We start from the raw sequence: 57671 nt of genomic DNA on the forward strand, positions 1-57671 counted from the left end.
CCGTCGCCGGGGCCCCGGCCCCCGACCCCCTCCGACGAGATGCCCCTCCCGACCGCTCGCCCCCGCCCGCACGCGACCGGAACCGGCACCTCGTCGCCGGGCCCCTCGACTCACCACCCCCTCCGACGAGATGCCCCTCCCGACCGCTCGCCCGCCTCCGCACGCGACCGGAACCGGCACCTCGTCGCCGGGGCCCCGGCCCCCGATCCCCTCCGACGAGATGCCCCTCCCGACCGCACGCCCCCGCCCGCACGCGACCGGAACCGGCACCTCGTCGGCGTGGGCGCGTAGGACGGTCACGATCGGGCCACGGAGCGGCGGCAGCTCCGCACGGCGCTCGACGCGCGCGGCACCTCTCCCGCAGGGTGGGCGCAGGTCGTCGGCGTGCCTCGCGCACCCCGGCCGGAGGACGGGCCGGGTCGCGGCCGGGCGGGTCGCACGAGGGGGCAGGGATGGGCGGGGACCAGGGGCCGCGGACGCGCACGCGTCGACGGGGCGCGGCGGACCGGGGCACGGCGGACCGGGGCACGGCGGACCGGGGCACGGCGAGCGGCGCGTGGGTGGCCCGTACGGGCGCCGCGGCCCTCGTCGCCGCGCTGCTCGCGGCGTGCGCGCCCGGGACCACGGCGGCACCGGGGTCGAGCGGGGCGGCCGGACCGACCGCCACGGCGTCCGCGACGGCGTCCGCGACGGCGTCCTCCACCCCGTCCCCCTCGCAGTCCGCGTCCCCGTCCCCTCACGACGAGGGACCCGGCACGCCGACCCCGGCGGCCCCGTCGGCCACGGCGACGCCCGTCCCGCCCGCCCCGCCCGCCCCGACCCCGCTCCCGACCGCCGCCCCGCCGGAGGCAGCACCCGCCCCGCCCCCCGAGCCCGCACCCCTGCGCCGCGGGGACGAGGGCGAGGCGGTCCTCGCGCTGCAGACGCGGCTCGCCGCGCTCGGGTACTTCCTGCCCGAGTCCGACGGCCGGTTCGGCGCGGCCACGCAGCAGGCCGTGTGGGCGCTGCAGAAGGCCGCGGGCCTCGACCGGGACGGGCTCGTCGGGCCCGCGACGAAGGCCGCGCTCGACGCCGGCACCGTGCCGACCCCGCGCACGACGAGCGGCCGCGCGATCGAGGTGGACCTCGACGCGCAGCTGCTGCTCGCGGTGGACGACGGCGTCGTCACGCGCGTGGTGAACGCCTCGTCGGGCAACGGCGAGCGGTACGAGGCGCTCGGGCGGCCCCAGCGCGCGACCACGCCGACGGGCGACTACGCCGTGGTGCGCCAGGTCGACGGCATGCACGAGTCGACGCTCGAGCTCGGCTCCATGTACCGCCCCAAGTACTTCCGCGGCGGCTGGGCCGTCCACGGCTCGGGCTCCATCCCGCCGTGGCCGGCGTCGCACGGCTGCGTGCGCGTGTCGAACGCCGCCATGGACTGGGTCTGGGACGCCTGGGGCGCACCCCTGGGCACCGCGGTCCACGTCTACTGACCTCCGCAGGCACGACGAGGTGCCGGTCCCGGCCGCACTCGGTCGCGACGACGCGGCGCGGACCGGCCTCTCGTCGGGTGGAGGGGAGGCCGTGCGGGGGCGGACGAGGGTCCCCGGGCGCCGTCAGGGGGACGGCGGGGCGGCCAGGCGGCGCAGCAGGGCCAGGAGGTGGGCGCGGTCGGCCTCGTCGAGGCGGGCGAGACGCTCCTGCGCCCCGAGGTGCCGGTGCTCCGCGAGCCGCGCGACGAGCGCCGCCCCGGCGGGCGTGAGCGCGACGAGGGTGGCCCGCCGGTCCGACGGGTCGGGCAGCCGTTCGACGAGGCCCTCGGCCTCCGCCTGGTCGACCTTCGAGGTCACGGACCGCGGCGCGAGGTCGAGCGCGGCCGCGAGCTCGCCGGGGCGTCGGGGGGCGCCCGCGCGTGCCAGGTGCCGCAGGAACCGCAGCTGCCCCGGCGTGACGCCCTCGGGCTCGCAGCGGGCCGACGCCTCGCGCCGCACCGCGTGCAGGACGGTGTGGACGAGGTCGAGGAACTCCGCGCTCTCGTCCGGGCGCGCGGCGCCGGGGTCGGGGTCCGGTCCGGGCGGCGGGGGCACGGCCCGAGGCTAGGCCAGCCGCGGGGCGCCGCACCGCCCAGGGCGTCCGCGCCGCGGCCGGTCGGGCCGGCGCGACGGGTCACACGCCGGGCACGCGTCGGTTCAGGTGTCGGTTCACGCGGTGGTCCACGAGCCGGGTCACGCATTCGATCAGGCGCCGGGTCACGCGCCGGGTCACGGTCGCGCATCGACCGTTGACAGCCGGCGACCCTCGCGCCATGCTCGGGTCAATCGGTTTAGTCAAACGGTTTACCGCTCGGCCCCGGCCGACGGGCCCACCGCCACGACCGACCTGACCCGCACCGCTCGACGAGGAGCAGCCGTGGCCCGCACCACCATCACCGACGTCGCCCGTGAGGCGGGCGTCTCGGCGACGACGGTGTCCCTCGTCCTCAACGGCCGCAACGCCGAGCGCTTCCCCGAGGCCACCCGCCGCCGGGTGCACGACGCCGCCGCCGCGCTCGGCTACGCGCCGAACGTCCTGGCCCGGGGCCTGCGCACCCAGCGCACGCACACCGTCGGCCTCATCTCCGACCGGATCACCACCACCCCCTACGCCGTCGCGATGGTCGAGGCGGCGCAGGACGTGGCCCGCGAGCACGGGCGGCTGCTGTTCCTCGTCGGGACCGACGGCGACCCGGCCGTGGAGGCCGACGCCGTGCGCGCCCTGCTCGCCCAGCAGGTCGACGGCATCGTCTACGCGGCGATGTGGCACCGGCCCGTGGCCCCCGCGGCGCCGCTGCCGGCCGGCACCGTCTACCTCGACTGCTTCCCCGAGGCCGGGGGCGGTCCGGCCGTGGTGCCGGACGACCGGGCCGGCGCCGTCGCGGCGATCCGGCTCCTCGTCGCGGCCGGGCACCGCCGCATCGCCTACGTCGACATCGGCGAGGACCCCGCGCCCCTCGCCTCAGGGCTGCGGCACACCGGCTACCTCGACGTGCTCCGGGAGGCGGGCGTGACCCCGGACCCCGCGCTGCACGTGCGGTCCGCCACCGCCACGGCCGCCGACGCCGCCGACGCGGTGGACGGCCTCCTGGCCCTGCCGGCGGACCGCCGGCCCACGGCGCTCTTCTGCTTCAACGACCGGATCGCGGCCGGGGCGTACGCCTCCGCCCGGCACCACGGCCTGGTCATCCCCGAGGACCTGTCGGTCGTCGGCTACGACGACCAGCAGCTCATCGCGACCGAGCTCGACCCCCCGCTCACCACGGTGGCCCTGCCGCACTACGCGATGGGCCGCTGGGCGACGGAGGTCCTCCTCGGCGTGACCCCGCCCCCCGACGCGGCGGACGGCGTCCTGCGGATGCCGTGCCCCCTCGTCGAGCGGGGCTCCGTGAGCCCTCCGCGGGCTCCGTGAGCCCGCCGCCGGCCACGCCTGGACAGCAGGCCGGCGACGGGCACCGACACACCCCGTGGTCGTCGTCCGACGACCACCGAGCAGGGGGACCCGACCTCGACCGTCGGACCCCCGTCGAGAGGAGCACGATGAAGCGCACCCGTCTCGCGAGGATCGTAGCGACGGCCACCGCCGGCGCCGCCGCCCTGGCCGCCTGCGGTCAGGCCGGGCAGGGCACGGAGGGCGGCGGCGACGGCCCCGCCGAGCTGACGCTCTGGACCCACTCCGCCGGCAACCCGGCCGAGCTCGAGGTCTACACGCAGATCATCGACGACTTCAACGCCTCGCAGGAGGACTACCGGGTCGTCCAGGAGTCGTTCCCGCAGGCCGCGTACAACGACGCGATCGTGGCCGCCGCGGCCTCGGGCGACCTGCCCTGCCTGCTCGACATGGACGGCCCCATCGTCCCGAACTGGGCCTGGGCCGGCTACATCCAGCCGCTCGGCATCGACCCCGCGATCACGGACGCGCTCCTGCCCACCGCCGTCGGCGAGTGGGACGGCGAGGTCTACTCCGCGGGCTACTGGGACGCGGCGCTGTCGATCTTCGCCCGGCAGTCCGTGCTCGACGCGAACGGCATCCGCGTCCCCACCGTCGAGGAGCCGTGGACGCAGGACGAGTTCGACGCGGCGCTGACGACCCTGCAGGGCGCCGGCTACGCCACGCCGCTCGACATCGGCGCCGAGGACACCGGCGAGTGGTGGCCCTACGCCTACTCGCCGATGCTGCAGAGCGCCGGCGGCGACCTCATCGACCGCGAGACGCTGCAGTCCGCGGAGGGCGTGCTCAACGGCCCCGAGGCCGTCGAGTTCTTCACCTGGTTCCAGAGCCTGTTCGAGCGCGGCCTCACGGGCAACGGCGGCCAGGTGGGCAACGAGGAGTTCAACAACGACGAGGTGGCCCTGAGCTACACCGGCGTCTGGAACGCCCAGGCCTCGCTCGAGGCGGTCGGCGACGACCTGCTCATCCTCCCGCCGCCGGACCTGGGCACGGGCCCGAAGATCGGCGGCGGCTCCTGGCAGTGGGGCATCTCCAGCTCGTGCGGCCAGCTCGAGGGCGCGCAGGCGTACCTCGAGTTCAGCTTCGCCACGGAGTACATCACGCAGTTCAGCGACAACCAGATCGTCATCCCGGCGACGGAGGAGGCGGAGGCGGCCTCGGCCAACTTCGCCGAGGGCGCCCCGCTGCGGCCCTTCGTCGACCTCACGCCCTTCGCGGTGCTCCGCCCGCCGACGCCGGCGTACGCGGTCATCTCGAGCACCTTCGAGCGCGCGGCGAAGGACATCATGTCCGGCGCCGACGTCCCCTCGACCCTCGACCAGGCGGTCCTGGACATCGACGCGGACATCGCCGCCAACGACGGCTACGGGTCCTGACGCGCCCCTGACGCGCCCCCGCCCCACCCGCTCCTGAACCCCTCCCACGCCAGGCGGGCGGGTCGGCACCCCGCCGACCCGTCCGCCGGATCGGACCTGCCATGAGCACACCGCTGCAGCAGGGCACGCCCGCCGTCGCCACCGCGCGGGTCGCCGCCGAGCCCGGGGGGCGCCGGCGACGCCGGAGCTCGTCCCGGTCGGCCGCGGCCTACGGCATGGTGGCCCCGGCCGCCGTCCTGCTCCTCCTGTTCCTCGTGATCCCCGTGCTGCTCGCGTTCGGGCTGTCGTTCACGAACGCGCGCCTCATCTCCCCCGAGCCGCCCCGCCTCGTCGGCGCCGACAACTTCGTCCGCGCCTTCACCGCCGACCCGACCTTCCTGCGGTCCGTCCTCAACACGGCGCTGTTCGCGCTCGTCGTCGTGCCGGTGCAGGCCGGGCTCGGGCTCGTCATGGCGCTGCTGGTGAACCAGAAGCTGCGCGGCGTCACGGCCTACCGCGTCATCTTCTTCGTCCCGGTCGTCACGTCGATCGTCGTCGTCTCGATCCTGTGGAAGTTCCTCTACCAGGGCGACGGCCTCATCAACTCCGTCATCAACAGCCTGACGTTCGGCGCGTGGGACGGCATGGCGTGGCTCAACAGCACCGCCACGGCGCTGCCGGCCATCATCGTGCTGTCGATCTGGCAGGCCGTCGGCTTCCACATGATCATCTGGCTCTCGGGCCTGCAGACCATCCCCGAGGAGCTCTACGAGGCCGCCCGGATGGACGGCGCGACGCCGCGCCAGCAGTTCCGCAACGTCACCTGGCCGGGCCTGCGCCCGACGATGGTGTTCATCCTCGTGACGATCACCATCGCGGCGCTCGGGCTCTTCGTGCAGATCGACGTCATGACGCAGGGCGGTCCGGTCAACGCGACGACGACCCTCGTCTACCACGCGGTGCGCCGCGGCTACCGCGAGCAGCAGGTCGGCTACGGGGCGGCCATCTCCCTCATCTTCTTCGTGCTGGTCCTCGCGGTCGCGCTCGTGCAGCGCCGCCTGACCAGGGACAAGGACTGACCATGGCCACCGTCGCCACCCGGCCGCCGGGCTCGCGCAGACCGCTCGAGCCCCGCGGGCCGCACACCGCGCGCCCCGCCCACGCCTGGCGCTCCTACCTCCTCATGACCGGGCTCGCGGTCGTGTTCCTCTTCCCGCTCGTGTTCATGTTCGTCTCGAGCTTCAAGCCCGACGCGCAGATCCTGTCCGACGTCGACTCCCCGCGGGCGTTCCTGCCCGTCGGCGACCTGTCGCTGCAGAACTACGCGGACGTCTTCGACCGGGTGCCCGTGGCGCGGTTCCTCGTGAACTCCATCCTCGTGACGGTGCTCATCGTCGGGCTCGGGCTCGTGGTGAACTCCATGGCCGGCTTCGCGCTGTCGCGCATGCAGTTCCGCGGCCGCAAGATCCTGTTCACCGTCATCATCGCCACGCTCATCGTGCCCTTCGAGACGATCGCCGTGCCGATGGTCTACTGGGTCTCGAAGCTGCCGACGCTGGTGTTCGAGGGCTTCGTCCTCAAGTACGACTTCGGGTGGCTGAACACCTACCAGGTGCAGATCATCCCCTTCGTCGCGAACGCGTTCTCCATCTTCCTGTTCGCGCAGTACTTCTCGACGATCCCGACCTCGCTCGACGAGGCCGCCCGCATCGACGGCGCCGGCTGGTTCACGATCTACCGCAAGATCGTCGCCCCGCTGGCCGGGCCGGCCTTCGCCACGGTCGCGATCCTCACGTTCCTGCCCGCCTGGAACGCCTACCTGTGGCCCCTCATGACCGTGCAGCAGGAGACCCTGCGCCCCGTCATGGTCGGCATGCAGTACTTCTTCCAGCTCAACACCGCCTGGGGCGAGGTGATGGCGTACACCTCGCTCATCACCCTGCCGGTGCTCCTCGTGTTCCTGGCCTTCCAGCGGGCCTTCGTCAGCAGCATCGCCGCCAGCGGCGTGAAGGGATGACGCCGTGCTGAGGCTCGCCGACCACTGGGTGTGGGACAGCTGGACCGCGTTCGACGGGACGCACCACCACCTCTTCTTCCTGCGCGCCTCCCGGGCCCTGCAGGACCCGGACCGCCGCCACCTGCGCGCCTCCGTCGGGCACGCGCGCTCGACCGACCTGCGCTCCTGGGAGCTCCTGCCCGACGCGCTCGTGCCGGCCGACCCCGACGCCTGGGACGACCAGGCCACGTGGACCGGATCGGTCGTCCGCGCCGACGACGGGTCGTGGCGGATGTTCTACACGGGCGTCTCCCGCGCCGACCGCGGCCTCGTGCAGCGCGTCGGGGTGGCCCGCTCGGACGACCTCGTCACCTGGCACCGCGACCCGGGCCCGGTGACGGCCGCCGACCCCCGCCTGTACGAGACGCTCGACCAGGGGGACTGGTTCGACGAGGCCTGGCGCGACCCCTGGGTGCTCCGGGACCCGGACGGGGACGGCTGGCACATGCTCGTCACGGCCCGGGTGCGCACGGGCGACCCCGCCGGACGCAGCGTCGTGGGCCACGCCGTCAGCGCGGACCTCGAGCGGTGGGAGGTCCGGCCGCCCCTGACCGCGCCCGCCGGGTTCGGCCAGGTCGAGGTCCCGCAGGTCGCGGTCGTCGACGGGCTGCCCGTGCTCGTCTTCTCGTGCTGGCCGACGCACCTGGCGGAGGCCCGGCGCCGCGACTGGCGGCAGGGCGGGGTCTGGGTGGCCCGGGGCGAGGGTCTGCTCGGGCCCTGGGACATGGCGGCGGCCCGGCCGTTCGCGCACCCCTCGCTCTACGCGGCGCGGCTCGTCGAGGACCCCGTCACCGGGGGCTGGGCGCTGCTCGGCTTCCGGGACACGGAGGACGGCCGCTTCGTCGGGGAGATCGCCGACCCGGTGCCCGTCGTGCGCGACGGGGACACCCTGCGGGTCGTCGCGCCCTGAGGGCCCGCGGCCGGGCCCGCGCGGCCACGGGTGGCGCGCGGGCCCCGGCCGGGGGACCGTCCGGGGGGCGGTCCCCCGGCACGGCGGCCGCAGACTGCTGAGGTAGGCTCAGCATCGGTGCGGACGCGCGCCCGGCGACACCCGCCCGGCGCCCTCCGGCCAGAGGGGAGGCGTCCGTGTCGATGCCCCACATGCCCGGAGGCGGGGGTCCGATGACCCGGACCTTCGGCCAGGACCGCAGCGTCGTCGAGCACCGCCTGACCCGGGCCACGCTCCGCCGCATCCTCGCCTTCGCCCGGCCCTACCGCGGCCGGCTGACCGTGTTCCTCGCGCTCATCGCGCTCGAGGCGGCGGCCGGCGCCGTGACGCCGCTGCTGCTGCAGACGCTCATCGACGACGGCATCGCGGACGGCCGCACGGGCCTCGTCCTCGGGATCGCCGGCGCCGTCGCCGGGCTCGCGCTGCTCCAGGCCGGGCTCTCCGTGGCCGACCGGTGGGTCTCCGCCGGCATCGGCGAGGGCCTCATCGCCGACCTGCGCCGCGCGGTGTTCGACCACGTCCAGACGATGCCGCTCGCCTTCTTCTCCCGGGCGCGCACGGGCTCGCTCGTGCAGCGCCTCAACGGCGACGTGCTCGGGGCGCAGCAGGCCTTCACCTCGACGCTGCAGAACGTCGTGAGCAACAGCCTCACGGTCGTCTTCGTGCTCGCCGCGATGCTGTCCCTGTCCTGGCAGCTGACGCTCGTCAGCCTCGTGCTGCTGCCCGTGTTCATCCTGCCCGCCCGCTGGTTCGGGCACCGGATCGCCGAGGTGACCCGGGAGAGCTACGTCCTCAACGCCGAGGCCGCGCAGACGATGACGGAGCGCTTCAACGTCGCGGGCGCCCACCTGGTCAAGGTGTTCGGCGACCCCGCCCGCGAGTCCGCGTCCTACGGCGCGCAGGTCGAGGCCGTCCGCGACGTCGGCGTCCGCCGCGCGCTGTACTCCACGTGGTTCCGCGTCGGCCTCACGACCGTGGCGGCGGTCGCCGTCGCCATCGTCTACGGCCTGGGCGGCGTCCTGGCGATCCGCGACCAGCTCACCGTCGGCGTGCTCGTCGCGCTGACCGCCTACCTCAACCGGCTCTACGGGCCCCTCAGCGCGATGTCGAACGTGCAGGTGGACGTCATGACCGCGCTCGTGAGCTTCGAGCGCGTCCTCGAGGTCCTCGACCTGCAGCCCACCGTCACCGACCGCCCGGGCGCCGGCGACCTGCGGGACGCCGTCGCCCGGCGCGGCGCGGACGTGGAGCTCGACGCCGTCGGCTTCCGCTACCCGGACGCCTCCGGCGTGGGCCTGGCCTCGCTCGAGGGCGTCGACGGCGGCCGCGGGGACGCGGCGGGCGACACCCTCGTCGACGTGTCCTTCCGGGTGCCGGCGGGGCAGATGGTCGCGCTCGTCGGACCCTCCGGCGCCGGCAAGACGACGATCTCGCAGCTCGTCACGCGCATGTACGACCCCACGCGCGGCGCCGTCCGGGTGGCCGGCGAGGACCTGCGGGACGTGACGCAGGAGTCGCTGCGCGCCACCGTCGGCATCGTCAGCCAGGAGGCGCACCTGTTCCACGACACCATCGCCGGCAACCTGCGCTACGTCCGGCCCGGGGCCACGGACGACGAGATCTGGGCCGCCCTGCGCCAGGCGCACGTCGGGGACCTCGTCGCGGGCCTGCCCGACGGCCTCGCCACGGTCGTCGGGGAGCGCGGCTACCGCCTGTCCGGAGGTGAGCGGCAGCGCCTGGCGATCGCCCGGCTGCTGCTCAAGGCGCCCGACCTCGTCGTGCTCGACGAGGCGACGGCCCACCTGGACTCCGAGTCGGAGGCCGCCGTCCAGGCCGCGCTCGACACGGCGCTCGCGGGCCGGACCAGCGTCGTCATCGCGCACCGGCTCTCGACGATCCGCCAGGCCGACCTCATCGTCGTGGTCGACGGCGGGCGGGTCGTCCAGCAGGGGACCCACGCGTCGCTGCTGGCCGAGGGCGGGCTGTACGCCGACCTGTACCGCACGCAGTTCGCCACGGCGACGGCGGCCTGAGCCCGGCGGCCCCCGGCCCGCGCGCGAAGGGCCGGGGCCCGGGGCCGCGTCAGTGGAGCAGCTTGAGCCCCACGACGCAGCCGACGAGGCCGAGCACGAGCAGCACCTTGACGAGGGAGACGGCCTCCCCGCCCGTGGCCATCGACCACGTGACGGTGAGCGCGGCCCCGATGCCGACCCACACGGCGTAGGACGTGCCCACCGGCAGGGTGCGCAGCGCGAAGGCCAGCCCGGCCATGCTGGCCACGAGCGCGGCGACGAAGACGAGGGTCGGCGCCAGCCGGGAGAAGCCCTCGGAGCGGCCGAGGGCCGTGGCCCACACCGCCTCGAGGACGCCGGAGACGACGAGGGCGGACCAGGCGAGGGAGCTCGGGGACACGACGGACCTCACAGGGGTGCCGTCTTGTCGCGCTCCGGGTACGGCCCCGCTCGTCCGGGAGGGGCACCCTCCGTGCGCCTCGTCGTCGAGGCTCGCACGCGGGGGTGCCGGTGGCACGCCGGTCCGGGACGTGGACCGCCCCGGACCAGGACGCGGACCGCGGGCGCGTCAGATCGTCTGGACGGAGCCGGAGTCGACGCGGTAGTTCGACCCGTTCACGAAGCTCGCCCGCTCGGAGACGAGGAACGCGATGACCGCGGCGACCTCCTCGGGCCGGCCGCGCCGGCCGAGCTCCATCCCGGGCCGCTCCTCCTGCAGGAACGAGCGGATGGCGCCCTCGACGTCCGTGCCCTCCTCCTCCGCCCGCTTCGCCATCATCGCGTCGGTCATGGGCGTGGCGATGAACGCCGGCGAGACGGCGTTCACGAGCACGCCCTCGGACGCGTAGGTCTTCGACAGTCCCTTGACGAGGGCGAGGATCCCGGCCTTCGCCACGCAGTAGGGCAGCTCGTCGGGGTAGGGCTGGACGGCGTCCTCCGAGGCGACCATGACGACCCGGCCCCAGCCCTGGCGGCGCATGCCGTCGAGGACCGCGCGGGTCGTGTGGACCGCGGCGAAGAGGTCGACCTCGACCGTCTCGCGCCAGCCGCTCTCGTCGATCTCGTGGAACAGCCCCTGCGCCCCCGTGATGCCGGCGGCGTGGACGAGGACGTCGACCGTGCCGAAGCGCTCCTGCGCGGCGGCGACGACCCGCTCGGCCGCCGCCCGGTCCCGCAGGTCGGCGGCGACGGTGAGGACCCGGTCGGCCACCGCCGGGCCGAGGGACGCCGCGGCCGCGTCGAGCCGCCCCGCGTCCACGTCGGTGAGGACGACCCGCGCCCCCTCCTCGAGCAGCAGGCGGGCCGTCGCCAGGCCGATGCCGGAGTCGCCCCCGGTCACGAGGGCGGTGCGGCCGTCGAGGTGCAGGTCCACGGGTCCTCCGGGGTCGTGGCGGCGCCCAGGGCGCGGGGGGGCCGCGTGAGCCGGACGGGCACGCGGGCAGGGCGGGGTGGCGGTGCGCAGCCGGGACGGCCGGCGGCGCCGTCGCCGGTCAGGAGTGGCCGTAGGCCTCGTCGGCCGGCTGCGCGTAGAGGACGGCGACGCGCGGGCGGCGGCGGCGGCGGTCCGAGCTCTCGACGAGCCCCTGCGCCGCGCGGAGCACGACGGCGTCCTCGACGAGCGCGGCCCGCCAGTCGGGGCGCAGCGCGTCGGGCCCGGAGCCGTCGGCCCACGTGCGCCACGTCGAGCCGCCCACCGACCCCAGCCAGCCGCCGACGCCCCCGGCGAGGAGGGCGACGAGGTGCGCGCCCGTGCGCCGGCCCTCGACGACCGACAGGCCGACGGCGCCGAGCGCCCCCGAGGCCACGCGGGCGGTCAGCACGGGCGGGAGCAGGCGGCTCGGCGTGGCGGGCAGCTTGTCCGCCACCGTCTCGCCCAGCACGGCCGCGCCCGCGAGCAGGCGGACGAGCGCCGGCCCGGCCCCGGGACGGCCGCGGACGGCCGCCAGCGCCGGCACCGCGAACCCCGTCGAGGACCGCCCGCCGGCCGCGAGGCCGAGCACCACCGAACGCGTCAGCACACCCATGCCTGCTTCCTACCCGCCGCCGGCGCCCCCGGCATCCGGAGGGGCCGCGGACGGCGCCACGGCCACAGGTGCCGCGGGCCGCGCGCTGCTAGCGTCGGCGGTGCGGCGCCGAGGCCGCGGCGTCTGCCGCACCGCCCCGACGCGGACGGGAGGGGGCCGTGCCCGTCGCCCGCGCCCGCCGCCTGCTCGTCGTGCTGCTCGCGGTGGTCCTGCTCGCCGCCTGCCTCCTCGAGGCGACGCCCCGCCGCACCGTGACGGAGCCCGTCACGGGGACCGTCGCCGCGGGTCACGGCGCACGCGGCACCGCCGCCGCCCCGTACGAGCTCCTCGTCACGGCCCCCGGCACCGCGGGCGAGCTGACGGGGGCCGTGCCCCCGACCGCCGCCCTGTCGCCGTCGCGGCGGATGACCCTCGCCGACCTCGCCCGCGTCCGCGCCGTCCCCGGCGTCGCGGTCGCCGCGCCGCGCGGCGACGTCGTGCTCGAGGTCGTCGCGCCCGAGCGGGTCCGGCTCGTCGTGCCGGTCGACGCGGGGCGCACCGCCGCCGGCCCGGTGGCCTTCCGCCTGACGACCACGTGGACGACGGACGACGGCCTCGGCGAGCGGGTGGTGCGGCGCGACGAGATGGTCGCCATGGTCGACACGGCCGACGTGCCGACGGTGGTCGTGCCGCCCGACCGGCTGCCGCCCCGGTGGCGGTGCCGCGTCGGGGACGCGCTGCTGCGGGCCGACGACCCCGCCTCCGAGCCCTGCCGCACCCAGCGCCGCACCGCCGCGACCGTCCTCGGCCTCACGGTGGCGACCGGTTCGACCGCGCCGGTCGTCGACGGCCGGATCGCGCTGGAGCCCGGGCCGGCGCCCGCCTCGCTGGCGCGGGTGGTGCTCGTCGACCCCGCCGCCGAGGCCGCCCTCCGCGGCGGGGCCGGGACCGCGCTCGACCCCCTCCTCGGCGCGAGCGCGGCGGGCACGACCCTCCTGGAGCTGGGGCGGTGGGCGTCGGCGGGGCCGGCGGACGACCCGCTCGTGGCGACCCTGCTCCGGCGCGCGGAGGCGGAGCTGCGCACGCTCGTCGAGGGGCCGCAGGAGCTCTGGGACGCGTCGGTCCAGCCCGGGCCGTCCACGACGCCGCACGTGCCCGTGCTGCTGCTGGAGGGGGGCGGCCCCACGCTGCACGTCCGTGTGGAGGTGCGGGGACGGTTCGGGGCGGTGGGGCAGCTCGGCTCCGGCGGGTCGGCCGACGAGGCGCTGGGCTGGGTGCCGCCGGCGGACGCGCGACGACCGGACGCGGGGACCCTGCTCGGGGTCGTCGAGGCGCCGGTGGAGGCCGCCGCGAACCCGCTGCGGACGACCCCCGTCGACCTGCCGTGGCCGGCCTCGGGGCAGGTGCGCGGCGAGCGCGGGGGCGGGAGCGCCGGGGAGCCGCCGGGGGCGGACGAGGGGGAGGACCCCCTGCCCGACGCCGAGCCCGCCTTCCCCGTCACGTGGAGCACCGCGGCGGTCGAGCCCCTGCCCGTCGCGGCGAACCCGGCCGCCCCCGGGTCCGACGGACCGACGGGCGGGGTGCGCCGGCTCGTCGCCGACCGGTACGCGCCGTTCGCGCCCTCGAGCCCGTGGACGGCGACGAGCGACGGGCTCACGCCCTCGGCCGACGGCACCGCACCCGGCGCGGAGGCGGTGTTCGGCCGGCTCGAGCCCCTCGCGGGCTTCGGCGACGGCGGGACGGTGGCGCGGACCTCCGTGGTGGTGCCCGTCGGCACCGTCCGTGCGGCGACGACCCACCGGGGCGCGACGCCGCCGCCGGGCGCGGCCCCCGACGCCCGCGCCGTCCGCGACGTGCTGGACCCGCTGGGCCCCTCCCCCGCCGCCGTCCTCGTCCGCGACGCCCGGGGGCGCGAGCTCGACGTGCCCGTGCCGCTCGCGCCGGCGATCTCCGGTCTCGGCCTCGTGCCCGGGCCGCCGAGCGCGATCGCGGACGTCGCCCACGCCCACGTGTGGGGCGTGCGGGACCCCGTCGCCTCCGTGCGGGTCCGGGTGGCGGGGCTCACGGGGGCTGCCGACGCGGACCGCGAGCGCGTGCGCGCCGTGGCCGAGGACCTGCGCGCCGCGGGCCTCACCGTCACCGAGGTCGCCGGCGGGCGCACGGTGCCGGTGGACGTCGACGTCGACGGGTACGCCTTCGGCACCACGGTCGCCACGGGCACCCAGCGGGTGGGCGTCCTGGGCACCGTCCGGCAGGAGTGGGTGCGGCTGGGCCCGACGTGGACCGCCGCGCTCGACGCCGGCCGCGCCACGACGGTGCTGGGCTGGGGCGCCGGCCTCGGGCTGGTGGCGCTCCTCGTCGCCGTGCTGCTCGCCGTCCGCTCCCCGGCCCGGGCCGGGTCCGGGCCGGCTCCCGGCGGGGGCCGGGACCTGGCGGTCCTCGCCGCCGCGGCGGTGCTCGTGGCGGGGACGGCCGCGGCCGGGCGCCTGCCCGGGCACGGGGTGGGGACGGCTGCCGTCGCGGTGCTCGTGGTGCTCGCGGCCGCGCTGCTGCACCACGCGCGCCCCCTGCCGGCCGGACCGCGGCTCCTCGCCGGGCCCGGGACGGCGCAGGAGCGGGTCGGCGGGGCGGCGCGGGACGCGGCCGCCCCCGGGGGTGAGGACGAGGGCCGGGACGGCGCGGCGACGGGCGACGGACCTCCGGTGGCGCTCGCCGCCCGCGGCGGGTCGGGGCGGGCCCGTCGCCTGGTGCTGGCCGGGCGGCGTGACGCCGGGCGCCCGGCCGGGCGCGGCGGGCGACGGCGCCCGGGGCGCACGCGCCGGAGCGGGCCGGAGGAGGAGGTGGTGCTCGACGACGCGCCCGCCGGTGGTGGCGGGTGGTGGGACGGCGCGTGGGACGGCGCGCGGGACGGCTCGAGGGACGGCTCGAGGGACGGCTCGTGGGACGCCGCCTCCGTCGACCGCGGCGAGGGGCCCCCCGAGGACCGGTGGGCGGGGGACGGCGCGGCCGGGCACGCAGGGCCGCGCCGCCACCGCGCCGTCCCCGCCGACCTCTCGGCGTGGGCCCTCGGACCGGTCACCGGGCCCGTCGCCCAGTGGCGCGTGGGGCACGGCGGCCGGCCGGCGGCGCGGACGGCCGAGGTGCCGGCGGCGCCCGCCGGGACGGCCCCGTGGACGGCGTCGTCGGCCCTGGGGACCTCCGGGGACGGCGGCGCCCCGGCCCCTCGGCCGCTCGTCGGGGACGGACGCGCCCGGCCCCGCGTGTGGCGCGACGAGGTGCCCGGGGGACGCGGGCCGGGGTCCGCCGCCTGGTCCGACGGGCGGTCGGGCGGGTGGTCGCAGGGGTCGTCGGACGGGTGGCCGGGCGGGTGGTCGGACGGGTGGCCGGACGGGTCCGTCGCCGGCGGCGGCGGGGACCCCGGTGCGTCCCCGGCGGGCGGGTCCGGCGTCGTGCGCCTGCCGCCGCACGACCCGGTCGCGGAGGTCCTCGACGAGCTGCGCGACCGGCTGCGACGCCGGCGGGACGCGGTGCTGCGCGGGGCGCGGGCGGCGGGTGCGGTCCTCGCCGGCGTCCTCGCGGCGTCGGTGGCCGGCATGGTGCTGGCCGCCCTGGCCGCGGCGGACGGGTCGGCGGTCGCCGCGCGGGCGCTCCTCGTCGCCCTCGGGCCCCAGCTGCTGCTCGCGGTCGTGGGTGCGGCGGCGCTCGCGGGTGCGCTCGCCCTCCTCCCGCCGACGGACCCGCCGGTCCGGCCGTGGCGCGCCGGCGTACCCGGCACGCGGCGCGCCCTGCTCCTGGCCGCGGCCCTCGGCGCACCTCTCGCCGCGGCGGGCCTGGACGCCGACCTGGGCACGCGCCTCACCGCCGGTGCCGGTGCCGCGCTCGGGGGCACGCTCCTGGCGCTCGCGACGGTCCGCCGGTGGGCCGAGGTCCGCGCCGCCGACGCGTCCCTCGACGCTCCCGGCCCCGACCTGCGGGACGGGGGCGCGCGGGCGGCCTGACGCCCGATCGCCCGGCGCGAGGGTCAGCGCCCGGCGCCCGAGCCCCGCGGCCGGCGGCGCGGCGCCGGGGCCCGGGGCGGCGGGGCACCGCGGTCAGAGCACCGGCACGCCCAGGTCGGCCGGGTCGACGAGGAAGTCGGCCTCGTCGGCGACCTCTCCCCCGACGACGCCGTGCAGCGTCCGCGCGACCGCCACGACCGTGTCGATCGCGTGGTCCCGGGCGCGGCGGTGCTCCAGCGAGGGTCGCTCCCGCCCGAGCTCGACGAGGTCCGGCGGCTCCCAGCGGACGGTGTAGCCGACGACGCCCCGCGCCGTCCACGGGACGTCCCGCAGGAGGGGGTGGACCTCGTCCCGCGCGGCCGCCTCGACCGCGACGAGGCCGTCGAGGCCGAGGTCGACGAGGACCCCGTGCCCCGTCGGCGGCGGCGGCGCGGACAAGGCGGCGGCGTCCGCCTCCCGGGCCGCGGCGAGCAGCCGCTCGCGCACGACGGGGTCCGGGACGCCGTGGGTGCCGAGCGCGGCCGCGAGCGCCGGGTCCACCGCGGCCTCGGCGGCACGACGCCCGCGGCGCGTGCTGCGCGGCGGGGGCCCGGCCACCGGAGCGGCCGGGGCGCCGGTCCCCGGCCCCGTGGCCGTGGGGGCGACGCCCCGCACCACGGCGAGCAGCTCCGACGGCTCCAGCCAGGTCGCGGTGAGGACGGTGAGGTCGACGGCGGCGTCCGGGTCGGGCTCGACCACCGCACCCACCGGCCCGAGCCGGGTGGCCCCCCCGAGCCGGCGGGCGGCGGCGACGAGCCACCGCACCACCCGGTCCTCCTCGCGCACGGGCAGGCCGTCGGGGAAGGCACGGGCCAGCCCGTCCCGGTCCCCGACGCCCGGCAGCGGGGGGCCGCCGCGGTCGCGGGGGGCGTGGACGTCCCACGCCACCGTCACCCCTGCCGGCAGGCCGAGCGCGGCGGCGTCGTCCGGCTCGAGGCGGTACGGCCCCACGACGACGCTGCTCCGCCCGACCCGGAGCGCCCGCACGGGCAGGGTGCGGGCGCCGACGGCGCGCAGGCCGAGCGCGGTGGTGACGGCGCGACGCTCGCGCGGCGCCTCGTCGGGGGCCTCCTCCCACCGGGCGGCGGGGAAGCGGCTCAGCGCGAGGGTCTCGACCTCGTCCAGCGCGACGCCGTCGGGCAGCGCCAGCTGGTGCCGGTCGCGGACGCCCGGGTCCCCGACGGGCAGGCGCGGCAGGAGGGAGGCGCCGGCCACGTCAGACCCGCGTGCGGTGGAAGCCCTGCCAGGACCGCGAGGCCGTCGGGCCGCGCTGCCCCTGGTACCGGGAGCCGTAGGCCGGCGACCCGTAGGGCTGCTCGGCCGGCGAGGTCAGGCGGAAGAAGCACAGCTGGCCGATCTTCATGCCGGGCCACAGGAGGATCGGCAGCGTCGCGACGTTGGAGAGCTCCAGCGTCACGTGGCCGGAGAACCCCGGGTCGATGAAGCCGGCCGTGGAGTGGGTCAGCAGGCCCAGGCGGCCGAGGGAGGACTTGCCCTCGAGGCGCGCCGCGATGTCGTCGGGCAGCGTGACCCTCTCGAACGTCGAGCCGAGGACGAACTCGCCCGGGTGCAGGACGAAGGGCTCCTCGCCGTCGACCTCGACGAGCCGGGTGAGCTCGGGCTGGTCCGACGCGGGGTCGATCACCGGGTACTTGTGGTTGTCGAACAGCCGGAAGAAGCGGTCGAGGCGCACGTCGACGCTCGAGGGCTGCAGCATCGCGGGCTCGGTCGGCTCCAGCGCGACCCGCCCGGCGTCGAGCTCGGCGCGGATGTCACGGTCGGAGAGCAGCACACCGGTCACCGTAGCGGCGCCCGGGGGGCGCCGGGGCGTCGTCCCGCGCGCGCGACGACCCCGACCGGCGCACAGTGGGGGGCATGAGCGAGCAGACGGCACGACCCGGTCAGGACGACTCCGTGGGCGACGTCGAGACGGGCGCGCCGGAGCGCGCGACCGGCGTGGAGCTGGGCATGGGCGAGGACTCCTCGTTCGAGCCCGAGGAGGACCCGGAGGCGGTCCCGGACGACCCCGGCCTCTGAGCCGAGACCCTCGGTCCGGCCGCGTGCCGGCAGGACCGGGGATCCTCCACGTCGAGCGCCGTCTCAGAACAGGGTCGGCTGCGGGCCCGCGGTGACGAGGTCGTCGGCGCGGCCGGCGGCGGCGCGCGCGACCGACTCGTGGCCTGTCGACCCCGTCCGCCCCTCGGGCGCCGGCGGTGTCCGGTGCCGGGCCGACCCGCCCGACCCGCCGGCCGACCCGCCGCCCGAGGCCCGGGCCACCGCCTCCTCCGCGGGGGCCGCGACCGTGAACGGCGTCTCGGGGGCGAAACCGTGCCGCCGGCGCAGGGGCTCCACCCGGGCCCGCAGCCACACCCGGTAGTCCTCCGGCACGTACGCCCCGCGCCCGTAGAGCGTGCGGTACCGCTCGACGAGGTGCGGGTGGTCGCGCGCGAGCCAGTCCAGGAACCACGGCTTGACCGACCCGCGCAGGTGCAGCGGCAGCACGCTGACCCCCGTGGCCCCGGCCTCCGCGAGCGCCGCGAGCAGCGCGTCCAGGTGCTCCTCGCCGTCCGTGAGCCACGGCAGGACCGGTGCGACGAGCACCCCGCACTCCAGCCCCGCGTCGCGGACGGCGCGCACGAGCCCCAGCCGGGCGGCCGGCCCCGGCGTCCCGGGCTCCACCGCCTTCTGCAGGGCCGGGTCGAGCACCGCCAGGGACACGCTGACGCCGACGGGCACGTCCTTCGCCGCCGCCTGGAGCAGGGGCAGGTCGCGCTGGAGCAGCGGGCCCTTGGTGAGGACGGACAGCGGCGTGCCGGAGGAGGCCAGGGCCGTGATGATCCCCGGCATGAGCGCGTACCGGCCCTCCGCCCGCTGGTACGGGTCGGTGTTCGTGCCGAGCGCCACGTGCTCGCGCCGCCACGAGCGCCGCGCCAGCTCCGCCCTCAGGACCTCGACGACGTTCGTCTTCACGACGATCTGCGTCTCGAAGTCGCGGCCGGCGTCGAGCTCGAGGTACTCGTGCGTCGGCCGTGCGAAGCAGTAGGTGCAGGCGTGCAGGCAGCCGCGCATGGGGTTGACCGTCCACCGGAAGGGCATCCGCGACGCCGCCGGCACGGCGTTGAGGGCGCTGCGGGCCGCGACCTCGTGGAACGTGACGCCCCGGAACTCCGGCGTCCGGACGGTCCTCAGCAGTCCCGGCAGCCCGAGACCGGGCAGGGTGCCGCCGTCCTCGTCGACCCGCTGCCCGTCCCACCGCATGCCGGTAGTCGAACACGTGTTCGGGTGCGACCGCAAGGGCGGGTGCGCCGCGCGACGCCTCTCGCCCGGCGTCCCGGACGGGGCCGCGGACCGGGTAGCATCGTCGGCGCACGTCCCCCCGGGGGCCGTCGCGCGGGTGTAGTTCAATGGTAGAACTTCAGCTTCCCAAGCTGAGAGCGCGGGTTCGATTCCCGTCACCCGCTCCCCGTCTCCAGCAGCACCCGGCCGTCGAGGGCCGGGCGCAGCACCTCAACCCGTGACGCGCTCGCTGCGCGGCGTCGGACGCGTGACGAGCACCGGGCACGGCGCCGAGTGCTGCACCCGCGAGGCGGTGCTGCCGAGCAGGACCGTCCGCGTGAGGCCGCGGCTCCCGGACGCCAGGGAGATGAGGTCGGCGTCGACGTCCTCCGCCGCCCGGATGATCTCCGTCGCCGGCGACCCGCTGCGCACCTCGGTCCGGATCGTCGGTCCCCAGCCGGCGAACTCCGCGGCCACGACCTCGACGGCGGCACGGGCCTCCTCGACGAAGCTGAGCTCGGCGATGCCCGGTGCCGGCCGGTCCGGCCCGGACAGCTCGTCGGCGAAGGGGACGGCCGCGTAGGGGCTCACCACGGCGACGACCGTGACGGCGGTGATCTCGCGGGAGTCCGCGATCCACTTGAACTGGCGGGCGCCCACGAGGGAGGCGCGGGAGCCGTCGGTGGCGACGATGACGTGCACGGTCGGTCCCTCTCGGTCGCTGGCTCGGTCTCGGGGCTCGGTGAGGTCTACGCCATGTCCTCGAGCTGCCGGCCCTTCGTCTCCGGCACGAACCGCGCGACGAACACGAGCGACAGCAGCGCGAACAGCGTGTAGAAGCCGTAGGCGAAGGACAACCCGAGCTCGGCCAGCGCGGGGAACGACGTCGAGATGGCGAAGTTGGCGAGCCACTGCGCCGCCGCCGCCAGCCCGAGCGCCGTCCCGCGGATCCGGTTGTTGAACATCTCGCCGAGCAGCACCCACACGGCCGGGCCCCACGACATGCCGAAGAAGACGACGAAGCCGTTGGCGGCCAGCAGGGCGACCACGCCCGCGGTGTCCCCCAGCACGGGCTCGAGGACCCCGTCGGCGTTCTCCACGAGGTCGGCCGTCCCGAAGACCACGGCCAGGGCACCGAGCATGACGAACATCCCGGCCGAGCCGATGAGCAGCAGCCGGCGGCGGCCGATGCGGTCGATGAGGGCGATCGCCACGACCGTCACGACGATGTTCGTGACGGAGGTGACGACCGTCTGCGTGAGCGCGTCCTCCTCGGTGAACCCGACGGACTGCCACAGCGTCGAGGAGTAGTAGAAGATGACGTTGATCCCGACGAACTGCTGGAACACCGACAGGGCGATGCCGACCCACACGATGGGCAGCAGCCCGCGGCCGCCCGGGCGCCGCAGGTCGGAGAACGCCGCGCGGGACTCCAGCGTGACGGTCCGGCGGATCTCCTCGATGCGCTCCCGGACCCCCGTGATGAGCACCTGCCCCAGCACCTGCTGGGCGCGCTCCGGCTCGCCCTTGGCGACGAGGTAGCGCGGCGACTCGGGGATCTGCAGGGACAGCACGCCGTAGGCGAGCGCCGGGACCACCTCGGCGAGGAACATCCAGCGCCACGCCTCGAGGCCGAACCAGAGGTCCTCGGCCGCACCGCCGGCGATGCCCGCCAGCATCGCGTCGGACAGCAGGGCGACGAAGATGCCCGTGACGATCGCGAGCTGCTGCAGGGAGCCCAGGCGGCCGCGGACCGCCGCCGGGGAGATCTCCGCGATGTACGCCGGGGCGATGACGGAGGCCGCACCCACCCCGACCCCGCCGACGACGCGCCAGACGATGAGGTCCACCGGCCCGAACGCCAGGCCCGAGCCCACCGCGCTCACCGTGAACAGGACCGCGGCCAGCACCATGACGCGGATGCGGCCCCACCGGTCCGCGAGCCGGCCGGCCAGGTAGGCGCCGACGATGCACCCCAGGAGCGCCGAGGAGACGACGAAGCCGGTGAGCCCCGCCCCCATCCCGAAGGCGTCGCGGACGGCGACGACGGCCCCGTTGATCACGGCGGTGTCGAAGCCGAACAGGAACCCGCCGAGGGCTGCCACCGTCGCGAGCATCACGACCCGGCCGGTGTGGAAGCGCTCGAGGGCAGGTGCGGTGTCGGCCATGGAGTCCTCCGCTCGGAAGTGTGATGTCTACCACACCTGCGTCTGCGCGGCGCCTCCGCCGCCGTGAGCCGGCGGGCGCGTTCTCACCCGCTCGGCCGACCCTTTCACCCGTGACCCGAACGGGTGAACGACCTAGCGTCGCAGCCGACGGCGCCGCCACCGGGCGGGGCCCTCGCGACGTCCAGGGGGACCGACATGACCGCGCGCCACGTCCGACCGATCACCGCCCTCGCCGGCAGCGCCCTGCTCCTCGTCGGCGCGCTGGCGGCCTCCGCCTCCGCTGCGCCCAGGGGTCCGGGGTTCTCCAGCGCCCGCCCGATCACGGGGCTCGAGGTCCGGCTCGGCGAGGAGGGGATCCCCTACGGAGTCCTGTCCGTCCGGGTCGTCTGCCCGAAGGGCGACGGCGAGCAGTACGCGGTGCGGGCCTCGGCCGCGGGCTACAGCAACGCCGGTCGGTACGGGGACTCCACGGGCGAGCCCGTGAGCTGCACCGGGCACCCCCAGACCGTCCGCGTCCCGGTGCAGGGCTGGTACTGGGGCAACCCCTGCCGCCTCCCGGCGGGCACCTACGCGGCCGAGGCGGACCTCGTCCGCGTCCTCCCCGACGCCCCGCGGTGGGAGAACTGGGAGGTCCTCTCCTCGACGACGCGCTCGCTCGTCCGGACCGCGCCCAGCGTCGGGGAGCCCTGCGACACCTGGGAGTGAGGCGGGCTCCGGTACGGCCCCGGACGCACGGAGGGCCGGGCAGGTGGTCCCTGCCCGGCCCTCCGCCACGACGGGCGGCGGCCCGTCGGACGTCGTCGACGTCAGATGCGCACCCGGATCGGGTTGCTGACGGTCGTGTAGCGCTCGGTCTCGAGCTCGGCCTCGATGGTCGTGCTCTCCTGGCTCGTCCCGTTCACGTGCCACCCCCTTCGATCGTCCGAAAAGTCCCTGGGGCACGATTCTGGGGGACATTCGTCCCATGGGCATCCCCCGGAGGGTGAACAGTGAAGAGACTCACACGAACGGCGTAGACCCGGGCAGAACGGACAGGCCGGGGCGCAGGACCGTCAGAGGCGCTGCAGGACGAGCGCGGTGACGTCGTCGCCGCCGTCGACCGCGGCGGCCACCAGTCCGGCCGCCAGCCCCTCGCGGTCCCGGCCGAGGCGCTCCGCGTCGCCGCGCATCCGCTCGAGCGTCGCCGCGAGGTGGCTCCCCCGCTCCTCGACGAGGCCGTCCGTGTAGAGCAGGAGGCAGTCGCCGGACGCGAGGTCGACGTCGGCCGTGCGGAAGCCGCGTCCGTCGCGGTCCGCCACGCCGAGCGCGGCGCCGGTCGCGCCGAGGACGTACCGGGCGCCGTCGGCGGCGACGAGGAGCGGCGGGACGTGCCCGGCGCGCGTGACCCGTGCCCGCCCGCTGCTCGGCTCGAGCTCGACGGCCACCACGGTCGCCAGCTCCCCGGGCACGAGGTCCGCGAGCACCTGGTTCAGGCGGGCGAAGGCCCCCTGGGCGGTCCCCTCGTCGACGAGGAAGGCGCGCAGCGCGTGGCGCACCTGCGCGGTGATCGCCGCCACGGAGATGCCGTGGCCCGCCACGTCGCCGACGACGAGCACGGTGCGGCCGTCGGGCAGGGGGACGACGTCGTACCAGTCGCCGCCGAGCACGTCCGTGCCGCTGGGCTGGTAGTGGCGGGCGAGGGCGTAGCCGTCCGGCAGCACCGGGGTGTGGGCCAGCACCACCCGCTGGAGGGTGGCGGCGACGCGCTCGTCCTCGGACCGCTGGCGCACGAGCGCCTCGTCGACGTCCCGGGCCAGCGCCTCGACGGCGTGCACCTGCGCGGGGTCCCAGGTCTCGCTGGTCCCCCGCACCTCCTCCACCCAGGCGGCGAACGACGCGCGGGGCGTGAGCCGCAGGCCCCCGGCCGTCGGCACGATCCCCGTCGACCCGGGGTCGCCCGCCCAGTGCACCTCCTTGAGCACCTCGGGCCGGAACCACAGCAGCACGTCCCGCGGCGACGCGGCGGTCGGACGGACGCCGAGGACGCCGCTCGCGACCGGCACGAGCCGGTCCGCCAGCGCGCTGCCCGGGTGGTCCGCGACGAGGGACGAGGTCACCAGGGTCCCCGTGCGCCCCTGCCACAGCAGGTCGACCAGCGCGTCGACGTCCGAGGCCGACGGGGTGTCCCCGAGGAGCCGCAGCTGCCCGTTGACGCGGACGGCGCATCCCGTCGACCCCTCGACGAGGTCGAGCAGCACGTCGTCGCGCGTGAGGGCGGCCAGCGGGTCGCGGCCGGACGCGCTCAGGGCGCGGGCGAGCTCGGCGGAGGTGGCCGCGAGCGCCATGGAGTCGACGTAGCGCGCCTCGTCGGCCTTGCCCTGCAGCAGCAGGGAGCCCGTGCGGCCGAGGAACTCGGCGGCGGCCCGCTGGGACGGGCTGGGGAAGTGCGGCCCGGCGTAGTGGTGGCACGCGACGAGCCCCCAGAGCCGGCCGTGCACGATGATCGAGACGGACATGGAGGCCCGCACGCCCATGTTCGCCAGGTACTCCAGGTGCACGGGCGAGACGCTGCGCAGGGCCGAGCCCGACAGGTCCAGCGGGGCGCCCGTCGCGGGCACGAGCGGCGGCACGAGCGGGCTCGGCGTGTACGTCGCGTCGGGGATGGAGCGCAGCCACTGGGTCGTGTACAGCGCCCGGGCCTGCGCCGGGATGTCCGAGGCCGGGTAGTGCAGCCCGAGGAACGGCTCGAGGCGCTCGTGCGCGTCCTCCGCGACGACCTCGCCGTTCCAGCGCTCGTCGAACCGGTAGACCATGACGCGGTCGAAGCCCGTGACGCGCCGGACCTCCTGCACGAGGAGGCGGACGACCTGGTCCGGCGTCCCCGCCCGCTGCAGGGCGCGCAGGGCGGGCCGCACCCGCCGCAGGGCCGCCTCGCCGCCCACCTCGCCCCGCGGCTCGAGCTCGACGACGAGGAGCCCGTCGCTGCGGTGCACGAGCGCCTCGAAGGGGACCGCCCGCCCCGCCACCGTCACGTCGACCGGCTGGGGGTCCAGCGGCTCGTCGCCGGGCGGCAGGTCCGGAAGCCCCTCGCCCAGCACCTCCGTCAGCGTGCGGCCGAGCACCTCGTCGGGCGTCCGTCCCAGGTGGGCCCCGACGCTCCGCGACGCGACGACCACCCGTCCCGTCGCGGGGTCCGCCGCCAGCAGCACCCCGTGGGGCTGGACGGAGCCCGGGACCCGGATGGGCTCGTCGGCGCAGTCGAGGAGGGCCCGGTCGATCGCATCGGCCGGTGCGCTGGAGACGTCCGTCACCCCTCCATGATGACGCCCCGGCGGCGTGGGGGCGTCCGCGGCGGTCACCCGTGCCTCCTGCGTCGGCGGCGCTCGGGAGCCGCCCGGCGCCGGGCCGGCCGGACGCTCCCGGGTTGACCCGGACGGGTGAGCGAGGACGCCGCGGGGCCCGGCGGTGTCGGTGCCGGGTGCCACGGTGCCGTCCTCTCCTTCACGACGGCCCGCCGCCGTCGATGGGAGGGAGGACCCGCGCCGGACCCGGCCGGGTCGACGGTGCGGACGCCCGAGCCGGGAGGAGGTGGGCCGTGAACGCTGCCGGCACGCCCCGACGCCTCGGGCTGCACGCCCTCCTCGCGGGCGTGCTCGTGCTGACCGTCCTCGCCGGTGGCGCGCTGCGGCCCGAGGGCGGCTCGCTGGCGATGGTGTGGCCGGCGGCCGCCGCCGCGACGGCCTGGGTCGCGGCGTCCTGGGGGTCCGTCCGCCGGGTCGCCGGCGTCACCGTGCTCACGCTCCTGGTCACCGGCGGCATGCAGGTGCCGGACGGCATCCCCGTGACGCTCGCCGCGGTCATGGGGCTGGCCAACGCCCTCGAGGCGCTCGTCGCCGCCGCCGTCCTGGCCGCTGCGCAGCGTCGCCTCGGCTCCGTGCCGTGGACCCTGCGCCGTCCCGGGGACCTGCTCGCCCTCGTCGTCGCGGCCGTGGTGGGCAGCGCCGTCGGCGCGGCCGTCGCGGGCGTCACCACCGTGACCCTCGTGCCCGGCAGCCCGTGGACCACCGGCGGGACCTGGCTGCTGCGGCACGCGTCGGCGATCTTCGTGCTCGGCGCCGTCGCCCTGCGGCTCGTCGACGACCGGGGCCGGCCGTGGCAGGGCCTCGCGCGGCGGGTGCTCTGGCGGCGGTCCGCCGAGGTCGCGGTCGCGGCGCTGGGCGCGTCCGCCGCCTGCCTCGTCGTGTTCGGGACTTCGCAGCACCTGCCGCTGTCGTTCCTGCTCGTGCCCATCAGCGTGGCGCTCGCCCTGCGCCTGGACACGACGGCGGTCGCGCTGCACGTCCCCCTCGTCGGCGTGCTCGTCGTGGCGCTGACCCTCGACGGACGCGGCCCCTTCGCCCTCGACGACCTGGCCGTCCGCCCGGTGCTGGCGCAGGCCTTCGTGAGCGTCGTCGGGCTCGTCTCCCTCGTCCTCGCGCTCCACCGCGACGAGCGGCGGGTCCTCCTCGCGGGCATGCACGCCGCCCAGCGGGAGGTGGCGGAGCAGGCCGAGCTCCTGCGCGCCGTGTTCGAGGCGACGGGCGACGCCCTGTCCGTCTACGACCGCACGGGCCGGATGATCCTGCGCAACGGCGCGGCCGGGCGTCTCTTCGCCGGGGTGTCCGCGGACCTCACCGACGTGGAGCAGCACGAGCGGCTCTCCCTCGAGCACGTCGACGGCCGGCCGCTCACGATCGCGGAGCTGCCCGTGCAGCGCGCCATCCGGGGCGAGCGCGTCGTGGACGAGGACTACGTCATCCGCCCCCCCGGCCTGCCGTCCCGCACGGTCAGCACGACGGTGCACCCCGTCGCGGCGTCGGAGCGCAGCCCCTGGGCGGGAGCGGTCGTGAGCGCGGCCCGCGACGTCACCGCGGAGCGGCAGGCCTGGGCCGACACGGCCGCGGCCCGCGACCTCTACGCCGGCATCCTCGAGGCGGCCACGGAGCAGGCCATCCTCCGCTGCGACCCCGACGGCACCATCACGGTCTTCAACCCGGGCGCGGAGCGCATGACGGGCTGGCCGGCGGCGGACGTGATCGGGCGCTCCCTGCGCGACCTGCACGACCCCGACGAGCTCGCGGCCGTCGCGGCGACGCGCGGCCTGAGCCCCGAGAGCGTGCTCTGGCACGACGCGCTGAGCGGCTGGCCCGTCACGCTGCGCTGGACGTGGCTGCGCGCCGACGGCTCCCCCCTGCAGGCCCTGCTCACCGTGAGCGCCACCTGGGACGCGACGGGGAGGCCCGACGGCCTCATCGCCCTCGGGGTGGACGTGACGGAGCAGGTCGTCGTGGAGTCGCAGCTGGCCGACTCCGAGCAGCGCTTCCGCGCCGCGTTCGACACCGCCCCCGTCGCCATGATGATCGTGGGCCTGACGGGCCCGTCGACCGGGCGGATCCTCGAGGTGAACACCACCCTGACCCGCTTCACGGGGCTGCCCGACAGCGCGCTGCTCGACCGGGACGTCCGGGCGCTCGCGCCGCCGGCGGACCACGCGACCGCGCAGGACGTGCTGGCACCGCTGCTCGAGGGGCTGCTGGACGTCACGGAGGCCGAGCTGCCCTTCCAGCACGCCGACGGCTCCGTCCGGTGGGGCCAGCTCTCGGCCACCCGCATCGCGCCCGACCCCGACGGCGGCGGCGTCGTCGGCGCGCCGACGGAGCCGTACCTGCTGTGCCTCGTCGAGGACGTCACCGCCCGGCGCCAGGCCGAGGCAGAGCTCGTCCGGCTCGCGCTGCACGACGCGCTGACCGGCCTGCCCAACCGCACCCTGCTGCACGAGCGCCTCGCGGCCGCCCTCGAGGCCGACCCCCACGGCTCGGGCGTGGGCGTGCTGTTCTGCGACCTCGACGGGTTCAAGGAGGTCAACGACGCCGCCGGCCACGCCGCGGGGGACGAGCTGCTGCGGCACGTCGCCCGCCGGTTCGAGCACGCGGTGCGCCCCACGGACACCCTCGCCCGGCTCGGCGGCGACGAGTTCGCCGTCGTCTGCTCCGACCTGTCCGGCGCGGCCGAGCTCGGCCAGCGGGCCCGGCGGCTGCTGACCGCGCTCGAGACCCCCGTCGCCCTGCTGGGCGGGACCTTCTCCGTCGGGGTGAGCATCGGCGGAGCGGTGCGGACCGTCGAGGGCGGCGCCGACACGCTGCTCGACGCCGCCGACACCGCGATGTACGTCGCCAAGCGCGCCGGCAAGAACCGGTTCGCGCTGCACATGGGGGGCGGCCGCGCGGCCGTCCTGCCGCATCCCCGCGTCCCCGCCTGAGGACGTGCCGGAAGTCGTCCGGACTCCGACCCATCCGGCGCCGACCACGCCCCGAACAACCCTCGACAGGGCAGCCCGACCGGGCCCCACCGACGAGGGAGACCGACATGCGCACCACGACCCGCACCCGAATGGCCACCGCCCTCCTGCTCGCCTCCGGCCTGGCGCTCACGGCCTGCAGCAGCGACGCGGGGACGACCGACGCCGGCGGCGCCACGACGCCCAGCGCCGAGGCGTCGGAGGAGATGATGGAGTCGGCCGCTCCGAGCCCCAGCGAGTCCGAGGACGACATGGCGGCCGACCCCGCCGCCGCGATGCTCGTCGGCCCCGGCTGCGCGGACTACGCCGCCGCCGTCCCCGACGGCCCCGGCTCCGTCGACGGCATGGCGGCCGACCCGGTCGCCACCGCCGCCGCGAACAACCCGCTGCTGAAGACGCTCACCGCGGCGGTCTCGGGCCAGCTCAACCCCGACGTGGACCTCGTCGACACGCTGAACGGCGGCGAGTTCACCGTCTTCGCGCCCGTCGACGACGCCTTCGCCAAGATCGACCCGGCGACCATCGAGGGCCTCAAGACCGACAGCGCGACGCTGACGAGCATCCTGACCTACCACGTGGTGCCCGGGCAGATCACGCCCGACATGATCGCGGGCGACCACGCCACGGTGCAGGGCGGCAACGTCACCGTCGCCGGCGAGGGCGACGCGCTCACCGTCAACGGCGCCAACGTCATCTGCGGCGGCGTCCAGACCGCCAACGCGACCGTCTACCTCGTCGACACGGTCCTCATGCCGACCATGTGATCCCCCGGCCCCCGGGCCGCACCGATCTGGCCGCCGCGGACCTGACGACCCGGCCGGTCACCGAGGCCCCCGGGCCCCGGGCGACGCCCCCGACCCCCTGCGGGCCGGGGGCGTCGCGCTGCCCGGCCCGCCGGGAGCCCGGCCGGCTGCGCTCGAGCACCGCCGAGCACCGCCGAGCACCGCCGACATGAAGGAACGCTGCACCGGCGGCCCGCCACGCCGTGGCCAGGGCTCCGTTCCTGGCACGTCGGCTACCCGGGTGCAGCATCCCTGTGACCCGTCGCCGCCGCCCGCCCGCGGCCGGCCGCTGCCACCCACCGCGCACGGCCCACCGCTCACCCCCCACCGCCCATGGAGGAACGCTGCACCGGCGGCCCGCCACGCCGCGGCCAGGGCTCCGTTCCTGGCACGTCGGCTCCCCGGGTGCAGCATCCCTGCACGCCGCCGCCGGGTGCGACGTCGCGTCCGGCGCGACCTGGATCCTCAGAGGACGAACCGCGGGCGTCCGGAGGTGTGGACGTCGCGGACCACGCCGAGCCACCACCCGCGGCGGTGGACGACCTGCGCGTAGGAGAACCGCAGCACCACGTAGCCGTGGCGCGTGAGCTCCGCGTCCCGCCGCAGGTCCTCCGACCGCTGCCCCGGGTCGCCGTGGAACGCCCACCCGTCGACCTCGAGGACGAGCCAGTCGTCGACGAGCAGGTCGACCCTGCCCGCCGGCGGCAACCAGACCTGCGACCGGACCCGGTAGCCCTCGTCGAGCAGGTCCGCCCGCGCCACGCTCTCGAGGGCCGAACCCGAACAGGCGTCGGACCGGGCGAGGAGCCGCCGCCGGGGGTCCTGCACGTGCAGCCGTCGCCGCGCCTCCACCAGCTCCTCCTCCGCGACCCGGCCCAGGCGCAGGGCGCTCTCGACCGGCACCAGCGCCTCGCGCCACGGGAGGCACCGGGCGGCGTCGAGGACGGTCGTGAGCACGTCGGTGCAGCCGTCGAGGTCGAGCACGTCGCGCCGGTGCACGGTGCAGCCGGGCCAGGTGCGGCGGCTCCCGCGCGGCGCCGTCACGTGCGGCCGCGCCGGAGGGGTGAGGACGTCGAGCCCGAGCGCCACGGCCGCCGTGGCGCAGGAGCGCACGCCGCCCACCGCCGCGGCGGCCACGACGTCCGGCGGGGTGCCCGGGACGACGTAGAGCCCGGGCGCCGGGCGCGTGAGGGCGCCTGCCCCGACCGCTGCCACGAGTCGGGCGTGCGTCGTGCTGCCGGCGAGCTGCGCCCACCGCGCCGCCCCGCCGCGCGCCAGCACCGATCCCACCGCGTCCACGCACCGGAGCATCGCGGCGCGGCGCCCCTGCCGCCGACGCCCCTGTGGACGAGCGTGCTCGCCGCCCGTCACCGGCGCGACGGCCGGGCCGCGTGAGCGCCGGCGCGATGGACCACCGCTGCAGCGGCGGCACGGCACGCCGACGTCCAGGCGGCAGACCGCGCGCGCCGCAGCGCCGGTGCAGCGTCCCTTCTCCCGCTGGGGACCTCAGCCGGGCGGCACGCGCGACGCGTCGGGACGACGAAGGTGCAGTCCGGGCGCCGAGGCGACGGCGAACGTGCACGGACGCTGCAGCGGCGGCACGGCGCGCCGACGTCCAGGCGGGGAACCGCTCGCGCCGCAGCGCCAGTGCAGCGTCTCTCCACGACGGCGGCCACGCGGCCGCGCGGCGGACAAGGAGGCCGACGCGGCCGGCCCCGTCGCCGGGAGCGCCCGCGAGCTCTGCCGGCGGCGGTCAGGCCTCCGTGAGGACGACCAGGGGGTCCGTCGTCGGCTGCGTGGAGCCGCCCGACGGCTCGAGGGTCACGGCCAGCGCTCCGGAGCCGTAGTCGTCGACCACCTGGACGAGGGCGTCGCCGTCGCGCTCCAGCACGCCGGCGGACCGGATCTCGTCGCCGTCGACGACCCAGAGCTGGTACGCCCGGCCCTCGTCCGGCGCCGGGACGCCGGCCGCGCTGAAGAGCGCCGCGTCGGCGGTGTAGACGGCCGTGGCCGTGCCGCCGGCCGCGAGCTCCCCGCGCACCACCCGGGCGTCGGGGTCGGCGAGCAGGTCCGCGATGCTGCGGGCGGTCGCCGCCTGCGCGGCCTCGGCGTCGGACGCCCGCTGCGCCTGCTGCACGGCGAGCGTCCCGGGCACGGCGACCCCGACGACGAAGGCCGCCGCCACCGCGAGCACGCGCAGCCGACCGGGGCGGGCGGGCACGGCACGGGCGGCGCGCCGGCCGGACCAGTCGCGCCCGGCGTCCGCGCCGTCGGCGCCTTCGTCCGCGCCGTCCGCGCGCTCGTCCGCCGGGCCACCAGCGGCAGCGCCGCCGGACGGGTCGCCGACCACCTCGGGGGCCGCGTCCGGGGCCACCCGGAGCGCGCGACGGCCCGGCGTCCCGTCGTGCGCCGGGGGCGCGGGCGCGACCGGGGCCGGCGCGTCGCCGAGGGGTGACGTGCGGAGACCGTCGGTGTCGGCCGAAGGCCCGCTGACGCCCCCCTCGTCGCCCGCCCGCCCCACGGCCGACGACGGCAGCTGGGGGACGCCACGGACGGCGGCGAGCACGGCGTCGCGCAGACCGGCCGGCGGGTCGGCGGCGACGGCCTCGCCGAGGCGCGTCGCGACCCAGCGCAGCTCGGCGAGCTCGGCGGCGGCCTCCGGGTCGCGGGCGACGAGGCGCTCCACGGCCCGGCGCTCGTCCGCGTCGACCGCGTCGAGCGCGTAGGCGCCCAGCAGCTCGCGCACGTCCTCCTCCGTCCCGCCCGTGCCGGTGCCCCCGGCCCGTGCGCCGTCCCCGACGCTCACCGGTCCACCTCCAGGCAGTCGCGCAGCCGCAGCAGGCCGTCGCGGATGCGGGTCTTCACCGTCGGCAGGGGCACGGCCAGCTCCTCGGCCACCTCCCGGTACGACCGCCCGCCGTAGTACGCGAGCACGACCGCCCCGCGCTGCCGCGGCGTCAGCGCCTCGAGGCACCGCCGGACGCCCTCGGTCTCGAGGCCGGCCTCGACCTCCTCGGCCACGACGTCGTACTCCGGCTCGCCGCTGGCGTCGAGGACGCGCTGGTCCCGGTCGCGCTGGGCCTGGACGGAGCGGACGCGGTCGACCGCCCGGCGGTGCGCCAGGGTCACGGCGAAGGTCCGGGCCGAGCCCAGCGACGGGTCGAACCGCGTCGCGGTCCGCCAGACCTCGAGCCAGACCTCCTGCGCCACCTCCGCGGCGTGGTCGGGGTCGCGCAGGACGCCCAGGCACGTGCCGAGCACGGAGCGCCCGATCTCGTCGTACAGCCGCGCGAAGGCGGCCTCGTCCCCGTCGGCGCACGCGAGCAGCAGAGCGTCCGCCGAGCGTGACCCGGCGGTCTCCCTCGACGGCGCGACCACGGGCGACAGTCTGACGGATGGATCGACCCCCCCGGTGCACGGACCGTCCGGCGCGCCCCCGGCACGGCGTACGGGACGGGGCGCGGGGGCCACGGCGGGGCCGCCGTGCGCGCTGCGCGGTGACGCGGGGCGCAGCGGGGCGCGCCCGGTCGACGGGGGCCGCGTCCGCCCGCGGCGCCCGAGCGCGGCCGGCGACGAGGGGAGGGCAGGCACCACCGTCAGCGGTCCCCGCGGGACGGGGAGGACGGGAAGAGCGGGGAGAGCGGGGCGGACGGGTGACGAGGGACGGCGCGACGACGGCACCCGCGGCGACGGCACGCCGGGCGACGCGGTGCGCACGTCCGGCGGCACGGGCGACGACGAGGGGTGCCGGGGGGACGGCAGGGCGCGCAACGCGGACACGGTCGCCTCCCCCGGTCGTGCTCGCCCCCCGGGCGGGGGCGGTCACCAGCGGTTCGGACCCGGGGCCGCGGTGGATGGGTCGCGCACGCCGCCCCGACGGGTGAACGCCCGGCCGCCCCCAGCCCCGGCGTCCGGGACGCCGGCCCGCTCCCGACGCACCCGCTGTCCCGCGTCCCGGGGGTGGGGCATGCTCTCCGGCGTGACCGACCTCCTGTCCACCGTGCGCCGCGCGGCGCCGGCCGACGGCGCGGGGTCGGTCGTCGAGGCCGTCGCCGGCACCCGCGGCGGGCCGTCGCGGCCCCCGACAGGGGGCGCGGCGGTCCCGGCCACGGCCGCCCCGGCGGGGTGGACCGGTGGTGGCACGGCCGGGTCGGGCGCGTCGCACCGCCCGGACTGGTCGTGGCTGGAGGACCCGGCGGACGCGCCGACGCCCGAGACGCTCGACCGCGCGCGCCGGGCGGGTGCGCGCCTCCTGGCGGAGCACGGCGTCACCTACGGCGGGGACGCGGCGGACGGCGAGGACGCCTGGCGCCTCGACCCGGAGCCGGTCATCGTCGACGAGGCCGAGTGGGCGGGCCTCGACCGGGCGCTGCGTCAGCGCGCCGCGCTCCTGGACGCCGTGCTGCGCGACCTCTACGGCGGGCGCCGGCTGCTGCACGACCGGCTCCTGCCCCCGCACGTGGTGCTCCCCCACCCCGGCTTCCTCCGCGAGGTGGACGGCCTGCGCCTGCCGGGCCCGCGCGAGCTCGTGCTGACCGCCACCGACGTCGTCCGGGACAGCGCCGGCGGCTGGTGCGCCGTCGCCGACCGGACCCAGGCGCCGTCGGGCGCGGGCTACGCCATGGAGGACCGCCGCGTCGTGGCCCAGGTGCTGGCGGGCGTCTACCGGCAGGCGTCCATCGCCCGGCTCGGCCCGTTCTTCCACGCGCTGCGCGGGGCGCTGCAGGCCGCCGCCCCTGCGCCGCGGGGCGACGAGGAGCCGGGCACCACGGTGCTCCTCACGTCCGGCGAGGCGAGCGAGACGGCGTTCGACCAGGCGTACCTCGCCTCCATGCTCGGGTTGCCACTCGTGGAGGGCGGCGACCTCGTCGTGCGGGGCGGTCGCCTGTGGCTGCGCGGCCTCGACGGGCTCGAGCGGGTCGACGTCGTCCTCCGCCGTGTGGACGCGGACTGGTGCGACCCGCTGGACCTGCGCAGCGGGTCCCGCCTCGGCGTCCCCGGTCTCGTACGGGCGGTCCGCGGCGGGGCCGTGAGCGTGGTGAACCCCCTCGGCTCGTCCGTGCTGGAGAACCCGGCCCTGCTGCGCTACCTGCCGCGCCTCGCACGGGCGGTGCTCGACGAGGACCTCGCGCTGCCCTCCGCCCCGACGTGGTGGTGCGGCGACGACGTGGGGCGGGCGCACGTGCGCGCCCACCTCGACCGCCTCATCCTGCTCCCGACCGCCCAGGGCCCCGGCGTCGGGGCGGTGCTGGGCTGGACCCTGTCCGCCGCGCAGCGGGAGACGCTGGCGGCCCGGATCGAGGCGGAGCCCTGGGCCTGGGTGGCGCAGGAGCCGGTCGGACCGTCGGGGCCGGTCGTCGACCTCGCCGCCGGCGCCGCCACGGCCGAGGAGGTCGCGGGCATCGCCACGGCGGCGCCGGGTCTCGTCACGCCGCCCCCGGGCGCCACGGCCGAGGTGCGCGCCGCGGTGCTGCGGACCTTCGCGGTCGCGCACGAGGACTCCTACACCGTGATGTCCGGCGGGCTCGCGCGGCTGTCGGCCGGCGCCGTGGTGTCCTCCGCCCTGGGCGCCGCCGCCAAGGACGTGTGGGTGCTCGCCAACCCCGACGCGGCGCGGCCGGCGACGCAGGAGCTGCCGGTGGTCACCGAGCCCGGCGCGGGCCCCGGCCCCGGGGCGCGGGCGACCGCGCGGTCGGCCGGCCCCCTCGTCGAGGTCTTCGCCGACGGGCTGCACCGGGTCGGCGGCATCGCGCCGCGCACCGCGGAGAACCTCTACTGGTTCGGCCGCTACGCCGAGCGTGCGGAGGACCAGAGCCGGGTGCTGCGCGCGCTCGTCGACCGCTGGGACGACTTCCACCGCACGCCCTGGTCGGCGGGGGGGCGGGCGCTCCGGGACCTGCTCGTCGCGCTCGCGCCGGACGCCCTGCCGGACGGCCGCGCGGACGTCGGGCCCGACGGCCTGCTGCCCGCCCCCGCCCTGCGCGACCGGCTCCTCGACCCCGTCGCCGCCGGGACGGTCGCCACCTCGGTGCGGCGCACGCTGCGCGCCGCCGCGGCCGTGCGCGACCAGCTGCCGCCCGACGCCTTCGCCCCCCTCGCCCGGGTGGAGCGCGCTCTGCGCGACGAGCGGCAGCGGCGCCGTGCCGACGGCAGCCGGGCGGCTCTGCCCGGGGGCGGCGCCGGGGTCACCGCCGGCATGCGGCCGACGCTCGAGCGGGTGCTGGAGGGCGTGCTGGCCGTCGCCGGCCTCGCGGCGGAGAGCCTCGTGCGCGACGCGGGGTGGCGCTTCCTGGACGCCGGACGCCGGCTCGAGCGCGCCCAGCACCTCGTCACCACGCTGCAGCGCACCGTCGTGGTGCGGCGGGCGCCGGCGGTCGACGACCTCGTCCTGGAGTCCCTGCTCGGCGTCCACGAGTCGCCCATGACGTACCGGCGCCGGCAGCAGTCGGACGCGGGCGTGCACGTGGTGCCCCTGCTCGAGCTGCTGCTGCGCGACCGCACGAACCCGCGCTCCCTCGCCTACGGCCTGCGACGGCTCCGCGACGACCTGGGCGCCGTCCCCGTCGCGGGGCGTGCCCCCGACCAGCGGGACCACCTCCTGGCCGACGTGGAGGACCTCGTCGAGGAGCTCGACACCGGCACGGTCGCCGAGGCGGTCACGGACGGCGGACGGCGGGACCGCCTCGACGAGGCCCTGGAGTCCATGCGCTGGCGGCTGCTGGCCGTCGGCGAGGAGGTCGAGCGCGTCCACTTCACGCGCGCCGCGGCCGCCCGGGCCCTGGAGGACCCCTGGGACGCGGGCGCCCTGCGCACCCCGGGCGACCCCGCCGCCACCGCCGGCACGGGGGGTCCCCGGTGAGCCGCGTCTACGACCTCGTGCACCGCACGCGCTACGCCTACGCCGCGCCGGTCACCACCTCCTACGGCCGCACGACGATGACGCCGCGGAGCCTGCCGGACCAGACGTGCGAGCGGACGACGCTGAGCGTGGAGCCCGAGCCCGCGGACACCACCGCGCACACGGACTTCCACGGCAACCGCACGACCTACTTCTCGGTGCTCACCCCGCACACGGAGCTCGTGGTGACGGCCCGCTCGCGGGTGGAGGTCCGGCGCACCCCGCCGGCCGTCGACGAGCTGCCCGCGGTCCCCTGGGAGGACGTCGCCGCCCGGGTGCGCGCCGGCGACGTCGGGGACGCGCTCCTCGCCGTGCGCGAGGGCGTGCTGCCGAGCGCGCACGTGACGTTCACCGACGCGGTGCGGGCGTGGGCCGCGCCGACGTTCGCACCCGGCCGGCCGCTGCGCGAGGTGCTCGTCGAGCTCGCCCACCGCATCCGGACCGAGCTGGAGTACCGCTCGGGGTCGACGACGGTGCACACGACGCAGGACCAGCTCCTCGCGCAGCGGGCGGGCGTGTGCCAGGACTTCGCGCACCTCATGGTCGCCGCGCTGCGGATGCACGGGCTGCCCGCCCGCTACGTCTCCGGGTACATCGAGACGCGACCGCGCCCGGGGCGCCCGAAGCTCCGCGGCGCGGACGCCTCCCACGCGTGGGTGGCGGCCTGGCTGCCCGGGGCGGGCTGGGTGGACGTGGACCCGACGAACGACCGGTTCGTCGACGACCACTACGTCGTGCTCGGCTGGGGCCGCGACTACGACGACGTGCCCCCGCTGCGCGGCGTGATCTTCACGGAGGGCTCGGGGTCGCGGCTGACGGTCCAGGTCGACCTCGTGCCGGCGGGCGCGGAGCCCTTCGTCTGAGGTCCGGCGCGAGCGGGCACGGCCGGGCCCGAGCCCGCGCCCGAGCACCGGGCAGCGCGTCCGGTTCGCGCGCGCGGGACGGCCCGAGGCGGCATGCTGTGCGCAGCCCGATCCGGTCGTCACCCGGACCGCGGGCAGGCAGCGTGAGCCCACCGCTGCCGCCGGACGAGGGGGACGCGGTGACGGGTCGTGAGTCGCTCGTCCACGTCCTCGACGAGTTCAGCTCGGTCGTCGTCGAGGACTTCGACGCGCCGGAGGTGCTGCGACGCCTCATGACCTCCGTGCTGCGGGTGGTGGAGGTCGACGCGGCCGGCGTCATGCTCGCCCTGCCCGACGGCGTGGTGCGCCACGTCTTCGCCTCCCACGACCTGTCGCAGCGGCTCGAGCGCCTGCAGGAGGAGATGCAGGACGGTCCCTGCAGGAGCGCCGTCGAGGAGCGGGCCGTGGTCGACCTCGCGGACGTCCGTGCCGAGGGCCGATGGCCCGGCTGGATGGAGGCGGCGGCCGACCTCGGGGTCCGCGGGCTCACCAGCGTGCCGCTCGTCGCCCGGGGACGGACCTGGGGCGTGCTCGACCTGTACCGTCGCGAGGCCCGGCGCCTGACCGAGGACGAGAGCCACCTCGTGCAGCAGCTCGCCCGCCTCGCGGTCTCCTACCTCGTGGTCGCCGCGGACCGGGACGCCGCCCGCGAGGCGCGGGAGGAGCTCGCCCACCGGGCCGCGCACGACCCGCTCACCGAGCTGCCGCTGCGCTGGGTGCTGCACGAGCACCTGGAGCGCGCGGTGGCGCGGCTCGGCCGCTCCGGCGGCACCGCCGCGCTGCTGTTCCTCGACGTCGACGGCCTCAAGGCGGTCAACGACTCCTGGGGGCACCTCGCCGGCGACGAGCTGCTCCGCGCCTGCGCGCGCCGCGTCCGCGGCCGGCTGCGCAGCGCCGACGTCCTCGCGCGGATCGGCGGCGACGAGCTCGTGGTGCTCCTCGAGGACCTTCACGGTCCCGGCGAGGCGCTCGACGTCGCCGAACGCGTCGCCGCCGCCCTGCGGGAACCGCTGGACCTCGGTGACGTCGTCCTGCAGCCCTCGGCCAGCATCGGCGTGGCCTACCTGGACGCGGAGCAGACGGCGGACTCCCTGCTGTCCCACGCGGACGCGGCCATGTACGTCGCCAAGCGCGCCGGCCGGGGCCGCATCGAGGTCTTCGTCGGCTCCGGGCCCGCGCCGCACGGAGCCGGCCCCTGGTCGGGGGACCACGACCGCGCGTCCGACGCCCTCGCGGCCGACCTGCGCGGGGCCCTGGCCGCCGGCCAGCTCCGCCTGCACTACCAGCCGATCCGCGAGCTGCTCCCCGCCGCCCTCGTCGCCGGGGCGCCGCGGGTGGACGACCTCTGGGCCATGGAGGCGCTCCTGCGGTGGCACCACCCGTCGCACGGGGTGCTGGCCGCGGGCCAGTTCGTCGACCTCGCCGCCGAGCTCGGCCTGCTCGTCGAGATCGGGTCCTGGGTCGTCGAGGAGGCCTGCCGCCAGCTCGCGGCGTGGGACGCCGAGCTCGGCGCGCTGGCGCCGCCCCGGGTCTTCGTCAACGTCTCGGCCGAGGAGCTGGCGCGGCCCGGCCTCATCGAGGACGTGGCGCGCGCGATGGCGACGCAGGGTCTGGGTCCCGACCGCCTCACCCTGGAGATCACCGAGTCGGGGCTGCTCGACGAGGGCGCGACGCGCGCGATCGCCGAGCTCGAGGCGCTGCGGTGCGGCCTGGCGATCGACGACCTCGGCGCCGGGTGGTCCTCGCTCAGCCGCGTGCTCGACCTGCCCCGGGCCACCCTGAAGATCGACCGCTCGCTCAGCCTGGGCCTCGCCACGCGCTCGGAGGCGGCGGCCGTCGTCTCCGCGGTGCTGCTGCTGGGGCGCACGCTGGGCACCACCGTCGTCCTCGAGGGCATCGAGGACGCCGAGACGCTCGCGGCGGCCGCGCGCCTGGGCTGCACGCACGTCCAGGGGTACCACCTGGGCCGGCCGCAGCCGCCCGAGGAGCTCTCGCGCACCCTGCTCGAGGAGGCGGCGCGCCGCTGACACGGTGACGGGTCCGGCGGGCCCGACGCCCGCGCGGGTGCCGACGACCCGCCGCCCGCGTCAGGCGCCCACGTCGTGGAGGTGGTGGCGGAGGTCGTGCAGGAAGTAGGCGCCGAGGCTCGCCACGGTGAAGTGCGAGCCGTTCGAGCGCAGCCCCGTGCGGTCCCACTGGTCCTCGCGCACGGCGTCGAACGCGGCGGCCGCCACCTCCGCCGCCGCCGCGATCTCGGCCGCGACGACCACCGGGTCCGCGAGGTCGTAGCGCTCCGCCAGCGCGGTCGCGTCCTGGTCCCAGTTCGGGAAGGTCGGCGCGTCCCTCTCGAGCATGAGCTCCAGCCGGCCGGTGAAGACGCGCAGGACGTCCCGGACGTGGGCGCCGTACTCCGTCGGCGACCACGTCGTGGGCGTGGGCCGGACCCGGGCGTCGGGGCGCGCGAGCGCGGAGTGCCACCGCGGCACGGTCGCGCGCACCGCCGCGCCGAGGTCCGTCGGCGCCACGTCCCCGGCCGCGGACCCGCACTCGGGGCACGGGCGCTCGAGGACCCAGGTCCAGTCCTTCAGGTCCGGCTCGGGCGTCACGGGCTGCTGCGGGGCGTCGGTCCCGGGTCCGGTGGTCTCCATGGCCGCACCGTAGCGAGCCGGTGCACGCCGCCGCTGGCGGTTGCGGGACGGTCACACCGAGCCGTGGCACGGGCCGTCGCCGGGATCCTGAGAGCAGGGCCCCCGACCGGGTGAGGGCGGCCCTCCCGGTGACCATCTTCCTGACATCGCGTGCGACCATGTCAGCATGCCGAAGATCATCGGGGGATCCCTGCACGAGCACCGCGAGCAGACGCGGCTGCGGCTCTTCGGCGCGCTGGCCCGGCTCATGGGCGAGCGGGGCTTCGACGCCCTCACCCTGGCGGAGATCGCGGCGGCCGCGGGCGTGGGCCGCACCGCCGTCTACAACCACTTCACCGACAAGGAGTCGCTCCTCGTCGGGTTCATCACGCACGAGACGGAGCACTTCGTCGGGCAGCTCCACCGGGCGATCGACGGGCTCGACGACCCGACGGACCAGCTGCGCGCCTACGTGCGCCAGCAGGTGCAGCTCAAGCGCGAGTACCACCTCGCCCCGGGGCCCGAGCTGCGGTCCGTGCTCTCCCGGGAGACGCAGGCGCGGGTGCGCGAGCACGTCGTGACCGTCGAGCGGCTGCTGCGCCGGATCCTCGCCGACGGGATCGCCGCCGGGACGCTGCCGGAGCAGGACCTCGACACCACCGTGCCGCTGGTCAACGCGTGCCTGTCGGGGCGCGGCGTGCCCCACGAGGACGGCCCCGAGCGCCAGCGCGCCATCGCCGAGACCGAGGCGTTCGTCCTGCGGGCCGTCGGCGCCGCTGCCGGGTCCGCGGCCGTGGTCGTCGGCGCGTCGGACGTCGTGCGGGGCCTGCCCGACGTGGCGAGGGACGGCGGGACGCCGGCGGACGCCGCTGAGCACGACGACGAGCAGGCCCGACGCGGGGCCGACGCGGCCGCCGGCGCCGCGTGACGCCCCGGCCGGGCGGGGGCGGCGGCCGTCCCTCGGAGCGCCGCGAGGGTCGCGACGAGGCCCCGCGCAGCGGCACGGGTGGCGGTGGCGGGACCGGCGGACCCGGCGGGAGGGGCGGGACGGGCGGCCGATCCGGGACGGGTGGACCGGGTGCGACGGCCGGTCGACCCGCCTCGACCGGACGACCGGGCGCCACCGGACGACCGGGTGGTGGCGCGGTGGCCCGCGACGGCGACGGCCGGGACCCGGACCGGCGGGAGCCCCGCCCCGCACCCGCCGGTCGGCGCCCCGCCCCCCGCCACCGCCCGCCCGGCCACCACGAGCCCGGCCCCGGCCGGCGGGGCCCGCGACGACCGGACACCGCCGTCCCGACGAGCACCCTCGTCGAGCTGACGTTCCTGCCCGGGCTCGAGGGCGTGCTGCACGACGAGGTCGTGGAGCACCTGGCCCCCCGCCGCCCGCCGCGCCCCGTCGCGGGCCGGGACGACGCGCTCCTCGTCGAGGTCGACGGCCCGCTGCGCCCCGTGCTCGAGCTGCGCACGGCGGTGTCGGCGTCGATCGCGCTGCACTTCGCGGTCCCGCGGCCCCGGTCGCTGACGAGCGGGGACCACCTCGCACGCGTCGTGGCCGCCGTGCGCGCTGCGCAGCTGGCCGCGGCCTCGTCGTCGTTCCGGTTCGAGGCCGCGGGCAAGGACTCGGCCGTCTTCGCGCGGCTCGCCCAGGAGGTGGCGGCGGCGATCGGCCTGCCCCACGACCCCGCGGGTGGCCGGCTCGTGCTCCGGGTCCGCCGCGGGGTGCTCGGCGGACCGGCACCTCGCGGCGGCGACGCCGACCCCGGCTGGGACGTGCTCGTCCGGATCGGCCCGCGGCCCCTGTCGGCGCGCCGCTGGCGGGTCGTCGACTACCCCGGCGCCGCGAACGCGACGATCGCCGCGGCCATGGCCCGGCTCGCGGGCGTGGTCCCCGAGGACCGGGTCGTCAACCTCATGGGCGGGTCCGGCACCCTCCTCGTCGAGCGGCTGCTCGCGGGTCCGGCGGCCTCGGCGGTGCTCGTGGACACCGACCCCGACGCCCTGGCGGCCGCCCGCGAGAACGCCGTCGCGGCCGGCCTGCGGGTGCTCGGCGCGTCCGACGCCCCCCGCACCGGGGTCCCGGTCGAGCTGCTCGCGGCCGACGCGACGGACCACGTCGGCCTGGCGACGGCCCTGGCCGGGACGGCGGCCGGCGGCACGGCGGACCTCGTGCTCGCCGACCCGCCGTGGGGCGGCCTACACGGCAGCCACGCCACCGCCGAGGCGCTGCACACCGGGCTGCTCCGCGCCGCGCACGGCATCACGGTCCCCGGCAGCCGCCTCGCGGTGCTCACGCACGAGGTGCGCGTCATGGAGCGGTGCGTCGCAGCCGCCGCGCTGTGGTGGGAGCCCGTCGGGCCGCCCCTGAAGGTGTTCGCCAAGGGACACCACCCCCGCATCTGGGTCCTGCGCCGCCGCTGACCGGCGAGGATCCTCCCGTGGACGCGGACCAGGAGACGATGGACGACCCCTCCCCCGGTGACGGCACCGGCGACGTCACCGAGGGGGTGCAGGTGATCCTCCTCGACGCCCGGGACCGGGTCCTGCTGCAGCTGCGCGACGACATCCCGGACATCCCCTTCCCGGGGACCTGGTGCCTGCCCGGCGGCCACCTCGAGCCCGGTGAGAGACCGGCCGACGCCGCGGTGCGCGAGCTGCGCGAGGAGATGTCGGTGGACCTCGCGCCCGCCGACCTGCACCACGTGGTCTCGGCCCGGCGGTCCTACGGGCTCGAGCACACCTTCTGGGCGCACCTGGACGTCGACGCCGGGACGCTGCCGCTCACCGAGGGGCAGGCCGTCCGCTTCCACACCCTCGAGCAGGTCCGCGGCATGCGGCTGGGCTACGAGGACACCACCGTCCTCGAGGACTTCTTCACCGCAGGGGACGGGCGGTGACGTCCCGGGGAGGACGACCGGCCGCTCCTGCCGCTGGTCAGATCGCGTCGCCACCGAGGCCCTCGGCGCGGGCGCGGGCGATGGCGGCGGCGCGGTCGCGGAGGGCGAGCTTGGCCAGGACGGTCGCCAGCACGTTGCGGACGGTCTTCGTGGACAGGCCCAGGCGGCGCGCGACGCCGGTGTTGTCCAACCCCGCCGCCACGAGGTCGAGCACCTCGCGCTCGCGGTCGGTGAGCTGCGGGAACGGCACCCGCGCGGCGGTGCGCCCGCCGAGCACGTATGCCATGGCGCGCTCCGCCACCTGCGGGGACAGGATCATCTCCCCCGCCGCGGCGGCGCGGACGGCCCGCTCCACCGCGTCGGGCGGCGCCGACTTCAGCAGGTAGCCGCGCGCGCCGGCACGCACGGACGCCACCACCGCGCCGTCGTCGTCGTGCATCGTCACGACGAGCACCCGCAGCCCCGGGCGCACGCGCAGGACGTCGCGGATGACGTCGACCCCCGAGCCGTCGCCCAGGTCGAGGTCGACGAGCGCCACGTCGACGTCGTCGCGACCCGTCAGCAGCGCGCGGCCCTCCGCGGCGCTCGCCGCCTGGCCGACGACGACGACGCCCGGCAGCGACCCCAGCAGCGCGGCGAGGCCGATGCGGAAGACGGGGTGGTCGTCGACGAGCGCCACCGACACGACGCCCCCCGGGGACCCCGACGTCGGGGGCGGGGCCGCCGGCATCGTCGACCCGCTCATGCGTGCACCCCCGTCGCGTCGTCCCCCTGCTCCTCCCCGGGCGGCCGTCCGATCGCCCCCCACGCAGGCTCGAGCGGCAGGACCGCCCGCACGACGGTGCCGCCCCCGGGCGCGGGGCCGCGGGTCCACCACCCGCCGAGCTCCTCCGCGCGCTCGCGCATGGACCGCGTCCCGACGCCGTGCGCCGCGCCGGGCAGGACGCCGTCCCCGTCGTCGACGCAGGTGAGGAGCAGGAGGGGGACGGCCGCCGGCACCCGCTCCTCGTCGGGGGCGCGGCCCGGGGCCGGGTCCAGGTCCACGTCGACGACGAGCCGGCAGCCGCCCGCGCCGCTGTGGCGGGCGGCGTTGAGCACCGCCTCGCTCGCGATGCCGTAGGCGGCGGCCGCGACCCGCGCGTCCAGCCCGACCAGCGGCGGGCACCGCAGGTCGACCGCGAACCCCGTCGCCGCGTGCCGGGCGACGAGCTCCTCCAGCGCCGCCGCCAGCCCGAGCTCGTCGAGCACGGGCGGCAGCAGGCTGCGCGAGAGGGTGCGGACGTCCTCCACCCGACGGTCCGCCTCCGCACCGAGCGCGTCCAGCACCGTCGCCGCCGCGGCGGGGTCGGTGTCGAGCAGGTTCCGCGCGCCCTGCAGCCCCAGGCGCAGGCCCGACAGCCACGGGCCGAGGCCGTCGTGCAGCTCGCGCCGGACGACCTGCCGCTCGGCGAGCCGGGCGCGCGTCGCCGCGGTCCGCGCCCTCTCGAGCTCGCGTGCCTGGGCGACGAGCGCCAGGCCGGCCGCGACCACGCCGAGGAGCTGGTCCAGCGCCGCGGTCGACCGGGCGTCGAGCCGCTCCCCCGGCGGCGCGGTCACCTCGACGACCCCGACGGGGCGGCCGCCGTGCCGCAGCTCGCGGCGCAGGGGTGCGGAGGTCGGCACGCCCCACGCGCCGGCCGTGCCGTCGGGGGCGCGCAGGGTGACCGACTCCAGCCGCAGCGCGGTGCCGACGGTGCGGGCCAGGTCGTCGAGCGCGGCGGCCCCCGTGCCGACCGCGAGCCGGCGGCCGAGGTCGAGCGCCGCCCGCCCCGGGGTGCGCGCCTGCCCGTAGACGAGGGCCTGGACGCGCCGCCGGGAGGCCGCGTGCAGCGGCTGCACCGCGACCGCGACGCCGACCGCGGCGACGACCGCGGCCACCGGTCGGTCCCCGAGCAGGGCGGTCGCCGCCACGACGAGGCCCCCGTAGACCAGGGCCAGCCCGAGCACGAGGAGCCCGCCGACGGCCGCGCGCGACACCGCGAGGTCCAGCCCCCAGAGCCGGTTGCGCAGCACGGAGGTGAGGATCGCGACGGGGAACAGCGCCTGCGTCGCCAGGTGGGACAGGGGCAGCGCGAGCACGAGGTCGGGGTCGGGCAGCACGACGACGAGCGGCAGGAACGACAGCGCCATGACCGCGGTGCCGACGGCGAGCAGCCCGAGCCCGGGGCGCTCCGCGACGGGGCCGGTGCGGTGGCGCCGGGCCGTGGCGGCCGCGGTGAGCAGCCCCGCGACGACGACGCCGACGATCGCGCCGTCGGGCGCCCCCTCGGTGGCCCGCAGGCTGTCGACGACGAACCACAGGACGGAGGCGACGCCGAGCGCCAGCCCGAGGCGTTCGGCCCGGCCGAGCGGGTGGTCGCGGACCAGCCACGGCACGACGGTGAACAGGGCGACGGTCCCGGGCACCCACGCCAGCCCGTAGGCCAGCGCGAGCGGTTCGAGCGCCGGCGCCGCGGGGTGCGTCCGGGCCCAGCTGCCCCAGCCGCCGCCGAGCGCCGCGAGCCCGCCGCCGAGGGCCGCGAGCGCGACGAGCCAGCCCACCGGGTGCCGCCGTCGGGCGAGCACGAGGGCCGCGACCGTCCCGTAGACCAGCGCCACCGTGGCGTCGACGACGACGAAGAGCAGGTCCCCGCTGGTGAGCGCGAGGCCCGACGCGAGCTGGAGCACGACCCCGGCGGTCCCGAGGAGGGCCGCCGTCACCGCGACGGCCCACGCGACGGCGGGCGTCCCGTCGGCCGGCCGGGCGTCGGCGACGGGAGGGCCGACCGCTGCCGCGGGGCCGGGCCCCGCCGCCGCCACCGGGTCGCCGTCCCTCGTCGCCGTGCTCACAGGGGGGACCGTAGGGGTCGGCGACGGGCCGGCGGAGGCACCCGGCGGGTTTCACCCGGACGTGCGCCGGACGCCGGGCGCCCCCCCTGCGGGCGCCCGGCGTCGGTACGGGCGGTCGGACGGGTCGTCCGGCCGGTGCCCGCGGGACGTCCCGCGGTCAGCGCCGGTCCCCGAGCGCGAAGCCGAGGCCGGTGACGAGCAGCCACAGCGGGCCGGTGAAGCCGGCCATGTACTGCAGCGGCGAGAGGCCGAACAGCAGCGTGATCCCGCCGAGCACGAGTCCGACGACCCCGATCCAGCGCGGGGCCGCGCCGTGACGCAGCGCGGCGACCGCGAGCGCGACGCCGCTGACGCCGGCGCCGACCCACAGCCACGGGATCGTCGCGACCCAGTCGGCGTAGAAGGCGCCGGACTCCGCGACGAGGTTCTCCGCGTCGGCGAACCCGAAGATGAACTGGGTGTCCAGGCCCGCGCCGAGCAGCGCGGCCACGGCGACGAGCCCGAGCCCCGAGGCGGCGACGGCCGGCAGCAGGCTGTGCGCGGGGGCCTGCACCGCGAGCCGGCGCTGCAGCCCGGCGGCGAACACGAGCAGCAGCGGGACGAGCAGCATCGTCGCCACGTGGAAGGCCAGGAGCGTTCCCGTCTTGCCGGCGTAGGACGCGACGACGGCCTCGGGGTCGCCCGCCGTGCTCTGCCAGTCGGCGGACAGCGCCAGGGACAGCTGGATGGCGGCGATGCCGACGGCCCCCGCGACGGCGCCGGTGACGGCCCAGGCGCGGGACGGCACGGCGCCCGCACGGGCCGCGGCGGCGCGGCCGGCCGTGCGGTCGGCCGCGCGGTCGGCGGACGGGGTGGACGGGACGGTGGTGCTGGTCATGGCGGTTCCTCGGGTCCTCGGTCGGTGCCGGCCCCGTGCCGGCGGGACCGACCCTCCCGGGCCCCGCGTCCCGGGCACCAGGGCGCCGCGTCCCAGGTGGCCGGGCCGCTCGTCGGGCGGGCTGGGGACGTCCCGCGGGCGCACGGGTCCGGTGGCGCGGGTCCGGTGGCGCAGGTCCGGCGGCCGGGGGACGGTGGTCGGCATGGCGCACCCCTACCGGCTCGGCTTCGCCGTGAAGATCCTCGGCAACGGCGGCATGGCCACCTCGGACGGCCGGCGCTGGCAGAGCGGCCCGCACCTGTCCCGCTCGCTCGAGCTGCTCGACGAGGCGCTGACGTACCTCGACACCATCGACGTGCGCGTGTTCCGCCTCTCCAGCAGCACCGTGCCCTACGGCACCCACCCCGACCTGCCCGAGCTGCACTACCGCCGGCAGCTCGACGAGTGCGCGGAGCAGCTCGAGCGCGTCGGCGCCCGCGCCCGGGACCTCGGCATCCGGCTGTCCACGCACCCCGGGCAGTACACGGTCATCAACGGGCCCGAGGAGGAGCTGCGCCGCAAGTCCTCCATGGACCTCGAGCAGGACGCCGCGCTCCTCGACGCGCTCGGCCAGGGCCCGGAGGCGACCGTCGTCGTCCACACCGGGGGCCTCTACAACGACCGGCCCTCGGCGCTCGACCGCTGGGAGCGGGCGTGGGGGCTCCTGTCGGACCGGGCGCGGGCGCGGCTGGGCCTGGAGAACGACGACGGCCCCTTCGGCGTGACGGACGTCCTCGAGCTGTCCCGCCGGACCGGGGTGCGGGTCGTCTACGACCACCACCACCACCGCACCATGGCGGAGTCGGCGGTCGTCCCGCCCGACGAGGCGCTGCGCGCCGCCTACGCCACCTGGGCCCCCGGCGTCCGGCCGAAGGTGCACCTGTCGAGCGCGCGGCTCGACGTGGGGACGGTGCCGAAGAAGGTGCCGGGCACCCGCCGGACGGTCCAGGTCCCGGTGCTGCCCCGGCTGACGCCCCACGCCGACCTCGTCTCGCCCTGGGACCTCGTCGACCTCCTGCGGATCGCGCCCGGGCCGCTGGACGTGGTGCTCGAGGCGAAGGCGAAGGACCTCGCGGTGCAGCACGTGCGCGCCGCGACCGCCAAGCTCTTCCCCGACCTCGCCGCGCTCGAGGAGCGGCGGCGGGACGCGCCCACCGTCGTCGAGCCCGAGGAGCTCCTGGCGCCCGAGAGCGGCGAGGACGTGGTCGTCGGCTGAGCCGCACGCGGTCCGCGACGGACCGGGGAGGACCGTGTCGGCGGCGTCGTGTTGACTCCTCCCCGTGACGCCCCGCAGCACCCGCCTCCCCAAGGTCCGCGCCTCCGAGCTCGTGGGGCGGGGGTGGCTCAACACCGGTGGCCGCGACCTGCGCCTGGCGGACCTGCGCGGCAAGGTCGTCGTCCTCGACTTCTGGACCTTCTGCTGCATCAACTGCCTCCACGTGCTCGACGAGCTGCGCGCGCTGGAGGAGCGGCACCGGGACGTGCTCGTGGTCGTCGGGGTGCACTCGCCCAAGTTCGTCCACGAGGCCGACCCCGTCGCGCTGGCCGCCGCGGTCGAGCGCTACGAGGTGCGCCACCCCGTGCTCGACGACCCCGGGCTCGTCACCTGGGGCGCCTACACCGCCCGCGCCTGGCCGACGCTCGTCGTCGTGGACCCCGAGGGCTACGTCGTCGCGCAGATGGCCGGCGAGGGGCACGCGCACGCGCTCGGCGTGCTGGTGGAGGAGCTCGTCGCCGAGCACGGCGCGAGGGGCACGCTGCACCGGGGGGACGGCCCCTACGTGCCGCCGGAGCCGACGGCGGGGACCCTGCGATTCCCGGCGAAGGCCGTCGCGCTCCCCGGCGGGCACCTGCTGGTCGCGGACGCCGGCCACCACTCCCTCGCCGAGCTCGCCGCGGACGGCGAGACGCTGGTGCGGCGCATCGGCTCGGGGGAGCGCGGGCTCGTGGACGGCGGGCCGGACGTGGCGCGGTTCAGCGAGCCCAACGGCCTGTGCCTCGTGCCGGAGGAGCTGCGGTCGTGGCTGGGGTACGACGTGCTCGTCGCCGACACCGTCAACCACGCCCTGCGCGGCGTGCGGCTCGCGGACGGGCACGTGTCCACGGTCGCCGGCACGGGCGAGCAGTACATGGTCGGGGGCGCGGACAACCTCCGGCTCCCCGACGGCGGCCGCGGCGACGAGGTGCGCGGCCTCGTCGGCGGGGTGGCCGGCGGGTTCGCGCCGCGCGACGTGCGGCTGTCCTCGCCGTGGGACGTGGTGTGGTCGCCCGACCTCGCCGCGTTCGTCGTGGCGATGGCGGGGAACCACACGCTGTGGACCTTCGACGGGGAGCAGGGGTCGCTGGGGCTCCTGGCCGGGACGATGAACGAGGGGCTCGTCGACGGCGATCCCCTGGGCGCCTGGTTCGCGCAGCCGTCGGGCCTCGCGCTCGGGCCCGACCGACGGGTGTGGGTGGCGGACTCCGAGACGTCCGCGCTGCGCTGGTGCGAGCCGCGGCACGGCGGCACTGCCGCCCCCGTGCGGACCGCCGTCGGCGAGGGCCTCTTCGACTTCGGCCACCGCGACGGCCCGGCGGACGCCGCCCGCCTCCAGCACCCCCTCGGCGTCGCCGCTCTCGCCGACGGGTCCGTGCTGGTCGCCGACACCTACAACGGCGCCGTCCGCCGCTACGTCCCGCCCGCCGCCGACGCCGCAGACGGCACCCCAGGCACCGTGACGACGCTGGCGACCGACCTCGCCGAGCCCAGCGGCCTCGTCGTGCTGCCCGCCGCGGACGGGGAGGCGCCGGCCGTGCTCGTCGTGGAGTCCGCGGCCCACCGCCTCACGCGGCTGGCCCTGCCCGCGGACGTCGCCGGGGCCGTGCTCGACCGGGGTGCGCACCGCACCCGCCGCCCGCCGACCGACCTGGCACCCGGCGAGGTGCACCTCGACGTCGTCTTCACGCCCGCCACGGGGCAGAAGTACGACGACCGCTTCGGCCCGTCGACGCGGCTGCGCGTCTCCTCGACCCCGCCGGGGCTGCTGCTGGCCGGCGCGGGCGACGACGTGCCCCTGGACCGCGTCCTGCGGCTCGACCCGGACGTCCCCGAGGGCGTGCTGCACGTGACGGCGCAGGCCGCCTCCTGCGACGACGACCCGGCGGTCGAGTACCCCGCGTGCCACCTGGCGTCGCAGGACTGGGGCGTGCCCGTCCGCGTCGTCCCCGGTGCGCCCCGCACCCTCGTGCTGCCGCTGAACGGCTGACCTGCCGGCCGTCGGGCGCGCCGCCGGCGGGTCGGGTGCGGTCGTCGGCGAGGTGCCGGGGACGGGTCAGGCCAGGCGGCCCGCCACGGCGCCCGCGCCGAGGACGCGGTCGGGCGCGACCCCGCCCGGGCGGCGCCCCTCCTGCGCGGCGACGACGAGCATCGCCTCGAGCGCGGTGAGCACGGCCGGGGCGGTCGACGCGGTGCGCGACACCCCCACCTCGACGAGCCACGGCGTCCGCTCGACGACCACGGTCCCGCTGCCGGCGCCCCGGGCCGCGGCGACCCCGCCGCTGGCCACCACGACGGGCTCGCCCAGCGGCCGCTCCAGGGGTGCCGGCGCCCCCGCCGCGGGGCCCACCGCGGCGCGGGCGAGGACGGCCCACTCCGTGCCCCCGAGCGTCTCCGTCGCGGACGCGGCGAGCGCGCAGAGGCGGGACAGCAGCCCGGGCCGCGCGGCCGCGACCGCCGCGGACGCCGCCACGACGAGGCGCTCGGCCGTCACCGCCGGGTCGGCCATCGGCGCGGCGGCCCGCCGGGCGCGGTAGCGGGCACGCTTGGCGCGGTACTGCGCGGCGTCCGCCCGCCGGAAGAGGTGGCGCGCCGACACGGCACCGGCGACCGCGGTGGAGGCGATGCCGAACGAGATGGAGGCGCCGTGCGGCAGGGGGAACTCCTCCGTGGTGCGCGCGAGCACCTCGGAGACCGCGGCCCGCGGCTGCCCCTGGACGACGAGGCAGAACTCGTCGCCGCCGATGCGCGCGGCGGTCGTCCCCGGCAGGCCGTCCGCGACCCGGCGCAGCACGTCCGCCACGGAGCGCAGCAGGTCGTCGCCCGTCTCGTGCCCCAGCTCGTCGTTGACCCGCTTGAGACCGTCCACGTCGCACATGACGATGACGGTCTCCTCGCCGGAGGCCAGCGCGGCCGCGGCGGCCTGGTCCGCGACGCGGCGGTTGCCCAGGCCCGTCAGCGGGTCGTCGGCGACGAGGTGCTGGACCTGCGCCTCGAGCTCGACGCGGGCGAGCGCCCCTGCCGCCAGCGCGGCCACCACCTCGACGTGCGCGAAGTCCGCCGCCCCGAAGGGCGCCCGGTCGGGGCGGCGCCCCGCGATGACGTGGCCCCACACGCCGCCCGTGACGAGGACCGGCACGTTGAGGGCGGAACCCATCCCGTACTCGCGCAGGAGGGCGAGGTCGCCCTGCCCCGGGTCCGCGCCCCGGTGCACCTCGGGGTCGTGCCAGATGTTCCCCACGCGCTCCTTCACGACCCGCGCGAGGTAGGACCGCTCCTCGATGCGCACCGCCCGGTAGGCGCGCTCCACGTACTCCGGCGGCGGCTCCGGCGAGACCGCGACGGCACGGCTCGTGCTCTGCTCGATGCGGCGGAACCCGACGATCGCCGCGCCCACGAGCTCGCGGGCGGCGTCCGCAGCCGTCCGCGCCACCTCCTCGCGGGTCCGGCACCCCTCGAGGTGACGGGCCAGCGACGCCAGGGCCGACGCCGCGGCGGCGGCGCCGCGCGCGTCGTCGGCGCGCTCGTCGTCCCGGGTGCCGTCCACAGGGCCATCATGGCCGCGCGGCGACCGGCGCACGACCGATGCCGCCCCCACCTGCCCGGACGTCACCCGGACGGCCGCGCGGAGCGGGCGTCCTGGGGAGGGTCAGCGCAGCGGGACGACGTCCCCGACGACCCGCACCCGCACGCCGACGCCGTCGACGTCCGTCGGCACCGCACCCGGCGCGGGCGACGACAGGTTGACGAGCAGCTCGTAGTCGGGCGCCCCCGGCTGACCGGCGGGCCCGGTGGGCCGCAGCCCGATGCCGCGGACGCGGTCCGCCACGTCCGCCCGGCCCGCCAGCGCCGACGCCAGGTGCGCCTTCGCCACCCGTGCCCTCTCGATCCCGGCCACCGCTCCTCGCCTCCCGCCGCGTCCGGGGCGGCGGCGGGCGGGGCCGGGGGACCGGCCGGACCGGGCCGCCCGTCAGACGAGCGTCGCGTCCAACGCCGTGAGGACGGCGTCGATCGGGTTGACGTACGTCAGCCCGGTGCCATTGTCGCCCCCCGTCTCCGACCCCGCAAAGAGCAGCCCGATCGCGGTCCCGTCCTCCAGGTACACGAGCGACCCGGAGTCGCCGCCCCGCGAGAACGGCCCCGTGCCGGTCGACTCCACCTCGATCTGGTCGTCGAACGCCAGGTCACCCAGCCCTTCCCCGTAGTTGACGACCACGTCGTCGAGCTCGATCGCGGTCACCCGGCCCCGGGTGAGGGCGGTCGTCCGGCCCGTCTTGGCCACGGCCTCGCCGCCGCGGACCGCACCCGTCCGGGTGATACGGCCCACCGGGTAGGTCGGGTCGATCGCCTCGGGGTCGTCCAGGAGCGCGACCGCGGCGTCCACGAGCGCCGTGCGGCCCGGGGCGAGCGGGACCGTCGCGGCCAGCGTGCCCACCCGGTCGTCGGGCGCGGACCCCCCGTCGGCCGGCCCGGGCTGCAGCACCACGTCCCCCACCTGCGCCGCGGGCGATCCCGCGAGCACGTGGTAGTTCGACAGGGCGTGCACGGCCCCGCCGATCCGCACGAAGGCCCCGAGGGTGCCGGCGGAGACGTCCACGTGCGCGATGGAGATCCCGGGGCGCAGGGGCCGTGTGCGGTCCGTCGGCCCGAGGGCCTGCGCCCGCCCGACCGGTGGCCGGGGTCCGACCGGCCGGTCGAGGGGCCGGATGCGACCGGTCCGCCGCACGTCGACGACGGGCCCGCCCTCCTCCGCCAGCCGGCGCGCCACGGCGCGGACCTGCGGCAGGCCGAGCCGGTAGCGGACGGCCAGCCCGAACGACCCGTCGTCGTGCGGCGTGAGCCCGACCGCGACCGCCGGACGCGCCGGCGTCGCGTCGGGGGCGCCGGCGGCCCGCACCCGCCGGCCCTCGAGCTCGCGCGCGAGCGCCACGAGCTCCCCCTTGCGCGTGCGCGCCGCGTCGTGGTCCAGGCCCCCGGACGTCCCGCCCGTGCGCTGCGCCGCCGTGCTGCCGCTCATGCCCCACCCCTGTCCGGCCCGTCGCGGGCCGATCGTGCGGCGGCCCCGTCGGCCGCCCCCCGTCCGTGTCTGCGGGGCCGAGTGTGCCGCCCCCCACCGACACGGACGGGTGACGCGCGGTGCCGGCAGGGGGCAGCCGTCAGCCGAGGACCTCCGGGTAGGGCGTCGCGTCCTCGCCGGTGCGACCCAGCACGTGCTCCGCGAGGAACGCCTCGACCGTGCCGTACCAGACCTTCGCGTGCTGCGGCGTGAGCACCCAGTGGTTCTCGTCGGGGAAGTAGAGGAACCGGTGCGGCGAGCGCCCCTCGTCGTCCGCGGGGAGCCCGGACGCCGACAGGAGCTCGTACCAGAGCCGCAGGCCCTCCCCGATCGGCACCCGGTAGTCCTTGTCCCCGTGCACGACGAGCACCGGGGTGACGATCCGCTCGACGGACCGGTGCGGGGAGTTCCGCTCCGCCATCTCCGGCGTCATCTCCTCGAGCCAGTAGTAGGCCGCGTCCGTCGTCGGGCCGAACTGGTCCAGGGCCCACAGGCTGGCGTGGGTGACGATGGCCTTGAAGCGGTCCGTGTGGCCCGCGACCCAGTTCGCCATGTAGCCGCCGAAGGACCCGCCCATCGCGGCCGTGCGGGTGGCGTCGACGTCCTCGCGCGCCTCCGCGACGTCCGTGACGGCCATGAGGTCGGTGAAGGGCGCCTCGCCCCACGCCCCCCAGCCCGCCTGCACGAACGCCTGCCCGTAACCCGTCGACAGGGCGGGGTCCGGGAGCAGCACCGCGTACCCGCGCGCGACGAGCAGCCAGGGGTTCCAGCGCCAGGACCAGGCGTTCCACGAGCCGAGCGGCCCGCCGTGGATCCACAGGAGCAGCGGCGCCGGGGCGTCCTCCCCCGCGCCCTCGGGCAGCGCGAGCCAGGCGCGCACCGTGCGGCCGTCCTCGACCGTGGTCGAGACCTCCGTCAGCGTGCCGGGCAGCGGCGGCAGCGGCGCGGGCGGGCGCAGCGCCTGCGCCGCGACCGGCGTCCCCGCCGCCGCGGCCGCCAGGTCGATGCGCACGGGGTGCGCCGGGGCGAGGTACGAGGTGCGCAGCGCGTAGGCCGTCCGCCCGTCGGGGGCGACCTGCACGTCGCTGAAGGCGGCGTCGTCGGACGTCACCCGCACCGCGTCGCCGCGGGTGCGGCCCAGGCGGAAGACGGGCGCGCGGCCGTTGTCGTCGGCGACGACCAGCACCCCGGAGGAGTCCGGCAGCCACACGGGCGCGTGCGGCCAGCGGTCCCACTGCGGCGCGAGGACCTGCGGCCGCGCCGGCCCGTCGTCGCCGGGCGCGAGCGCCACCACCGCGACGCCGGCGGCGGGGGCGGTCGTGGGCGTGGAGCGGCGCTCCCAGCCGTAGGCGACCCACGCGCCGTCCGGGGACACGACGGGCGAGAAGGCGTCCGTGGTGGGGTCGTCGACGAGCGTGCGGCGCTCACCGGTGTCGACGTCGATCGCCACGAGCACGCTGCGCTGCGAGCCCCGCGCGAGGGGGACGGTCCAGCCCGTGACGAGCGTCCGGCCGTCCGGGCTCAGCGCACCGTGCTGCTCGCGCAGCTGCCCGCGGCGGGCGTCGGGCGTGACGTCCCGCAGCGTCGCGGCGGTGCCGGGCTGCCCGGCCGCGAGGGCCGCCGGGTCGGCGGCGTCCGCGTCGCCCTCGGCGAGCACCTCCGCCAGCGGGGCGACGAACGCGTGCGGCGACGCCGGCCCGAGGTCGTGGTCCCAGTACCGGACGGGGTAGGCGTCGTGGAGGATCGCGCTGACCTTGCGGTCCTTGCGGTCCTTGCGCAGGCGGTCGTCCTCGGCGTCGTCGGCGGCACGCGGCAGCACGTCCGAGGTCAGCAGCGCGACCGGCGCCGCGGCGGCCGTGGAGAGCCCACCCAGGCCCGCGCCGCGCCGGGCGACCACCCGCGCCTCCGCGCCGTCGCGCGGCAGGAGCCACAGCGCGGGCACCGGGTCGTCCTCGCCCTCCACGCCCGGGTCGGGGCGCGCCGCCGTGAAGAGCAGGTCGCCGCCGGGCGTGAAGGCCGCGCCGCCCTCGCCCTTGGCGCCGCGGGTCAGGCGCCGGGCCGGGCGCGCGCCGGTGGGGTCGACCTCCCACAGGGCGGTGACGTACGCGGTCGCCTTCGCGTCGAGCGTCGAGACCGACGTGACGAGGCGCGTGCCGTCGGGCGAGAGCGCGAGCCCGCCGAGCCGCGGCAGCGCGACGTACGCGTCGAGGTCGTCGAAAGGACGGCTCGCGTCGGGCGCGGACGACGACGCCGCCGGGCCGGCCGCGCCCTCGGGCGCGGGGCCGGCGGCGACGGCCGCGGGGGCGTCGGCGGGCGGACGGGGGACGTCGGGGACGGGGGCGGAGGCCGGGTCGCTCACCCGGCCGTCCTATCACGACGACCCGGGCGCCCGCCGCGCGTCGGCGCCGCCGTCGGAGCCGCCGGGCCCGGCGTCGTGCGCCGCTCAGCGCCCCTCGCGCTCCGCCATCCGCGCCAGCATCGCGTTGTACTCGTCCATCTCGGTGTCGCCGGACCGGTCGACCGTGCGGTCGCGGCGCCGCGCCGCCCGCTCGTCGTCCCGGGCCCACGCGAACACGAGCCCGACCGCGAGCGCGAGGGTCGGGAGCTCGCCGATCCCCCAGGTGATGGCCGCGCCCTGCTGCTGGTCGTCGATGGCGGAGGGGCCCCAGGGCCGGCCCATGAGGCCGAACCAGTCGGCGACGAGGAGCGAGGTGCTCTGGAGCAGGGAGACGCCGAAGAAGGCGTGGAAGGCCATCGTCGACAGCAGCAGCACGAGGCGCTGCGGGTGGGGCAGCCGTGCCGGCCCGGGGTCGAGCCCGACCATGGCGTTGGCGAACAGGTACCCCGCCACGGAGAAGTGCAGGATCATCGCGAGGTGGCCGAGGTGGCTGCGCAGCGCGAGCTCGAAGAGGTCCGTGTAGTAGAAGGCGACCATCGACACGACGAAGTTCACGGCGGCCACGACGGGGTGCGCCAGCACCGTGCCGACGCGGCTGTGGACGAGCACGAGGAGCCACTCGCGCGGCCCGCGGGAGGCGTCCCCGGGCAGCGCCGCCGCGCGCACGGGCAGCGCGCGCAGGGCCAGGGTGACGGGCGCCGACAGGGCGACGAGCACCGGCACCACCATGACGAGCACCATGTGCTCGAGCATGTGGGCGCTGAAGAGCACCATGCCGTAGGCGGCCGGGCCGCCGGAGGTCGCCCAGCCGAAGACGAGCATGCCCGCGACGAAGGAGACGGTCCGCAGCACCGGCCACCGGTCGCCGCGGCGGTGCAGGCGCACCACCCAGCGGACGTAGACGACCGCGCCGGCGACCGCGGCGGACGCGGCCAGGACGTCCCACCGCCACTCCGTGAGCCAGCGCAGGGCGGTCGGCTCGGGCGGCAGCGGCGAGCCTGTGAGGAGCTGCGCCGGCGTCGGGTCGGCCGGCGGGGTGTCGTCGACGGGCGGCGCGGTCGAGGACAGCGCCACGGCGACGCCCGACACGGCGCCCATGACGGCGAGCTCGACGACGACGAGGCGGCGCAGCAGGGCGCGCGCGGGACCGCCCGCCGCGAGCCGCCCGACCACGCGCCGCCGGTGCGCCAGCCCGAGCAGGCCCAGCACGACGAGGAGCGCGACCTTGGCCAGCAGGAGCGTGCCCCAGGCGGTCGTCAGGCCGTCGAGGCCGGTCCGGACCGTGCCGTTCACCGTGCCGGACACGGCGACCGCGACGAGGCACCAGCCCGCCACGACGGAGTAGCGGGAGACGGCGGGTGCCACGTCGTCCCCGAGCCGGCCGCCCAGCAGCGCCAGCCCGAGCAGCCCGCCGACCCACAGCGCCGCCCCGACGAGGTGCATCGTCATCGACGACACCGCCAGCTCGTGCGAGGCGGCCCCGGCGGCGTGGCCGGTCTGCGCGCCCTGCCACAGGGCAGCGAGCGCGACGAGCGCCGTCCACGCCGCCCCCGTGGGCGTCCGCACGAGCAGCGCGAGCACGCTGACGACCGCGGCCAGCACGACGACGGACAGCTCCGTGCGGCCGAGCTCGACCTGCGTCACGTAGAGCTGCAGCTGCGCCCCGAAGTCGGCGGCCGTCGGCGGCTGGCCGGCGACGTTCGCGTAGGACAGGACGAGCTCGACGAGCGCGGCCACCGTCCAGGCCCCCGCCCCGAGCGCCGCCAGCACGAGCGCCTGCGGCCACGCCCGGCCGTCGACCGCCGCCACCCCGTCCCGCGGCGCCCGCACCCGGTCCGACGCGCGTGCCCGCAGGGGCAGCAGCCCGGCGGCGAGGACGAGCGCGCCCAGCGTCAGCGCCGACGCGACCTCGGCCACCGCCCCGACCACGGGCAGGCCCCACCGCACCGCGGCCCCGGGGTCGGCCAGCACCCCGGGCAGGGCAGCCCCGGACGCCGCGACCCCGACGAGGACCGCCACGACCGCCCCGCCGAGGAGCACCAGGGCGCCCCCGGGCGGCAGCACCCGCGCCCCGCGCCTCGCCGCCGGGGGCTCGACGGGACCGCCCGGCGCACCGGCCGGCCGGGGGGCCCGCGGGGTCGGGGCAGCCGTCACGTCCACCGCACCAGGGTAGGTGCCCCCTCCCCCACGCCCCGTCGCGCCCCCGCCCGCTCACAGCCCCCGCCCCTCCCCGACCCGCTCACAGCCCCTCGGGTTCCCCCGCCCGCCCCACCTCGCCACGAGATGCCGCTCGGGGCCGCCCGACCGCACCCGCACGCGGCCCGCACCGGCCTCTCGTCGCGAGGGCGTGGCTCGCGCCTCGCCCGCGGGCGGGAAGAAGAGCGGCGGTGGCGCGCGTTGCCGCCGGCATGCCCCTCTCCGGTGAGTACGCGCCCTCCCAGTCCGACTGGGCCCGCCAGCAGGCCGAGACCTTCGAGGCCACCGACGGCCGCGAGGCCAACGAGCTGCGCGGCGTCCCGATCATCGTCCTGACGTCCGTCGGCGCCCGTTCCGGCAGGCTGCGCAAGACGCCGCTCATGCGCGTGGAGCACGGGGGCGAGTACGCCGTCGTCGCCTCGAAGGGCGGCGCGCCCGAGCACCCGACCTGGTACCACAACCTCGTCGCCGACCCCCACGTCGAGCTGCAGGACGGCGCCGTGCGGAAGGACTACGACGCCCGCGAGGTCGGCGGCGCCGAGCGCGAGGCGTGGTGGGAGCGGGCCGTCGCCGTCTGGCCCGACTACGCCGAGTACCAGAGGAAGACGGACCGCCAGATCCCCGTCTTCGTCCTCACCCCCCGCGACTGACCCGCGGGCGCGGCTCGCACACCGCGCGCCGCCCGTCACGCCCACGACGAGATGCCGGTCCCGTCCCCCTGCGGGACGACCGACGCGGCCGGGACCGGCAGCTCGTCGGGGGGAGGGGGTCCGGATCCTCGGACCCCGGGACGGCGCTGGGGTCAGCTCGCCCAGACGAGGGCCTGGGACGGCTCGTGCAGGACGGCGGCGACGTCCGCCAGGACGCGCGCCCCGAGCTCCCCGTCCACGAGGCGGTGGTCGAAGCTCAGCGCGAGCTGCGTCACCTGACGCACCTTGACCTTGCCCTTGTGCACCCACGGCTGCTCCCGGATGGCGCCGAACGCGAGGATCGCCGCCTCGCCCGGGTTGAGGATGGGAGTGCCCGTGTCGATGCCGAACACCCCGACGTTCGTCAGCGTGATCGTGCCGTCCGCCATGTCGGCGGGGGTGGTGCGCCCCGCGCGGGCGGTCGCGGTGAGGTGGGCGATGGAGCCGGCGAGCTCGCGCAGGCCCTGCCGGTGCGCGTCCTTGATGTTCGGCACGACGAGCCCCCGCGGCGTCGCCGCGGCGATGCCGAGGTTGACGTAGTGCTTGTAGA

General features: G+C 77.7%; 43 protein-coding genes, 1 tRNA gene, 1 pseudogene and 1 riboswitch (1 of these 46 running past the window's edge). Of the genes and pseudogenes, 22 read left to right on the plus strand and 23 right to left on the minus strand.

Annotated features, from left to right (window positions below):
• Positions 1–560 precede the first annotated feature (560 nt).
• A complete protein-coding gene (locus EJA20_RS09145; RefSeq protein WP_240675271.1) occupies positions 561–1475 on the plus strand; it encodes a L,D-transpeptidase family protein in 915 nt (304 codons plus the stop codon).
• A gap of 123 nt (positions 1476–1598) precedes the next feature.
• Here EJA20_RS09145 and EJA20_RS09150 read toward each other — a convergent pair whose 3' ends face one another.
• Positions 1599–2069, minus strand: a complete 471-nt coding sequence (locus tag EJA20_RS09150; RefSeq protein ID WP_129337850.1) for a MarR family winged helix-turn-helix transcriptional regulator — start codon at positions 2067–2069, stop codon at positions 1599–1601.
• A gap of 322 nt (positions 2070–2391) precedes the next feature.
• Between EJA20_RS09150 and EJA20_RS09155 the strand changes: the two genes are divergently transcribed.
• From EJA20_RS09155 to EJA20_RS09180, 6 genes are all read left to right on the plus strand, one after another.
• The gene (locus EJA20_RS09155; RefSeq protein ID WP_129337851.1) at positions 2392–3426 is read left to right on the plus strand and encodes a LacI family DNA-binding transcriptional regulator; all 1035 of its coding nucleotides are present in this window, start codon (positions 2392–2394) and stop codon (positions 3424–3426) included.
• Positions 3427–3554: 128 nt separating this feature from the next.
• Positions 3555–4841, plus strand: a complete 1287-nt coding sequence (locus EJA20_RS09160; protein WP_129337852.1) for an extracellular solute-binding protein — start codon at positions 3555–3557, stop codon at positions 4839–4841.
• A gap of 101 nt (positions 4842–4942) precedes the next feature.
• Positions 4943–5899, plus strand: a complete 957-nt coding sequence (locus EJA20_RS09165) for a carbohydrate ABC transporter permease (protein WP_129337853.1) — start codon at positions 4943–4945, stop codon at positions 5897–5899.
• Positions 5900–5901: 2 nt separating this feature from the next.
• On the plus strand, positions 5902–6837 hold the full coding sequence (locus EJA20_RS09170; RefSeq protein ID WP_129337854.1) for a carbohydrate ABC transporter permease: 936 nt from the start codon (positions 5902–5904) through the stop codon (positions 6835–6837).
• Between the two features lie 4 nt (positions 6838–6841).
• A complete protein-coding gene (locus EJA20_RS09175; protein ID WP_129337855.1) occupies positions 6842–7786 on the plus strand; it encodes a glycoside hydrolase family protein in 945 nt (314 codons plus the stop codon).
• A 212-nt stretch (positions 7787–7998) separates the two neighbouring features.
• Positions 7999–9858: an ABC transporter ATP-binding protein gene (locus EJA20_RS09180; RefSeq protein ID WP_240675273.1), complete on the plus strand. Its 1860-nt coding sequence runs from the start codon at positions 7999–8001 to the stop codon at positions 9856–9858.
• 49 nt (positions 9859–9907) lie between these two features.
• Here the strand turns inward: EJA20_RS09180 and EJA20_RS09185 are convergent, their stop codons facing one another.
• From EJA20_RS09185 to EJA20_RS09195, 3 genes are all read right to left on the minus strand, one after another.
• Positions 9908–10249, minus strand: coding sequence for a DMT family transporter (locus tag EJA20_RS09185; protein WP_240675275.1), 342 nt, complete (start codon positions 10247–10249; stop codon positions 9908–9910).
• Between the two features lies 1 nt (position 10250).
• A riboswitch (guanidine-III (ykkC-III) riboswitch) is annotated at positions 10251–10311 on the minus strand.
• A gap of 94 nt (positions 10312–10405) precedes the next feature.
• Entirely contained in the window at positions 10406–11209 is an 804-nt protein-coding gene (locus tag EJA20_RS09190; RefSeq protein ID WP_129337856.1) for an SDR family NAD(P)-dependent oxidoreductase, read from the minus strand.
• Positions 11210–11327: 118 nt separating this feature from the next.
• Positions 11328–11861, minus strand: coding sequence for a hypothetical protein (locus EJA20_RS09195; protein ID WP_129337857.1), 534 nt, complete (start codon positions 11859–11861; stop codon positions 11328–11330).
• 158 nt (positions 11862–12019) lie between these two features.
• Between EJA20_RS09195 and EJA20_RS09200 the strand changes: the two genes are divergently transcribed.
• The gene (locus EJA20_RS09200) at positions 12020–15838 is read left to right on the plus strand and encodes a hypothetical protein (protein WP_129337858.1); all 3819 of its coding nucleotides are present in this window, start codon (positions 12020–12022) and stop codon (positions 15836–15838) included.
• A gap of 93 nt (positions 15839–15931) precedes the next feature.
• On the opposite strand, the gene EJA20_RS09205 is transcribed toward EJA20_RS09200, so the two are convergent.
• Together EJA20_RS09205 and dcd are read right to left on the minus strand one after the other, a co-directional pair.
• Positions 15932–17092 carry a hypothetical protein gene (locus EJA20_RS09205; RefSeq protein ID WP_129337859.1) on the minus strand — a complete coding sequence of 387 codons (1161 nt, stop codon included), beginning with the start codon at positions 17090–17092 and terminating at the stop codon, positions 15932–15934.
• Between the two features lies 1 nt (position 17093).
• Complete coding sequence (gene dcd, locus EJA20_RS09210) at positions 17094–17669, minus strand: dCTP deaminase (protein WP_129337860.1); 576 nt, start codon at positions 17667–17669, stop codon at positions 17094–17096.
• Positions 17670–17752: 83 nt separating this feature from the next.
• Between dcd and EJA20_RS18670 the strand changes: the two genes are divergently transcribed.
• Positions 17753–17914, plus strand: a complete 162-nt coding sequence (locus EJA20_RS18670; protein ID WP_164983906.1) for a hypothetical protein — start codon at positions 17753–17755, stop codon at positions 17912–17914.
• Between the two features lie 63 nt (positions 17915–17977).
• Here EJA20_RS18670 and EJA20_RS09215 read toward each other — a convergent pair whose 3' ends face one another.
• Positions 17978–19135, minus strand: a complete 1158-nt coding sequence (locus EJA20_RS09215) for an Rv2578c family radical SAM protein (protein ID WP_129337861.1) — start codon at positions 19133–19135, stop codon at positions 17978–17980.
• 132 nt (positions 19136–19267) lie between these two features.
• On the opposite strand from EJA20_RS09215, the gene EJA20_RS09220 reads away from it, so the two are divergent.
• Positions 19268–19338, plus strand: a tRNA-Gly gene (locus tag EJA20_RS09220).
• 46 nt (positions 19339–19384) lie between these two features.
• On the opposite strand, the gene EJA20_RS09225 is transcribed toward EJA20_RS09220, so the two are convergent.
• Complete coding sequence (locus EJA20_RS09225) at positions 19385–19855, minus strand: universal stress protein (protein ID WP_129337862.1); 471 nt, start codon at positions 19853–19855, stop codon at positions 19385–19387.
• A 47-nt stretch (positions 19856–19902) separates the two neighbouring features.
• On the minus strand, positions 19903–21321 hold the full coding sequence (locus EJA20_RS09230; RefSeq protein WP_129337863.1) for a sugar porter family MFS transporter: 1419 nt from the start codon (positions 21319–21321) through the stop codon (positions 19903–19905).
• A 195-nt stretch (positions 21322–21516) separates the two neighbouring features.
• On the opposite strand from EJA20_RS09230, the gene EJA20_RS09235 reads away from it, so the two are divergent.
• Positions 21517–22026 carry a hypothetical protein gene (locus EJA20_RS09235; protein WP_129337864.1) on the plus strand — a complete coding sequence of 170 codons (510 nt, stop codon included), beginning with the start codon at positions 21517–21519 and terminating at the stop codon, positions 22024–22026.
• Between the two features lie 347 nt (positions 22027–22373).
• Here the strand turns inward: EJA20_RS09235 and EJA20_RS09240 are convergent, their stop codons facing one another.
• On the minus strand, positions 22374–24611 hold the full coding sequence (locus tag EJA20_RS09240) for a SpoIIE family protein phosphatase (RefSeq protein WP_164983907.1): 2238 nt from the start codon (positions 24609–24611) through the stop codon (positions 22374–22376).
• Positions 24612–24895: 284 nt separating this feature from the next.
• Between EJA20_RS09240 and EJA20_RS09245 the strand changes: the two genes are divergently transcribed.
• Both EJA20_RS09245 and EJA20_RS09250 read left to right on the plus strand, forming a co-directional pair.
• A complete protein-coding gene (locus EJA20_RS09245) occupies positions 24896–27598 on the plus strand; it encodes a diguanylate cyclase domain-containing protein (protein ID WP_164983908.1) in 2703 nt (900 codons plus the stop codon).
• 107 nt (positions 27599–27705) lie between these two features.
• A complete protein-coding gene (locus EJA20_RS09250; protein ID WP_129337867.1) occupies positions 27706–28401 on the plus strand; it encodes a fasciclin domain-containing protein in 696 nt (231 codons plus the stop codon).
• Positions 28402–28884: 483 nt separating this feature from the next.
• Here EJA20_RS09250 and EJA20_RS09255 read toward each other — a convergent pair whose 3' ends face one another.
• The 3 genes from EJA20_RS09255 to sigK all read right to left on the minus strand — a co-directional run bounded on the left by EJA20_RS09255 (position 28885) and on the right by sigK (position 31797).
• The gene (locus EJA20_RS09255) at positions 28885–29718 is read right to left on the minus strand and encodes an endonuclease domain-containing protein (RefSeq protein ID WP_129337868.1); all 834 of its coding nucleotides are present in this window, start codon (positions 29716–29718) and stop codon (positions 28885–28887) included.
• Positions 29719–30172: 454 nt separating this feature from the next.
• Positions 30173–31225, minus strand: coding sequence for an anti-sigma factor (locus tag EJA20_RS09260; RefSeq protein ID WP_129337869.1), 1053 nt, complete (start codon positions 31223–31225; stop codon positions 30173–30175).
• On the minus strand, positions 31222–31797 hold the full coding sequence (gene sigK, locus EJA20_RS09265) for an ECF RNA polymerase sigma factor SigK (RefSeq protein WP_240675276.1): 576 nt from the start codon (positions 31795–31797) through the stop codon (positions 31222–31224). Before sigK ends, EJA20_RS09260 begins: the two co-directional genes overlap by 4 nt.
• 601 nt (positions 31798–32398) lie before the next feature.
• Here sigK and EJA20_RS09270 point away from each other — a divergent pair.
• The 3 genes from EJA20_RS09270 to EJA20_RS09280 all read left to right on the plus strand — a co-directional run bounded on the left by EJA20_RS09270 (position 32399) and on the right by EJA20_RS09280 (position 38246).
• Positions 32399–35278, plus strand: coding sequence for a circularly permuted type 2 ATP-grasp protein (locus EJA20_RS09270; protein ID WP_240675277.1), 2880 nt, complete (start codon positions 32399–32401; stop codon positions 35276–35278).
• A complete protein-coding gene (locus EJA20_RS09275) occupies positions 35275–36180 on the plus strand; it encodes a transglutaminase family protein (RefSeq protein ID WP_129337871.1) in 906 nt (301 codons plus the stop codon). The genes EJA20_RS09270 and EJA20_RS09275 overlap by 4 nt, the downstream gene beginning before the upstream one ends.
• 179 nt (positions 36181–36359) lie before the next feature.
• The gene (locus EJA20_RS09280; RefSeq protein WP_129337872.1) at positions 36360–38246 is read left to right on the plus strand and encodes a putative bifunctional diguanylate cyclase/phosphodiesterase; all 1887 of its coding nucleotides are present in this window, start codon (positions 36360–36362) and stop codon (positions 38244–38246) included.
• A 60-nt stretch (positions 38247–38306) separates the two neighbouring features.
• On the opposite strand, the gene EJA20_RS09285 is transcribed toward EJA20_RS09280, so the two are convergent.
• On the minus strand, positions 38307–38867 hold the full coding sequence (locus EJA20_RS09285; protein ID WP_129337873.1) for a DinB family protein: 561 nt from the start codon (positions 38865–38867) through the stop codon (positions 38307–38309).
• 166 nt (positions 38868–39033) lie between these two features.
• On the opposite strand from EJA20_RS09285, the pseudogene EJA20_RS09290 reads away from it, so the two are divergent.
• The 3 genes and pseudogenes from EJA20_RS09290 to EJA20_RS09300 form a co-directional block, all read left to right on the plus strand.
• Positions 39034–39621, plus strand: a pseudogene (locus EJA20_RS09290) (TetR/AcrR family transcriptional regulator); the annotation flags it as partial.
• 371 nt (positions 39622–39992) lie between these two features.
• A complete protein-coding gene (locus EJA20_RS09295; protein ID WP_240675278.1) occupies positions 39993–41267 on the plus strand; it encodes a class I SAM-dependent methyltransferase in 1275 nt (424 codons plus the stop codon).
• A gap of 17 nt (positions 41268–41284) precedes the next feature.
• A complete protein-coding gene (locus EJA20_RS09300) occupies positions 41285–41743 on the plus strand; it encodes an NUDIX hydrolase (protein WP_240675279.1) in 459 nt (152 codons plus the stop codon).
• Between the two features lie 37 nt (positions 41744–41780).
• Here EJA20_RS09300 and EJA20_RS09305 read toward each other — a convergent pair whose 3' ends face one another.
• The 3 genes from EJA20_RS09305 to EJA20_RS09315 form a co-directional block, all read right to left on the minus strand.
• Positions 41781–42488: a response regulator gene (locus EJA20_RS09305; protein ID WP_240675280.1), complete on the minus strand. Its 708-nt coding sequence runs from the start codon at positions 42486–42488 to the stop codon at positions 41781–41783.
• Positions 42485–44611 carry a sensor histidine kinase gene (locus tag EJA20_RS09310; RefSeq protein ID WP_129337876.1) on the minus strand — a complete coding sequence of 709 codons (2127 nt, stop codon included), beginning with the start codon at positions 44609–44611 and terminating at the stop codon, positions 42485–42487. Before EJA20_RS09310 ends, EJA20_RS09305 begins: the two co-directional genes overlap by 4 nt.
• 157 nt (positions 44612–44768) lie before the next feature.
• A complete protein-coding gene (locus EJA20_RS09315) occupies positions 44769–45488 on the minus strand; it encodes a hypothetical protein (protein ID WP_240675281.1) in 720 nt (239 codons plus the stop codon).
• A 202-nt stretch (positions 45489–45690) separates the two neighbouring features.
• Here EJA20_RS09315 and EJA20_RS09320 point away from each other — a divergent pair, with 202 nt between their 5' ends.
• Both EJA20_RS09320 and EJA20_RS09325 read left to right on the plus strand, forming a co-directional pair.
• Positions 45691–46743: an apurinic/apyrimidinic endonuclease family protein gene (locus EJA20_RS09320; RefSeq protein ID WP_164983909.1), complete on the plus strand. Its 1053-nt coding sequence runs from the start codon at positions 45691–45693 to the stop codon at positions 46741–46743.
• Positions 46744–46807: 64 nt separating this feature from the next.
• Positions 46808–48772, plus strand: coding sequence for an NHL domain-containing thioredoxin family protein (locus EJA20_RS09325; RefSeq protein WP_129337879.1), 1965 nt, complete (start codon positions 46808–46810; stop codon positions 48770–48772).
• A 66-nt stretch (positions 48773–48838) separates the two neighbouring features.
• On the opposite strand, the gene EJA20_RS09330 is transcribed toward EJA20_RS09325, so the two are convergent.
• The 5 genes from EJA20_RS09330 to EJA20_RS09350 all read right to left on the minus strand — a co-directional run bounded on the left by EJA20_RS09330 (position 48839) and on the right by EJA20_RS09350 (position 56396).
• Entirely contained in the window at positions 48839–50329 is a 1491-nt protein-coding gene (locus EJA20_RS09330) for a GGDEF domain-containing protein (protein WP_240675284.1), read from the minus strand.
• 102 nt (positions 50330–50431) lie between these two features.
• Positions 50432–50680, minus strand: coding sequence for a hypothetical protein (locus tag EJA20_RS09335; RefSeq protein ID WP_129337880.1), 249 nt, complete (start codon positions 50678–50680; stop codon positions 50432–50434).
• 72 nt (positions 50681–50752) lie between these two features.
• Complete coding sequence (locus tag EJA20_RS09340; protein WP_240675285.1) at positions 50753–51799, minus strand: chymotrypsin family serine protease; 1047 nt, start codon at positions 51797–51799, stop codon at positions 50753–50755.
• A gap of 139 nt (positions 51800–51938) precedes the next feature.
• On the minus strand, positions 51939–54029 hold the full coding sequence (locus EJA20_RS09345) for a S9 family peptidase (protein WP_240675289.1): 2091 nt from the start codon (positions 54027–54029) through the stop codon (positions 51939–51941).
• A 252-nt stretch (positions 54030–54281) separates the two neighbouring features.
• On the minus strand, positions 54282–56396 hold the full coding sequence (locus EJA20_RS09350; RefSeq protein ID WP_240675286.1) for a bifunctional copper resistance protein CopD/cytochrome c oxidase assembly protein: 2115 nt from the start codon (positions 56394–56396) through the stop codon (positions 54282–54284).
• A 248-nt stretch (positions 56397–56644) separates the two neighbouring features.
• On the opposite strand from EJA20_RS09350, the gene EJA20_RS09355 reads away from it, so the two are divergent.
• The gene (locus EJA20_RS09355) at positions 56645–57082 is read left to right on the plus strand and encodes a nitroreductase family deazaflavin-dependent oxidoreductase (RefSeq protein WP_129337890.1); all 438 of its coding nucleotides are present in this window, start codon (positions 56645–56647) and stop codon (positions 57080–57082) included.
• A 152-nt stretch (positions 57083–57234) separates the two neighbouring features.
• Here the strand turns inward: EJA20_RS09355 and EJA20_RS09360 are convergent.
• Positions 57235–57671, minus strand: part of the annotated coding region (locus EJA20_RS09360; RefSeq protein ID WP_164983910.1) for a dihydrolipoamide acetyltransferase family protein (this coding region is incomplete at its 5' end). Its footprint extends 652 nt past the window's final position; 437 of its 1089 annotated nt are in view.

The sequence above is a fragment of the Cellulomonas endophytica genome (genome assembly GCF_004123805.1).
In the GTDB taxonomy this organism is placed as follows: Bacteria; Actinomycetota; Actinomycetes; order Actinomycetales; family Cellulomonadaceae; genus Cellulomonas; species Cellulomonas endophytica.

Bases quoted from the DNA above. Each gene is read 5' to 3' on its own strand.
- EJA20_RS09170 (WP_129337854.1), top strand. From the start codon at position 5,902: ATGGCCACCGTCGCCACCCGGCCGCCGGGCTCGCGCAGACCGCTCGAG.
- EJA20_RS09195 (WP_129337857.1), bottom strand. From the start codon at position 11,861: ATGGGTGTGCTGACGCGTTCGGTGGTGCTCGGCCTCGCGGCCGGCGGG.
- EJA20_RS09230 (WP_129337863.1), bottom strand. From the start codon at position 21,321: ATGGCCGACACCGCACCTGCCCTCGAGCGCTTCCACACCGGCCGGGTC.
- EJA20_RS09305 (WP_240675280.1), bottom strand. From the start codon at position 42,488: ATGAGCGGGTCGACGATGCCGGCGGCCCCGCCCCCGACGTCGGGGTCC.
- EJA20_RS09355 (WP_129337890.1), top strand. From the start codon at position 56,645: ATGCCCCTCTCCGGTGAGTACGCGCCCTCCCAGTCCGACTGGGCCCGC.
- EJA20_RS09285 (WP_129337873.1), bottom strand. From the start codon at position 38,867: ATGGAGACCACCGGACCCGGGACCGACGCCCCGCAGCAGCCCGTGACG.
- EJA20_RS09160 (WP_129337852.1), top strand. From the start codon at position 3,555: ATGAAGCGCACCCGTCTCGCGAGGATCGTAGCGACGGCCACCGCCGGC.
- EJA20_RS09180 (WP_240675273.1), top strand. From the start codon at position 7,999: ATGACCCGGACCTTCGGCCAGGACCGCAGCGTCGTCGAGCACCGCCTG.
- EJA20_RS09165 (WP_129337853.1), top strand. From the start codon at position 4,943: ATGAGCACACCGCTGCAGCAGGGCACGCCCGCCGTCGCCACCGCGCGG.
- EJA20_RS09250 (WP_129337867.1), top strand. From the start codon at position 27,706: ATGCGCACCACGACCCGCACCCGAATGGCCACCGCCCTCCTGCTCGCC.
- EJA20_RS09340 (WP_240675285.1), bottom strand. From the start codon at position 51,799: ATGAGCGGCAGCACGGCGGCGCAGCGCACGGGCGGGACGTCCGGGGGC.
- EJA20_RS09315 (WP_240675281.1), bottom strand. From the start codon at position 45,488: ATGACCAGCACCACCGTCCCGTCCACCCCGTCCGCCGACCGCGCGGCC.
- EJA20_RS18670 (WP_164983906.1), top strand. From the start codon at position 17,753: ATGAGCGAGCAGACGGCACGACCCGGTCAGGACGACTCCGTGGGCGAC.
- EJA20_RS09320 (WP_164983909.1), top strand. From the start codon at position 45,691: ATGGCGCACCCCTACCGGCTCGGCTTCGCCGTGAAGATCCTCGGCAAC.
- EJA20_RS09215 (WP_129337861.1), bottom strand. From the start codon at position 19,135: ATGCGGTGGGACGGGCAGCGGGTCGACGAGGACGGCGGCACCCTGCCC.
- EJA20_RS09235 (WP_129337864.1), top strand. From the start codon at position 21,517: ATGACCGCGCGCCACGTCCGACCGATCACCGCCCTCGCCGGCAGCGCC.